Raw genomic sequence first — 57671 nt, 5'->3', positions numbered from 1 at the left:
GCTAATCTGATCAACGAAGGTGCATTGTTCGCCGCCCGCAACAATCAGCGGGAAATTACGATGAACGACCTGGATAAGGCTCGCGACAAAACCATCATGGGCGCGGAAAAGCGCACAATGATAATGAGCCGCGAAGACCTGCTGATGACCGCCTACCACGAAGCCGGACACGCCATCGTCGGCCGTTTGGTACCCGAGCACGATCCGGTTTACAAAGTCAGTATCATGCCGCGCGGCGGCGCGCTCGGCATTACCATGTTTTTGCCGGAGCGCGATGCATACAGCGCCAGCAAGGACAAATTGGAAGGCCAAATCTCCAGCCTGTTCGGCGGCCGAGCCGCGGAAGCACTGGTTTACGGTAAGAATAAAGTCACCACCGGCGCGAGCAACGACATCCAACGCGCCACCCAATTGGCCCGTAATATGGTCACCAAATGGGGGCTATCCGACAACCTGGGGCCGCTGGACTACGGCGATAACGAAGGCAGCTACTTGGGACCGCAAGCCAAACCCATGTCGGAACACATGGCGCGCTTGATTGATCGGGAGATCAGGTTAATTGTGGACAACAATTATCAACGGGCCGAAAACCTGCTGAAGGAAAATATCGATATTCTGCATAATATGGCGCAAGCCTTATTAGACTGGGAAACATTGGACAAACATCAGATAGATGAATTGATGCAAGGTCGAACCATCGCTCCGCCGACACCTGATGTAAAACAATCATTGGACACAGACACTCCAGAGCAGTAGCGCGCTTTTCTCATCAAGCAGAATAGAGTCTGTCAGATATACAGCGGGGCCATTCTGCGCCAGTAGTGGCCTTGATGCGCACGCCCTTCCCATTCGTATAAGGCATGGGGAATACCCTTGGCCGCTAATATGTGACTTAACTCGTGATTGTTCTGCAAAAACGGATCTTCCTTACCGATCACCAAAGTAATTTCCATTTGCTGCAAATGCTTTAATTGCGCTTGGCAATTCAGGTTGGGTAAAAAATGCGTTGGCGTATGAAAATAAACATGATCGTCATAGTAGCCGTCGAACAAATTTTTGAAACACTCTACTTCCAGCGTCAAATCGAAACGACCGGAGAAGGCTACTAATTTTCTGAACAAATGCGGGTGGCGGAAAGCAATATTGGCCGCATGATAACCGCCTAAACTACAGCCGTGCGCGATGACGCAGGGGTGTGGATTTTTCAAGGCCATGAACGGCATGATTTCGTTCAGTATGTAGTCTTCGAAAAACATGTGCCGCTGAATACGGTCTTTCGGCTTGCGCCAAAAGCAGTAAAAAGTTTCATGATCAATGCTGTCAACACAGTACAGTTGTATGTGTCCCGCTTCAATTTTATTGCGTAACCGTTCGACAATGCCGAGGTTCTCGTACTCGTAAAACCGGCCGTCGCGAGTAGGAAAAATCAGTACTTTGGCTCCGGCATGCCCGAAAACCAGGAATTCCATGTCGCGACCCAAGCGCGGGCTGTACCAGTGATGATATTCGCGATTCATAATCTAAAGCGACGATTCCCCGAAAAAACTTTGCAGCTCCGCAATCAGCTGCCGCTCCTGATCATGTTGGCGCGGATAATCAAAATGCCCCGCATCCAATATAAATAACTGTTTATCGCCGGCCCAAGCGTTGTAGATTGCAAATTGTCCGGGTGGCGCTACGACCGGATCGAATCGCGCGACGGCACCATGCAAGGGTTGCAATGCATAACGCGCAGAGACAGCGGCATCATAATAGGCTAATGTGTCAAACACATTATGGTGAGATTGACTGTAGGCTTTCAAAGCCGCGGCACTGCCACTGGTAGGCAAGCTTAAACGCAAAGGTTGGTTGCCGAAGGTGGGCACATTTAAGTGTACTCGCTTGATCCTGGCGTCCCAGGGCGCGGCCAGCGCTCCGATTCCGCCACCAAAGCTAATGCCCATGTAGCCGATCTTATCCACGCTTACTGGATAATGCTCAGCTAGAACGGATACAGCCAACCATAGATCTTCTACGCATCCGCCGATTACATAATGATTAGGATCATCAATGCCTTGCACGACATGTTGATTGGGTTGTTCCGGCAAACGCTCGCAGCGGCTGCGAGATATGCCGCGAAAACAAGGAAAAAGCAAGGCGGCACCCGGTATGTTCAGATGAAAGTCGGGTTGCTCTCTGCCACCGTAACCATGGCCAACCACTATGCTCCGAGTAATGGGTTGCGCATCCGGCTCAAGCAACCAGCCGGCTATCTGAAAATCATCGGTAGACCGATAGCTAACGTCATAAACCCGATAGCCTGCGCGCTGGCATTGGTAATTCAGAGAAAATTGCGGAGAGACCGTTAAGGCTTTTTGATATTTATCCTGCCAAAACCGACAGAAATCTGCAGGCTCTTGCGGTGCGGGAACACTTAACAGATCGTCGAGACTGTAGCCATAGCCAGGATCATAGCTGTAATAATGATCAAATAAGCTCACGGGCTACCGGCCTGATTAAATTCTAGCTAGATCCTGTATTAAGGGTCTATTTAGCAATGGGGCAAAATTTTAAGCGGCGGACACTGCCGCCACTAGAAAATCATCTAAAGTACAACACCATCCCTAACATGGGAGGGCGTCGCTATTGTTGGTTTACAAGCTATCGTCAATCGACGATTTTGTATTTTTCCCTGGAAGCATCAACCATATCCCGTAACTCCTTTCCCGGTTTAAAATGCGGCACATGCTTTTCTGTTAAGGACACTGAATCGCCGGTCTTGGGGTTACGTCCCAGTCGTGCAGAACGATGGTGTAACGAAAAACTGCCAAAACCTCTAATTTCTATCCTATCGCCACTTGCCAACGTATCGCTCAAGTGATCAACAACGCATCTAACTGCCAATTCAACATCTTTAAGCGCGAGATGAGGCTGTTTTCGTGCCAGCATCTCTATCAATTCTGATTTCGTCACATCCAGCCCTGAATAATCAAAAAAGGGTGACATGAGCTAGTCATGCCACCCTTGGAGATGGTTTTACTACTTGTCCATTTGTTTAAAGATATCGCCTAATGTGGCTGTGCCAGCATTTTGTGACGAGTAATCTTTAATAGCATTAGACTCTTCTTCGACATCTTTCGCTTTGATAGACAAAGAAATAGATTTAGTCTTTTTGTCGACACCGACAAATTTAGCTTCGATTTCTTCGCCTTCTTTCAACAAAGTACGCGCATCTTCGACGCGGTCACGTTGGATTTCGGAAGCGCGCAGATAGCCTTCAACGTTATCAGCCAAGGTCACCACTGCACCTTTAGCATCGATTTCCTTGATGACGCCTTTAACTAAGCTGCCTTTTTCATGCACGGCAATGTAGTTTTGGAAAGGATCTTGTTCGAGTTGTTTGATACCCAGGGAGATACGTTCGCGCTCGGAATCAACAGCCAGAATGACGGTTTCAACTTCGTCACCTTTTTTGTAATTGCGAATCGCTTCTTCGTCGTTCTCGTTCCAGGAAATATCGGACATGTGAACCAAACCGTCGATACCACCGTCCAGACCGATGAAGATACCGAAATCAGTGATGGATTTGATTTTGCCGGAGATTTTGTCGCCTTTGTTGTGCGTGGCGGCAAATTCATCCCAAGGGTTGGAACGGCATTGTTTCATGCCCAGTGAAATCCGACGACGTTCTTCGTCGATTTCCAGAACCATAACTTCAACTTCGTCGCCCAATTGCACGACTTTGGATGGATTGACGTTTTTGTTGGTCCAATCCATTTCGGAAACGTGTACCAAGCCTTCGACGCCTTCTTCGATTTCCACAAAGCAGCCGTAGTCGGTCAGGTTGTTGACCTTACCGAACACGCGAGTGCCGGCTGGGTAACGACGAGCAATGTTTTGCCATGGATCTTCATCCATTTGTTTCATGCCCAACGAGACGCGGGTTTTGTCTTTGTCGAATTTCAGGACTTTAACTTTAACTTCCTGACCAATTTCTACACACTCGGATGGGTGACGTACACGGCGCCATGCCATATCGGTAATGTGCAGCAAACCATCGACGCCGCCCAGATCGATAAACGCACCGTAATCGGTGAGGTTTTTAACGATACCGGTAACAATCGCGCCGTCTTGCAACGTTTTAACCAACTCTTCGCGTTCTGCGCTGTATTCGCTTTCGACGACCGCACGACGTGACAACACGACGTTGTTACGTTTTTGGTCGATTTTGATGACTTTAAATTCCAGATCGCGGTTTTCCAGGAAAGCGGTATCGCGTATAGGACGAACGTCAACCAGAGAGCCTGGCAAGAAGGCGCGCAACGCACCGACTGCAACAGTGAAACCGCCACGTACTTTGCCGTTGATACGGCCGACGATGGTTTCTTGTGTTTCAAAGGCTTTTTCCAGTTCCGCCCAAGCTTTACTTTTCTTGGCTTTATCACGGGAAAGAAGAGTGGCGCCCAGGCCATCTTCAAATAAATCGAGAGCAACCTCAATTTCGTCGCCTACGTTGACCTCTAGGTCGCCGTCGGCGTTCAGAAATTGCCATTTAGGAATGACCCCTTCTGATTTGGCTTGTGTGCTGACGATAACAAATTCATTTTCGATATCAACAACTGTGCCAATTAGCATTGCGCCAGGACGCATTTCGGTCTTGGCATAACTCTCTTCAAACAACTCTGCAAAGCTTTCGCCCATCTCTACTTTCCCAAACTTGCTAAGACTCAAGCAAGCTTTCTCTTCTCTGAAATTAAAATAAAGTCATCGACAACAATTCGATAACCACCAATAGCCTTAATCGACTAAATTTACTACCTGATCAATCACTTGTTGAATAGTCAAACTAGATGAATCGATAAAATGTGCACCTTCCGGTACGGTGAGCGGAGCTGTAGCTCGCTGCTGATCGCGAAAATCGCGTTCTTCTATTTCCCGAGTGATTTGGGGAAGGTTAGCATCAATTCCCTTTTCAATCAACTGTTTATATCTTCTCAGCGCTCTTTCCTCCGCGCTGGCGGTTAAATAAACCTTGATATTGGCGTCCTGAAATACGACGCTACCCATGTCTCGACCATCGGCGACCAAGCCCGGAAGCCTTTGAAAATCCTTTTGTTTTTGCAATAACACTGCCCTTACTTCCGGATAAGCGGCAATGATGGACGCAGTATTGCCGGTGGTTTCGGAGCCAAGTTGGCTAGTAATATCGGCGCCATCAAGCTTAACGATCAACTGTTCGCCACAATCGAATTCTAACGACATAGCTTCAGCGACTCGGCAAATAGCGGTTACGTCCGATAACTCGACACTGGATTTTAAGACTGCTACAGCCAACGAGCGGTAAATCGAGCCACTATCCAGATAATTCCAGCCCAAAAGTTTCGCGACGGCGCGGCTGACCGTGCCTTTACCTGCGCCACTGGGACCATCTATCGTCAATACGGGTACTTGCATCTTAAAAACTCGTTAATGCCAAACCCAGTTTGGTAGCCAAATCGCGGAACTCCGGAAATGATGTATTCACGTTCGCACAATCCCTGATGGTGATCGGGCCGTTGGCGCGCAAACCGGCAATCGAAAAGGACATAGCGATACGGTGATCGCCATGCGATTCCACTTCCCCAGTGCCAATGTGACCGCCGCCGTTAATCACCATACCATCTTTGGTTGGCTGCGCATCGACACCGAGAATTTGCAAACCGTCAGCCATCACTTGAATCCGGTCGGATTCCTTGACTCGTAATTCTTCGGCGCCAGTCAATACGGTTTGGCCTTCCGCACAAGCAGCGGCCACGAACAAGACTGGAAACTCGTCGATGGCCAGCGGCACCAAATGCTCGGGGATGTTGATGCCTTTCAACTGTGCCGAACGCACACGCAAATCGGCTACGGGTTCACCGCCGACTTCTCTCTCGTTCAATACTTCGATATTCGCCCCCATCAGGCGCAAAATATCGATCACGCCGGTACGTGTCGGATTGATGCCGACGTGACGCAAGGTCACATCCGAATCAGGCGCAATACTGGCACCGACCAGAAAGAACGCCGCCGAGGAAATATCGCTGGGTACATCAATGCGCGCGGCAGTCAATTTGCCTTGATTGGTAATACGGGCTGTGCTGCCTTCGCGGATGACTGGATAACCAAATCCGTTCAACATCCGCTCGGTATGGTCGCGGGTCGGCGCTGGTTCGGTGACGCTGGTTTCACCTTCGGCATACATGCCCGCCAACAGCAAACAGGATTTGACCTGAGCGCTGGCGATAGGCATATCGTAATGAATGCCTTGCAATTTTCCGGCCTTGCCTTTGATATGCAGCGGCGCGGTGCCGTTTTCCTGGGTAACAATCTCGGCGCCCATCAGCGCCAACGGCACGGTGACGCGCTTCATCGGCCGCGATTCCAGCGACTTATCGCCAGTCAACACCACATCGAACGGCTGACCTGCCAACAGACCACTCAGCAGTCGCATTGAAGTACCGGAGTTGCCCAAATACAAAGGTTTCTCCGGCGCTTGCAAACCGTGCTTGCCAACGCCGTGTATCGTCACTTCGCCATTGACCGGCCCTTCGATTTTTACACCCATGGCCCGAAACGCTTCCAAGGTAGAAATGGCATCTTCCGCATTCAAAAAACCGGTGACGTGCGTGACACCTTCCGCCAGTGAACCCAGCATAATCGAACGGTGCGACATGGACTTATCGCCCGGCACACGGATTTCGCCGCGCAAACTACCGCCCGGCTGCACTTGAAAAGTAATGGTTTGTGACATGTTAATCTTCTTAGTCTTCTTGTTGATCGAGAAAACGCTGCCGGGCATTTCTGGCATACGTAAAGGTTTCGAACAATTGCGCGGATTGATCCTCGACCAGCAATTGTTCTATTTTGCTTAATTCCGCTTGAAACTGGCGAATCAAGGGCACGATTTCCTGTTTGTTTGCCAGACAAATATCCTGCCACATGGTCGGGTCGCTGGAGGCGATGCGACTGAAATCCCGGAAACCGCCGGCGGCATATTTGAATATCTCGCGCTGTTCGTCCTTGCGCCCCAACAAACCGACCAAGGCGAAAGCCAAAATATGCGGCAGATGGCTGGTGGCGGCCAGCACAGTGTCGTGATGTTCCACCGACATCACCGAAACACTGGAGCCGATCTTTTCCCAAAATGCATGGATTTTCGCCAGCGCCAGCTTATCGGTGCTTTCTAGCGGCGTCAGGATCAGGCGGCGATTGACAAACAAATCGGCGGTCGAGGCGTCCACACCGCTGCGCTCGGCGCCGGCAATCGGGTGAGCAGGCACAAAATTGCTGGGTACGGTACCGAAAACTTCCGCCAATGCGGAAACCACGCTGCCCTTGGTGCTGCCCGCATCACTATAAATAGCATTCGAGTTCCAGTGCGGTTTAATTTGTTCGAAAATAGCCTTCATGCTACCGACCGGAGTGGCGACGATTACGCAATCGGTATTTTGCAATGCCGCAGCTATGTCGGTGTAAAACTGGTCGATGACACCGAGTTGCTTCGCCAATTGCATATTCGGCAGATTTTTCTCCCGGCCGTAGGCAACGACTTCACGACATAAGCCTTGGGCGCGCGCGGCCCTGGCAATAGAACCGCCGATCAAACCGATGCCGATGATGCACAGGCGGTTAAACACCGCTCAGCACCTCGCGCAACGCTTTTATGAATATGGCGTTTTCACGTTCCGTGCCGATACTGACACGCAGGTGGTTAGGCATTTCGTAATTGGCAACCGGCCTTACGATTACGCCCTTGCGCAGCAAGGCCTCGTAAATCGGCAAAGCCGGTTGTTTCACATCCACGGAAACGAAATTGCCGGACGAGGGAATCCAGGGTAAATCCAATTCCTTAAAAACATCAGTCAGTTGCGTCATACCGGCGTTGTTAAGAGCCACGGTCTGATTCAGGTAATCTGTGTCCCCCAGCGCGGCTTCCGCTGCGGCTAATGCCAGCATGCTGCAATTGAAAGGTTGGCGCACTCTGTTCAACAGATCGGCGATGTCAGGGGAGGAAATCCCGTAACCGATACGCAACCCCGCCAAGCCGTAGGCCTTGGAGAACGTGCGGGCAATAATCAGATTCGGATAACGATTCGGCCAAGCCAACGATTCGGTTCGCACGGCAGGATCGACAAACTCGTAATAAGCCTCGTCTAAGACGCACAGCACATGCGCTGGCAAATCAGCGATAAAGCTTTCCAGTTCGTTTTTATTCAGCAAAGTACCGGTTGGATTGTTGGGATTGGCAATAAACACGACTCGGGTTTTTGGACCGACTTGCGCCCGCATTGCCGCCAAATCATGCCCGTAATTTTTAGCCGGCACCACTTTGGCTTTGGCGCCGACGGCTTGCGTCAGAATTGGATATAACGCGAATGCGTGCTGGGAAAACACTACTTCCAGTTCCGGCGTAACGAAAGTCCGCATCACCAATTCCAGAATCTCGCTGGAACCGTTACCCAGGGTAATTTGCTCGGGCGCCACATTTAATTTGGCCGACAATTCGGCTTTCAATGTAAAACCGCTGCCGTCGGGATAACGGGTTAATTCGGGCAAGGTTGCTTGAATAGCCGCCGCGACTTTGGCGCCGGTGCCCAATGGATTTTCGTTGGAAGCCAGCTTGATGACTTCTGCGATACCCAGCTCGCGCTGCAATTCATCCACCGGTTTACCGGGCACATAAGGCACCAGCTGTTGAACGCCGGCAGTAGCAAGTTCTAAAAATTTGTTCATCGAATTAAAGATTAAATGACGGCTTTTGGATAAGAGCCGAGGATTTTCAACATTTTGACGTTGTTTTGCAGGGTTTCCAGAGCTTTGGCGACATCGGGATCGTCGCGATGACCATCGATATCGATAAAAAACACGTATTCCCACAAGCCCTGCCGCGATGGCCTGGACTCGATATGCGCCATGCTGATGCCGTATTCGGCAAACGGCCCCAAAATCTTATGCAAGGCGCCGGCTTGATTGCCGGTGGACACCAAAATGGATGTTTTATCCAGCCCGGTGGATGCCGGCTGCTGTTTGCCGATGACGATAAAGCGTGTGGTATTGTTGGATTCATCCTCGATGTGTTGCTCGATGATGTTCAACTCATACAATTCGGCCGCCATCAGACCGGCTATCGCGGCTTTATTGTGGTCCAAAGACGCCAGCCTGGCGGCTTCGGCATTACTGCTGACCGCCGTGCAGGGCACACCCGGCAAATAGCTATTCAGCCATTGCCGACACTGCGCCAAGGATTGTTGATGCGAATAGACTTCGTTAATCGCCGCCAACGTGTCCATTTTACCGAGTAGGTTTTGATGCACCCGGATTTCGACTTCGCCGCAAATTTGCAAGGACGTGGTCATAAAACGGTCCAGCGTATGCGCAATTACGCCTTCGGTGGAATTTTCCACAGGCACCACGCCGAATTGACAATGACCGGTTTCCACCGCCAAAAAAATCTCCGGTATTGTCGCCACCGGAATGCCCTTCACGGCGTGACCGAAATGTTTGAAGGTTGCTTGCTGGGTAAAGGTGCCAACCGGCCCCAAAAACGCCACTTCCAAGGGTTTTTCCAAAGCCAAACAAGCCGACATCAATTCCCGGAACAAATGCACCGAAGCATCGTCACTCAATGGACCCGGATTCAGCTCCTTGATTTTGCGCAACACCTGAGCTTCGCGATCAGCACGGTAAAAACTACCGGTTTCGCCTTCGGCCATTTTGGTTCTGGCTACTTCAATAGCGCACTCCGCCCGCCGATTGATCAACTGCAATATTTGCTGATCAATCGCGTCGATACGTTCGCGCAGCTCCGATAAAGGAATAATCGCCGTCATTTTGGATTGCTTAGTGAGTACGTTCGAACTCGGCCATGAAATCGATCAAGGCATCGACCCCGGCTTCCGGCATAGCATTGTAAATACTGGCGCGCATGCCACCGACGGAACGGTGGCCTGCGAGCGTGCTAAGGCCGTTTTTCTCGGCCAAGACCAAAAACTCTTTATCCAGCGCCGCATCCGCCAACACGAAGGGCACGTTCATTCGGGAGCGGTAGTCTTTCACCACCGGATTGCTGTAAAGGCTGGATTCATCGATAACTTGGTAAAGCTTGCCGGCTTTACGAATATTATGCTGCTCAATGGCCGCGATACCCCCTTGCTGTTTCAGCCATTGCAACACCAACCCCAACAGATACCAGTTATAGGTGGCAGGCGTATTCAACATGGAGTCGGCTTTTGCCTGTTGCTGGTAGTCGAACACAGCCGGCACGGTTTTTGGTGCCAAGCCGACTAAATCATCGCGAACGATAACCACGGTCACGCCGGAAGGCCCCATATTTTTCTGAGTACCCGCATAAATAATGCCGTAGCGACTGACATCGACCGGACGCGACAAAATGTTCGAAGACATATCGCACACTAAGGGCAAATCCCCTGCGTCGGGAACTTCGGAAAATTCCACGCCGTGAATGGTTTCGTTAGAGGTGTAGTGCAGATAAGCGGCGTCTTTATCGATATTCCAGGTATCGAGCGCTGGAATAGTAGTAAATTTTTCGGCTTCCGAGGTGGCAGCAAGCTGTACTTCGCAATATTTACCGGCTTCTTTGATAGCACTGGTAGACCAGGCTCCAGTGTTCACGTAACTGGCCTTGGTTTTGCCGTTCAGAATGTTTTGCGGGATCATTGCAAATTGCGCGCTGGCACCGCCTTGCAGAAACAGGACCTTGTAGTTGGCCGGAATGGCGAGCAATTCGATCAAATCATTTTTCATCGCTTCGGCGATGGCCATGAAATGCTTACCGCGGTGGCTCATTTCCATCACCGACATGCCGCTATCTTGCCAATTCAACATCTCTTGTTGAGCTTGCACCAGTACCGATTCCGGCAACATGGACGGACCGGCGCTAAAGTTGTAAATCCTTGCCATCGTTACTCCTCTTCTCCGCCTTGTTCGGCGCTGTCTGTTTCCACCACATCAACATCGTTTTCGTCGATATCGCCGTCCACATCGTCTTCATCGCCCAGACCATCGATACAATCAACGCCAACGACTCTTTCGCCCTTATCCAGACGAATGACGGTAACACCTTGAGTATTTCTGCCGACGATGGAAATTTCCTTAACCCGTGTCCGCACCAGCGTACCGCCGTCAGTGATCAACATGATCTCGTCAGTATCGTTAACCAATACCGCGCCGACTACCGCACCATTCCTCTCGGAGGTTTGAATCGCGATTAAGCCCTGTCCGCCGCGCCTATGCTGGGTAAACTCTTCCAGCTTAGTGCGTTTGCCGTAACCGTTTTCGGTGATATTCAACACCGTGCCTTCGCTGGCGATGATTAAGGATATGACTTTTTGGCCTTCCTGCAGACGGATACCGCGTACGCCGGTAGCGGTCCTGCCCATGGAGCGCACATCGGTTTCGTTGAAGCACACGGCCTTGCCATCACTGCTGAACAACAACACGTTTTGCTGCCCGTCGGTAATCGCCACGCCCACTAAAGTGTCGTTTTCGTTTAGATCGATAGCGATTTTGCCGTTACTGCGCTGGCGTTCGAACTCGGGCAACGGGGTTTTCTTCACGGTACCCGATGATGTGGCCATGAAAATGTATTTATCCGCACTGTACTCACGGACCGGCAACATCGCATTGATCTTCTCGCCTTCTTCCAACGGCAACAGATTTACAAACGGCTTGCCGCGCGATGCCCGGCTGGCGACCGGCAGATTAAACACCCGTAACCAATAGACTTTACCCGCCGAAGAGAAGCACAGAATCGTATCGTGAGTATTAGCGATGATTAGTTTTTCGACGAAATCGTTTTCCTTCGTTGCAGTCGCCGACTTACCGCGGCCGCCGCGGCGCTGAGCTTTGTAATCGCTGAGCGGCTGCGTTTTCACGTAACCCTCGTGCGACATCGTCACCACCATATCTTCTTCGGTAATCAGGTCTTCAGCGGACAGATTTGAATAATCCTGGACGATTTCGGTGCGGCGGGTATCGCCGTATTGAGTTTTGATCTCTTCCAGCTCTTCGCGAATTACTTCCATCAAGCGCACATCGCTACCCAAAATATGCAGATATTCGTCGATCAGTTCCAGCAGCTGCTTGTATTCGTTGACGATTTTTTCTTGTTCCAAGCCGGTCAAGCGATGCAGACGCAAATCCAAAATAGCCTGCGCCTGATTTTCGGATAAGCGGTAAGAGCCGTCTACCAAGCCAAATTCGATAGACAAATCGTCCGGCCGCGAACGATCCGCATCGGCTCTATCCAGCAAGGACGCAACCAAACCGGCATTCCAGGTCTGCGCTAGCAGGCCGACTTTGGCTTCTTGCGGGCTGGGCGAGGATTTGATCAGCTCAATCATCTCGTCGATATTAGCCAATGCAACCGCCAAACCTTCCAGAATATGCGCCCTCTCCCGTGCCTTGCGCAGGTTATAAATGGTTCTGCGGGTAACGATCTCGCGACGGTGATCGACAAACGCCGCCAGAATCTCTTTCAGATTCATCAAATGTGGACGGCCGTCGTACAGCGCCACCATATTGATACCAAATACGGTCTGCATTTGGGTTTGTTTGTACAGATTATTCAGCACCACGTCCGGCACTTCACCACGACGCAGTTCAATCACCATGCGCATGCCGTCCTTATCGGATTCGTCGCGCAGGCCCGATATACCGTCTAACTTACCTTCTTTAACCAGTTCGGCGATTTTTTCCAGCAAGCGGGCTTTGTTAACCTGATAGGGTAGCTCGGTGGTGATGATGGCTTGGCGACCGCTATCGCCAATGTCTTCAAAATGGCTGCGGCCACGCAGGTAAATCCGGCCACGACCGGTGGCATACGCTTCAAAAATACCGGAGGCGCCATTGATGATCCCTGCGGTCGGAAAATCCGGTCCCGGCACAATTTGCATTAATTCAGGAATCGTCAGATCGGGGTTTTCGATCAAGGCCAGGCAGGCGCTGATAATCTCACCCAGATTATGTGGAGGAATATTAGTGGCCATACCGACCGCGATGCCGGCAGAGCCATTGACTAACAGAGTAGGCACCCGAGTCGGCATCACAGTGGGTTCAGATTCCGATTCGTCGTAGTTGGCAACGAAGTCCACGGTTTCCTTATCCAGGTCCGCGAGTAATTCATGGGCGATTTTGGCCATTCGCACTTCGGTATACCGCATCGCCGCCGGCGAATCACCGTCCACCGAACCGAAGTTGCCTTGACCATCGATTAACATGTAGCGCAAGGAAAACGGCTGCGCCATCCGCACCATGGTGTCGTAAACCGCTGTATCACCATGCGGATGGTATTTACCGATCACGTCACCGACGATACGCGCCGACTTTTTATAAGGTTTGTTCCAGTCGTTTCCGAGCTCGTTCATCGCGTAAAGGACGCGACGGTGCACCGGCTTGAGGCCGTCTCTGACATCGGGGAGTGCCCTGCCGACGATGACGCTCATGGCGTAATCGAGGTAGGATTGTTTCATCTCGTCTTCGAGATTGACGGGGATAATTTCTTTAGCGAAGTCTGACATGGGTCCGTGGTTCCAGTGCAGTCGAAAGCTTATCGATCGACGGGTTAGCCTGAAGCATCAATTCCATTTAAGCATGGCTAACAGGTTTATAAAGCAGTCGATTATAGCAAACGCCACCCTCTGCCGTCAGGCAAAAATCTCGCTCAAAAAGTTTTGCATCGCCTGCCAAGACCGGCGATCAGCAACCGGCTGATAAACGGTACCAAAATCAGGATTATTAGCCACCGGGTTGGTAAAGGCGTGCATCGTATGCCCGTAGCTATGCAACTGCCAGTCCGCACCAGCCTTGGTTAATTCGTCTTGTAAGGCAAGCACTTGCTCAGCGGAGGCCATAGGGTCGTCATAGCCATGCAACACCAGTACCTTCGCCTTGATTTGAGGGTTCGGGATATTTTCAGGCGCACCGAGCAATCCATGAAACGACACTACTCCACGCATATCCACACCGGTCCGCGCCAAATCCAGCGCGCATAAACCACCAAAACAAAAGCCTATCGCCGCAATCCTGGCGTTGTCGGCCCAAGGCATCAGCTTGACTGTGGATAGTGCTGCCTGTAAGCGCTGTTGCAATTTCGCCCTATCTTGTATGAAGGGTTGCATCAATTTGGCGTTTTGTTCGGGCGTCTTACCTAGGACGCCTTTGCCGTACATATCGGTAGCGAACGCCAAGTAACCCAATTCCGCCAACTTGAAGGCCTTGTCAGCCACAAACTGGTCTCGCCCACCCCAAGCATGATGGATCAACACCACCGGTCTCTGACCGACAATCGCATCGTCGTAAGCAAAAAAACCTTCCAGCACCGTGTCGCGATCCAGGTAACTGACCGTATTCGAGATTATCGCCATGAGCTTTTTCCTACCCCGTTAATTACAGCTCGCCCGTTTGTTGCAATGCCTGCAAAAATCCCGCCGATGCCTCTTCGACCATATCCAGCACCCGCTCAAAACCATAACTACCACCGTAGTAAGGGTCTGGCACTTCGCGTTGATTCAAGTGCGGTGCATAATCGAGAAAATGGCGAATTTTATGACTCAAATCAATCGGACAGGCTTCTTTTAGTACGGCGTGATTTTCGTCGTCCATGACCAGAATGTGATCGAACGCTTCGAAATCTGCGGACACAACTTTGCGCGCCCGCAGATGTTTCAATTCAATCCCCCTGTCGCGAGCGGCTTTTTGCGCGCGCAGATCGGGCGCATCGCCAACATGGTAGGCATGGGTACCGGCTGAATCTATTTGAAAGCGCTCCGCCAGGTTTCTTGTAGACACTAAATGAGAGAAAACGCCTTCTGCGGTGGGCGATCGACAGATGTTACCCATACACACAAACAAAACCTTGATTTTCCGCATAGTTGTTAAGTTTTTAGAATAGTTGACGCTAAATTGTAAGCTATACTCGGTTGGCATGTCTTCAGGGCGGTACTGGAAAGACAGTTAATACAAGAAATTTAAAGCGTATTTTAGGGGAGTTTCGGATGTTGATGATGAACTGGCATTCTGTAGGGGTAAAGGTGGTTTCTATCACCATGTCGGTGCTAACACTTTTAGGCATAGCCATCTTGGTTGTTTACTCAAGCTTTGAGAAACAAAAGCTGATTGACCGGGAAATCAAAGCCTCGCGGCAACTACTCACTTTGTCCGAATCAATCCGCGACAATGTCGTAAAAAAATGGGAAGCCGGCATCTACACGCCTGAGCAACTCATGCAATTGGTCGAACAAAAAGGTAGCTCTAAAGCCAGAGAACTGGTGATCGCCACCGTACCGACGGCCAATGCCTGGGATGTCATCGAAGCAGAAGCCAAAGAGCACGGCTTTCGTTTTAAAGCACCGTCTCTTAACCCCCGAAACCCCCGGAACGCAGCGGATGACATCGAGCGTCAAGCGCTGGAGTTTTTCAGAAGCAACCCGTCCGCCCAAGACTTCAGCTACGTAGACGAAGAAAAACAGGAAGTCCGCTATTTACGCCCGGTCAAATTAGTCAAACAATGCGAATTGTGCCATGGCGACCCCAAGACATCGCAAAGTCTCTGGAATAACGAAAAGGGCCAAGATTTACTGGGGTATCCGATGGAAAATCGCCACGCCGGCGACTTGCATGGTGCATTTGAGATCGTCACCCCATTTAGCGTGGCGCTAGCCGAGCTGAAGAATAATACCTTCTACGCTATCGGCTTCTTATGCATAACACTGATCATCATTGGTTTTACCGGCTACTTCACGATGAGCAAAATCATCATCGGTCCGCTGACAGCATTGGCTTTGAAACTGCAGGACATCGGTAGTGGCGAAGGCGACCTGCGGGCTCGCCTGGATGCGAGCGGCAAGTCGGAATTTGCCTGGATTGCATCGAGTTTTAATACCTTCGTGCGCAAAATAGCCAAAACCATCGACCAGATCAGCTCCACCAGCGAAAAACTGGCCAGCTCTTCCCATAAGCTTGCGAATATCACCCAATCGACTCAAGCCGGTGTTGAGCGGCAATTGCACGAAACCACGTTGGTGGCTAATGCCATGAAGCAAATGACATCGACGGTGCAAGAAGTCGCAAAAAATGCCGTTAGAGCATCGGAAGCCGCCGAAATCGCCGACCGTGAAGCGTCGTCAGGCAAAAACATCGTGAAAGATGCGGTACATGGCATCAACAGCTTGGCGTCTGAAGTGGAAAACGCCGCCAATGTGATACACGAACTGGAAAACGACAGTAACAGTATTGGCGAGGTATTAGGCGTGATTCAAGGTATTGCCGAGCAAACCAATTTGCTGGCACTGAACGCCGCCATAGAAGCCGCGAGGGCTGGCGAGCAAGGTCGTGGCTTCGCGGTAGTAGCGGATGAAGTGAGAACCTTGGCCAGCCGCACCCAAAACTCCACTTTGGAAATTCAAAAAACCATCGAACGCTTGCAGGACCGCGCGAAACAGGCCGTGGCCGTGATGGAAAACGGTAGAAGCCGCGCCAACTCCAGCGTAGAGCAAGCCGCATCCGCCGGAGGTTCGATAACCACTATCAGTGAACGTATCGATACCATTAACGATATGAATAATCAGATAGCCAGCGCGGCCGAGGAGCAAACCGCTGTAGCCGAGGAAATCAATCGCAACATCAGCAATATCAGCCGGGTATCCGAAGAGACTTCGATTGGCGCGAAAAATACGGCGGATGCCTGCCACGAATTACTTGACCTGGCGAATCAGTTACGCTCCATGGTTGGAAACTTTAAGACCTAGCTAAACCGCTATCCGCTTGGCCCGGCGTAACCTGGATTCAGGCGGCGCCGGGCCCTGAACCGGTTTAAATTTATAAGGTTTGTTCGCCGAGGCTGGCTATAATTCTCTAAAAATAATTACAGTTTCGTAGCTTAAGGATGAAGACATGCCCACAAAAATGAACCAACTGTTCGATGAAATCCACAAAATTCCGCAAGTACCCGAAGTCGTCAGATCCCTCATCAATCAGCTAAACAATCCCAACGCGGATATGCTCGACATAGCCAAAAACGTGGAAAAAGAGCAGGTGATTGTTTTAAAAATCCTGCGTTTGGTCAACTCCGCGCATTTTGGTTTATCCCGTAAAATTGGCTCAATAGATGAAGCCATCACCTTGCTGGGCATGAACCAGCTGAAAACCTTGGTGATCGCATCCGGGATTGTCGGTGTGGTACCGCAATTGGATAATTTCGATGTCAAACAAAGCTGGCGGAATAGTTTTCGCACAGCAGGTTATGCAAGATGGTTCGCGGCCCAAGCGGGCCTGGCAGCCGACATCGCCTATACTGCCGGGCTAATCAGCAATCTGGGCAACCTGCTCATTCACATTGGCAGTCCCCGTGAAGCCAACGAAATTGATCAGCATGTGAAAAACGGCAACGTCAGATTGGAAATTGAAAAAAGGCGCTTGGGCTATACCAGCCCGGCAGTCTGCGCGGAGCTTTGCCGTCGCTGGAAATTTGCTGACGAATTAGTCGAAACCATCGAGCAATCGGCGGAACCTTTGGCTGCGGAGACGCCTAACAAGTTAGCTTGCACAGTTTTCCTCGCCCATGCAATCAGCGATTACCAAGATCAGGGTTTGGATGAAAATCAGATTTTAGCCTCGTTACCCAATCAATTAACCGCACTTTTAGGCCTATCGGAGCAACTTCTTAAGGAAAAACTGCCGGATGTTCTAGCGGCTAAATCTGAACTCGACGGCCTTCTGGATTAAGAAACATAATTTTCAATAATCGTTCAGACGAATTTATTTGCCTGAACGATTGCCACACCAGTCTCGCTATTTAAGCCCCCGCCTCATAGAGTCCACCGCACCCTAAAACCCAGTATCAGCGCGCCGTCATCCCCAAATTGACCGCAATATGAGCAAGCTCGGTGGTAGTGTCCACCTGGAGCTTTTTCTTGATTTGCGTGGCGTAGTTCGCCACGGTTTTATGACCCAAACACAGTTGATCGGCGATCTTATGCACCGTCAACCCTTGGGCAAGCAAGCTAAATACATCGAACTCGCGTGCAGAAAAACCGGCGATTATCGCGTGATAACCGGTGTGCTGGCGTTCTTCACCGCCCCCCTTGACCAAACCGCGCTCGACATACTGTTGACCAGCCATAATTGCCGCTATCGCTTCGGCAAGAATACCGGGAGCGCTATTTTTGGTGATATAGCCCTGCGCGCCGGCTGCCAATGCCCGGCTGACATAAACTTGTTCATGATGCACACTAAAAACTAAAATTCTTGCCTCACTATCGCGCTGAATGATCCGCCGAATAGTTTCCAAACCGCCAATCCCCGGCATGGACAAATCCATCACCAACATATCGGGCTGTAATTCTTGATAAAGCTGAATAGCCTGTTCACCACGCTCGGCTTCGCCGATAACTTCGACACTATCCCCGGCAGCCAACAGCATTTTAAAACCAGCCCGCACCACCAGGTGGTCATCCACCAACACGATTTTTATCTTGTTATTCATACGAGTGGGATTCGCGCATTAACCAACATACCTGAACCAGGGCGAGACAACACCTGCAATTCGCCGTCCAGCGACTTGATACGTTCTTTTATACCCAGCAAACCAAAGCCTTGACTGGTAGTCTGCAAATCGCAGCCGCGTCCGTCATCCTGCACTTTAAGTTGCAAACATGCCTGGGGGAGATCCAGCTTATCCAAGTCAATTGTCACGCTATGGGCTTGTGCATGGCGCACCACGTTAGTCAAACACTCCTGAATCACCCGAAACACTTGAATAGTCAGATTTTTATCCAAACCATCCACTGCGTCGCTACAACGAATCGTCAGACGCAGGTCGGCATTGCGTTCCGACCAATGATTAACCATCTCTTCCAAAGTGGCCTTCAATCCTAATTCGGTCAAGACCAGAGGATGCAATTGCTGCATCATCGAACGCACCACAGTCATTAAGTGATCGCAAATTTCCGCGATTGTTGCGGTTATTTTAGCCGCGTCGGCTTTACGATGCGCTGCCGTAACCGCCATCACTTTGATAGCCGTCAGGGATTGGCCAAATTCGTCATGCAATTCCTGAGACAGGCGTTGGCGCTCTTCTTCCTGAATGGCTAGCGAATGCTGTGTCAATGCGCGATTTTCCTGGCGGGTTTTTTCCAATTCAACCGTCATATGATTGATTGCCTTGGCAATATCATCGAATTCCTGCGTGGAAAATGGCGGCAATTGTTGCCGATATTGGCCGGTTTCGATCAGGCGCAAGGCGTCCACGATGACCGCAATCGATTGCAAAGACTTATTAAATACCAGATTGACCGCCAGAAAAGTCAACATAGTCAACAAGGAAATCGACGCAAAAAACGCCACGCTTTCCTGCCAGACTTCAGTGATTTCATCGAGCGGCTGAGCCTGAATAATCAGCGTCAATAACTTGCCGTCCTGCATGTTCAGCTGATGCTCGACTTTGGGATAGTCGCCCTTCACCAAGCGGATAAACCAACTAGGCGGCATTTCTTCGGGATTGGTCGGTTGATTTTCGCCGGCGAAATGGATTAACTGTCCGTCCGGCTTTTGCAATTGAATGCTCAAATGCCGCGTTTGCCGCAAGGCGCTGAAGCGGGATAAATCGTCGCTTTGTTGAAATACCGGGGTATCGGTGATGCCCAAGGTCAGCTGCAAGGCCAGATGAATCGAGGCATCCACCTCCTTCTCGACCGCTTGGCGGGCTTGCCAGACCGCAATCGCCCCGCCCAATACCAAAATACAAACCGAAGACAGCAGGATGCGACAGATAATCTGGTAGCGAAGGCTCATAACGTGGAGTGCGTTGAAAACCCTCTATTATCCCGTCTAGCTTCCCACACAGCTATAGGAAAAATTCTTATTTATTTCCTGGCGATGAGAACTGCAAATTGGAGCCCCTGAATCATGGAGAGGCTCGGGATATGGGTTACTCAAGCTCGATCCTATTTAACCAAACGAAAGCCTCGGCGCTGACTCAGCCTACCCAAACCCGAGCATTTCTGAACATTCGCAACCACGCCCCATCTTCCAACCAATCGGCAGGATGCCAGGAGTTCTGTATCGCCCTGAAACAACGTTCCGGATGCGGCATCATGATGGTAAAACGGCCGTCGACGGTGGTTAAACCGGTAATGCCCAGCGGTGATCCGTTCGGGTTGGCCGGAAAGGCTTCGGTTTCATTGCCGTAGTTATCGACATAACTGATCGCAACCTCGGCTTCGGCAGGGTTTTCGGAATCGAACTCGGCGCGCCCTTCCCCATGAGCGACCACGACCGGCAATATAGAACCCGCCATGCCTTGGAAGAAAATCGACGGCGAAGCCTGCACCTTGACCATCGCTACCCGCGCCTCGAATTGTTCCGACAGATTGCGTTTGAACTGCGGCCAGTGTTCCGCACCTGGAATAATATCCTTCAGGCCGGACATCATCTGACACCCGTTACAAACCCCCAAACCAAACGTATCGGGGCGGGCAAAAAACGCGGCAAATTCGTCGCGTGCTTTCGGGTTGAACAAGATGGATTTGGCCCAACCGCCGCCCGCACCAAGCACGTCACCGTAAGAAAAACCGCCGCAAGCCACCAGACCGGTAAAATCGGCCAGCGACACCCGGCCGCTGATGATGTCGGTCATGTGTACATCGATGGCCGCGAAACCGGCTCTATCGAAGGCTGCCGCCATTTCCACGTGGCCGTTGACGCCTTGTTCGCGCAAAATCGCGACTTTAGGTCGATGCGCATCCGCGAATCTTGCAACGATGTTGTCGTTGATGTCGTAAGTCAACTGAGCGGACAAACCTGGATCGTTGTCATCGGCGATTCGCTCGAATTGTTGCCGTGCGCAATCGGGATTGTCGCGCAAGGCTTGCATCCTGAAGCTGACTTCCGACCAGGTTTGTTGCAGTTCAGCGCGTTCCGCGCTGTAAATTTCCTTGCCGTTACGGACGATTCGTAACTTTTGATCTGAACTTAATTTACCGACGATATGGGTAAATTCGTCCAGCCCGGCCTGATCCAACAGTCGCGCGACATGATCCAATTCAGCCGTTTTTACTTGCAGTACCGCGCCCAATTCCTCGTTGAACAAGGTCGCCAGCACGTCGTCGCCCAGTTCGGAAATATCTAGTTCAACGCCTTTACGGCTGGCAAACAGCATTTCGGTTACCGTAGCCAGCAAACCACCGTCGGCCCGATCATGGTAAGCCAGAATCAGCCCTTGGTCGTTCAAGGCTTGAATGGTATCGAAGAAACGCTTGAACAAACTCGCGTCGTCCAGATCCGGAGCCTGGTTGCCGAGCTGATTGTAAACTTGGGCTAGCACCGAACCGCCGAGACGGTTCTTGCCCCGGCCAAGCTCAATCAACAGCAACACGCTATCGGCATTTTTCAACTCAGGAGTGAGTGTAGAACGAACGTCCTGCACCGGCGCGAAGGCAGTGATAATCAGCGACAGCGGCGAGGTCATGGTCTTCTCATGCCAGACGCTTTTCATCGACAGCGAATCCTTACCTACCGGAATCGCAATGCCCAATTGCGGGCACAATTCCATACCGACTGCCTTGACCGTATCGAACAGCGCGGCGTCTTCACCGGGACTGCCGCAGGCGGCCATCCAGTTGGCGGACAGTTTGACATCATTGAGCTTGCCGATACGAGCCGCTGCCAAGTTGGTCAACGCCTCACCTATCGCCATGCGTCCGGAAGCAGGACCGTCGATCAAAGCCAAGGGCGTGCGCTCACCCATTGCCATTGCTTCGCCGGTGTGGGCATAAAAGCCGGAAGCCGTGACCGCAACATCAGCCACCGGCACTTGCCAGGGGCCGACCATCTGGTCGCGAGCGACCAAACCCGTCACTGAGCGGTCGCCGATGTGAATCAAGAAGCTCTTGTCCGCCACGGCCGGAAATGCTAAGACCCGTTTCACGGCTTCGGCCAATTCGACTTGATCCAGTTGCAGGCCGGGTAAATTCTTGTTTAAACGCTGGACATTTCTATGCATTTTCGGCGGCTTGCCGAACAATACCGACATAGGCAGATCAACGGGTTTACCACCCAGCCATTCGTCGCTCAGCGTCAGATGTTCCTCGTCGGTGGCATGACCGATCACCGCGTACAAACAATGCTCGCGTTTGCAGAAAGATTCGAACAATGCCAGCGATTCCGGTTTGATCGCGACGACATAACGTTCCTGAGCTTCGTTGCACCAGATCTGCATCGGCGACATGCCCTTGTCGGCGTTCTGCACCTTGCGCAATTCGAAACGGCCGCCACGATCGCAGTCGTGAATAATTTCCGGTACTGCGTTGGATAAGCCACCGGCGCCGATGTCGTGAATAGAGATGATGGGTGTGTTTTCGCCTAGCGAATTACAGTGATTAATCACTTCCTGGCAACGCCGTTCCATTTCCGGATTCTCGCGTTGCACCGAAGCAAAATCAAGTTCCGCAGCACTTTCGCCGGAAGTTTGCGATGATGCCGCGCCACCGCCTAGACCGATCAGCATCGCTGGGCCGCCCAGGATAATGATCAGCGAACCTGCCGGAATAGGATGTTTATCCACCAGCATCGGCCGGATGTTGCCCATGCCGCCGGCGATCATGATCGGTTTATGGTAACCGCGATATTGATTGGCTTCGCCGGTTTCCGATGGTTGTTCGAAGCTGCGGAAATAGCCGGCGATGTTGGGCCGGCCGAATTCGTTATTAAACGCTGCGCCGCCGATTGGCCCTTCCAGCATGATGTCCAACGCGGAAACGATGCGCTCGGGTTTGCCGTAATCCGCTTCCCAAGGCTGCGGGAAACCAGGAATTTTCAGATGCGAGACGCTGAAACCGGTCAGACCGGCCTTGGTCGCCGACCCCCGGCCAGTGGCGCCTTCGTCGCGAATCTCCCCGCCGGAACCGGTTGCCGCGCCGGGATGCGGTGAGATCGCAGTCGGATGGTTGTGGGTTTCCACCTTCATCAGCAGGTGCGCGTGTTCTTCGACATAGCCATAGGCATAGTTATTCGCCGCATCGCGGATAAATACCTGGGCTGTCGGGCCTTCCAGCACCGACGAGTTGTCGCTGTAGGCTGACAGCACGCCTTGCGGATTCAGCGTGTGGGTGTTGCGGATCATCGCGAACAAGGACTTGGCTTGCTCTTCGCCATCAATGGTCCAACTGGCGTTGAAGATTTTATGCCGGCAATGCTCCGAGTTGGCCTGGGCGAACATCATCAGTTCCACGTCGGTCGGATTACGACCCAAACTGATGAAGCTCTCGGTCAAATAATCGATCTCGTCAGCCGACAAAGCCATGCCTAATTCAGCGTTGGCCTTAACCAAAGCGTCCCTGCCCTGCTCTACGATAGCTACGGTTTGTAAAGGCTGGGGATCGTGCTCGGCAAACAAATCAAGGCCAGCCTGATCGTAAACCACTTGCTGAATCATTCTATCGTGCAGTAAAGACGCCAGTTGGTGTTTAACAGCATCGCTCAAAGGCTCGGAAGAGGTAAAGCGGTATTCGATACCGCGCTCAATGCGTTTTACCGCGGCCAGGCCGCAACGCTCGGCTATTTCCGAGGCCTTGCTAGACCAAGGGGAAATAGTGCCCAAACGCGGCACCACCCACAAGGAGACAAATTGGGGTTCAGGTGATTCACCACCCTCTTCCACCGCCGCATTTTCGCTGTTTTCCTCGCTTTGACCGTAATCGAGCAAGCGTTCCAGCATCGCCGATTGCTCGGCGGATAGCTGACCATCGATTTGCACAAAATGCTGAAACCGGGCACTAACGGCATTAATGCTGCCGGCCACTGCCTGCAGTTCGGTCAGCAGTTTTTCAATACGAAAACGGGAAAGAGCGGAGGTTCCGGATAGGGTCAACATGGGCTGTGTTTGAGTGGTTTTTATAGCTAAAAGAGTAAATACAGAACATTCCGCAGATAAAACACGGCAAGCCCCAAATCGCAAACAAGGCGGCGATTTTATGGCGACGGCGTATCGTCGGCTGCTTTGTCCGACTTGTCAGCGGTACCGCTGGGTATATCCTGATTAATGCCTTCGGTGATCAATCTGAGCAAAGAGGTCGCAGCGACATTTGACAGGGTCTTACCATCACTATCTTGCACCGTCACTTCGGTAAGCAGTTCATCAAGTTGATGCAGGCTTACCCGATATTCCTGTTCCTGGCTGGGATCGTCGCCGAATAAAAAAGTGATTTCGTCCAGAATGGAACCGTCTTCCGGCTTAATCGCGTCAGGATCGTATTTGACGAAGAAATAGCCTTTGTCCATATTCCGCTCGACCACTTCCAATTTTTGGCGGCTCAAGGCTTTGCCGACTATCCACCACGCTTGAGTGGCAGATTGATCGATTTGTAAACTGCTGACGCCACTGCTGCCGGCCGCTTGCACACTTTTCCCGGAACCGGCTGCCGCGACAGTCTCTTTAGCTTCGGTTTTTTCCGGCTTACTAGGCGCCGGCTCTGCGGCTGCCGCGGATCGGACAGGCTCTTGCCGCACCGGCTCTGGTGCAGGTTCCGGCGCATTGCTTACCGGACGGGTCGCCAAGGTCTTGGTTTTTAGATCGTCCGGGACAACTAATTCGGGGATTTCGGTAGTAAATTGATAATCTCTTTCCTTATCCGGAAACCAGCTCTTGATGGTGCTGCACGAGGCATTCAACAGCAACGCCGAAACCAGCGTCAGACGACCGTATAGGCGAGTTTTCATGGTTATAAAACGCCGGCTTGATGCATCGCCGCGCGCACGGTAGCAAAACAGTCTTCAGTCAGCCAAGTCAAAGGCAAACGGATGCCTTGGCCCATCAAACCCATTTCCGCCACCGCCCATTTGACCGGAATGGGATTGGATTGTATGAAGAGACTGCTGTGCAAACCGGTCAACTTGGCGTCTATCGCCTCGGCAGTCGCGCGATCACCCACCATTGCCGCCGCCAACATTTCGTGGACCAGTTTCGGTGCCACGTTGCCGGTCACGGTGATGCTGCCGTTGCCGCCCAATAAACAAAATTCGCAGCTGGTGGCGTCGTCGCCGGTGTACAGCGCAAAATCGTCACCGGTTAAATCCCGGATTTCTTTAACTCTTTCCAGCTTACCGGTGGCTTCTTTCACACCCACGATGTTATCGATTTTCGCCAGTCTACCCACGGTTTCCGGCAACAAGTCGCAAGCGGTACGCCCCGGCACGTTGTACAGAATTTGCGGAATATCGACCGCTTCGGCGATGGCTTTGTAATGCAGGTACAAGCCTTCCTGGGTCGGTTTGTTGTAATAAGGCGTGACCAGCAAACAAGCGTCCGCGCCGGCTTGCTTGGCTTTTTGAGTCAGGTGTATCGCTTCGCGGGTGCAATTGGCACCGGTGCCGGCGATAACCGGTATCCGTCCGGCCACGCAATCGACGATAAATTTAATGACTGCGCAATGCTCGTCTTCGTCGAGAGTTGCCGATTCGCCAGTGGTACCAACCGCTACCAATGCGTCAGTCCCTTGCTCTATATGAAATTCGACCAGCCGTTTGAGACTGGTTTCATCCACCGCACCGTCTTCCGTCATCGGGGTTACCAGCGCAACGATACTACCTTGAATCATGCAAATCTCTCGTGTTTAGGTATATAAAACCGGGGCATTATATCAAGCTAACCCTGAAAACTCAGCCTGTTATATTTGCCGGGCGGCCAGAAATCTATCCAGCGCGTTGGCGAAATTTTGGACATCTTTGGCCGTCATGGCCGCCGCACCACCGGATGCCAAACCGTTATCGCGCAAGCCTTCCATGAAATCGCGCATGGCCAGTTTTTCACCGATATTCTCCACCGTATACGCTTCGCCGCGCGGATGAATCACAAACCCCTGCTTGGCTAGGATTTTTGCAGCCAACGGAATATCGCCGGTAATCGCCAGATCGCCGGCCCGCAGATGCTCGACGATATAATCATCAGCGACATCGAAACCGCCGCTGACGCGAATGGATTGGATATAACGAGATGGCGGCACGGCGATGCTTTGATTGGCAATCAGCAGCAATTCCAACTGCCTTTTTTGGGCGACGCGGAACAAAACCGTTTTAATCAAATTAGGACAGGCATCCGCATCCACCCAAATCTTGATTGCCACCGTCATTGCGCGGTCTTCACTTCCGGTTTTGTTCGTATATACCAACCGTAGTACAAGGCATAAGCCACCAAAAATACCAGGTATCCGGACCACAAAATATCCGACGCGAAATGCCCGCCCGAAGTCATCCGGGTAAAGCCCAGGGTCCAAGCCAAGACTATGGTCAGAAGAAAATAAATCGCTTTGTGGTTTTGCGACAGAAAATACAATACAAAAAATGTATAGCCCACCGAACAGTGACCGCAGACGAAAGACTTATCCGGGGTGTGGCCAAATTTGGCAGGCGGCACATATTGGTACTCGCCGCCGAACTGGCTGACATGCACCGGCCGGGGTCTTCCCCAGTGATCTTTGACAATCAGATTAACCACCAAGCCCGGCCCCAAAGCAATGACCAATAAAATATACAAGGCCTTACGGCGAAAGCGTTGCGTATGAGTATTGAAATGACTGAGGACATAAACCGCTAAAGCTATCAGACCGGCCCACAAGGTGAACGGAAAAGCATAGTCATACAGCAGTTTCCAGGGCCACCAATGCTGGGTCGGCCAGACATCGCCGGGATTTTCCGGATGATAAAACAAGGCCGCCAGGCGCAAATCCAGGTCTGTCAGCCCAAACAATAGCGTGGTCAGTGCCGCCAATAGCAACACGAGCATGAGTTCGTTGCGCGCGCGTCTAATTTTCCGATGGGGCATAGCTTTCCTTATCCAATGTTAGCCGGACGGTTTCCGGCCAAAACTTCAGGTTTTCACCTAAATACAGGTAATACGGGGAACTCGGCTTGGCAGGATTGGGGATTTGCGCCAAGAAGCGAAAATTTTGAAACGCCGCTTTCAATTCTGCGGGTAGGTTTTCCTCCGAGGTTTCACCCAGCACAAAGCCATTTTTGCCGACAAACGCCTGCGGACCAGGCCAAACTTCGTACTGCGACGTCACCACACCACTGGGTTCGTAACGATAAACCTGGGGATGATCGGGCAAGTAAAACGCCAACTCGCTCGCCAGATAACGATGGCCCAAGGCTACCACAAAGGTGTTATCCAGATTGGGCAAACTGATCAAGCGCTCGAAATGCATGTTAATCGCCAACTCCTGCCAACTGTTGAAACGCTTGGTGGGATCGAAGGCCGTGTTTTGCAATTTAAATACTTGCAACACGATGGGCAGCGAATAGGTCAACAGCACCATTGCCAAACCCAATGCAACACCGTATTTCAAGGCTTTCTTCCAGGCGCCGGCCAGCCAGTTGCCGGCCAACAAAATCAAGCCGGTAAAATAAAACGGCATCGGCCAATTGCCTTGGGCTTTTTGCAGCACACTGAGCAGCAACACACCAAGCAACAAGGCTGGCCCCATCAATAGCAAAAAGCGTTGTTCCGCAGCCAGGCGTTTAAAATTGAACGCCGCTTGCGCGCTGCTAATCAGCACCAGCACAAACAACACCGGCGAGACCAGTAACAGCTGGTAAAGCAGAAAATCTCGGGCCCATTGTAAATGCTTAAGTACGCTGACCGGTTCATGGTTACCGAAATGACCTCTACTATGCCCGAACATCACCCAATCGTGTTGCTGGTTCCACCATAAAATCGGCACTGCCGCGATCACGATAGGGCTTAAATAAATCAGAAACTCTTTTTTCAACAGCCCCCGGCGTTGCTTATCCAAGGCTAAAAAGATCAGTAACATTAACGGCAAGATCAATGCTGATTGCTTGCTGAGCAAGGCGGCGGCGCTGGCCAAACCGGCCCATAGCCAGGCGTGCGCCTGATTGTCGAACAGTGCCCGTCTTAAATAGTAAACGGTGATTATCCAGAAACAATACAGCGGCGCGTCGATGGTCATCAGGAAGTTGGCCAACACATTGATCGGCGTCGCCAACACCAGCAACAGCGCCAAAGCCCCGCCGCGCGCACCGTAAAATGCCTTGGCCGTGGCGTGAAAATACCCCAGAAATACTGTACCCAACAACAGCGCCGGCAAACGCACGGTAAACGTATGATCGCCCAATAACCAGGTAAACGCACCGATCAGCCAGGCGATCATCGGCGGCTTGCTGTAATAGCACCAGTCCGGTCGCCGCGACCAATCCCAGTAATAGCTTTCGTCACCGATCAAATCAAAGCCATTGATCAGCAGAAATCCGCCGCGCAACAACATGAGCGCCAGCAGCAAAGCCAACGTATGTGCGTCTATCCAGCGTAACAGTCTCTCAGACATAGGCGCTTATTCCCATTTCTCCAGATAATGTAACAACAGTTGCAGACTGCGTTGCCCGCGAAATTCGTTAATATCCAACTTAAAGGCCGCATTGATTTTTCGGCAACCCAGCCATTTTTCCGGGTGGTCGGCAAAAAACGCGATCGCATCCAGCAACTGGCCGCTAAACGGCAAGCGCAACACAAACTTTAAATGCTGCTGCCCGACGATGCGGCATTGGATGACATCGAATACGCCATTGAACACCGGCTCCGGGAAGGTTTGCCCCCACACCGCCGCCTGCTGGAGCGTTTCCGCGAAAGCCAAAGTCATATGCTGCTCATCCAGTTCGCCGTCGGAATAGACCTTCTGTTCCAGATCCACCAACTCCAGTTTCGCCGCCACTGTCTCGGCAAAAGCCAGGGCAAAATGCGGATAGTCGTGCAATTTAATCGTCAGACCCGCGGCCATGGCGTGGCCGCCGAATTTGCTTAATATCTGCGGATGCCTGGCAGCAATTTCGCTAAGTACATCGCGGATATGCACACCATTGATGGAACGGGCAGACCCCTTAATGTCGCCATTGTCGGCTGGAGCAAACGCGATCACCGGCCGGTGTAAGCGGTCTTTGATCCGCGATGCCAGGATACCGATCACCCCCTGATGCCAATTGCCGTCGTATAAACACACACCAGCCGGCACATGTTTTTCATCAAGAGCCTTCATTTCCGCCAGCAATACCATCGCCTCGGTCTTCATCTGCCCTTCGACTTCTTTTCGGTCCTGGTTCAAGGCATGCAATTGTTCGGCAATGTCATGTGCCAAGCCGGCATCGTCAGTCAACAAGCACTGAATGCCTAAGGACATATCGTCCATCCGCCCGGCCGCGTTCAAACGCGGTGCGATGGAAAACCCCAAATCGCTACCATGAATCCCGGCCAACTGCTTGCCGGCCACTTCGGCCAACGCTTTGATGCCCGACTGACATTGCCCGGAACGGATGCGCAATAAGCCTTGATGCACCAAAATTCGGTTGACCTGATCCAAAGCCACCACGTCGGCGACAGTGCCCAAGGCCACGTAGTCGAGCAAACGCGCCAGATTCGGCTCCGGGATGCCGGCTTTTTCAAACCAATGCAGTTCACGTAAACGAATCCGCAAGGCCATCAAAATATAAAACATCACCCCCACGCCGGCGATGTTTCGGCTTGGAAATTTATCGTCGGGCAAATTGGGATTGACGATGGCATCGGCGTCCGGCATTTCCAGCCCCGGTAAATGGTGATCGGTAATCAACACCTTGATACCTGCAGCCTTGGCCGCTTTGACACCGTCAATACTGGATATGCCATTATCGACGGTGACAATAATCTCTGGACTCTGCCGCTTCACCAGTTCAACGATTTCCGGCGTCAAGCCGTAACCATATTCAAAACGGTTGGGCACCACAAAATCCAAGGCTTTCGCCCCGAGCAGCGCGAAGCCTTTTAAAGCTAGGGCGCAGCTGGTGGCGCCATCGGCATCAAAATCGGCGACCACGGTAATTTTTTGCTGCTGTTTGATCGCCGACACCAAATGCTCGACCATCTCCTTCATGCCGGTCAGCAACCACGGCGACGGCAAACTCGCCAGGCTCCGATCCAGTTCATCGGCACTCTGCACGCCACGGCTGCTAAAAATCCGTTGCAGCACTGGGTCCATCTCGCCAAAGTGCGGATTTTTAATCTGCACCGGCCTGGGCAGGATGACTTTTTTAACGCTTTGTAAATACATATCAGGCAATAAAAAAGCCGGCAATTGCCGGCTTGTCGATGCTCATCCCTAGACTCACATCGAATCCAGAATGGCTTTTTTCACCGCATCCAGTGAGGCGTCTATCGTGATCGGCTGATCGTCCTTGCACTGAGCAATGGCGGTATCGGGATCTTTAATACCGTTGCCGGTCAAGGTACAAACGATGGTACTGCCTTCCGGGATGTTGCTGTTAGCGATGTCGTGCAAAGCGCCAGCCAAGGAAGTGGCGGAAGCGGGCTCACAGAAAATACCTTCATAAGCCGACAACATTTTTTGCGCGGCCAGAATTTGCGGGTCGGTAAACGATGCGAACCAACCGCCGGATTGTTTCTGCGCGGTCCAAGCCCCATCCCAAGATTGCGGATTACCGATGCGGATGGCCGTCGCCACTGTTTCCGGATTTTCCACCGGATGGCCCGCCAAGAAAGGCGCAGCACCGGCCGCTTGGTAGCCACACATTACCGGACGCTTTTTGGTCACGGCTTTATGCGTAGCAGTATCGGTTGAATATTCCTTATAACCCTTCCAGTACGCGGTGATGTTGCCGGCATTGCCGACGGGCAAACAATGGAAATCGGGCGCATCGCCCAAGGCATCGACAATTTCGAACGCCGCAGTTTTTTGGCCGTCGATCCGATAAGGATTGATCGAGTTAACGATGGTTACCGGAGCATGATCGGCAATTTCCTTGACGATAGACATGCCGGCGTCGAAATTACCTTTGATCTGAATGATTTTGGCACCGTACATCATGGTCTGCGCCAATTTACCCAACGCTATCTTGCCTTCGGGAATCAATACGAAGGCACGGATGCCGGCCCGTACCGCATACGCGGCAGCGGCAGCCGAGGTATTACCGGTGGACGCGCAAATAATGGCTTGACTGCCTTCTTCCACGGCTTTGGTCACGGCCATGGTCATACCGCGATCTTTAAACGAACCGGTCGGATTTAGGCCTTCGAATTTCACATAAATATCCACATCCTTGCCAATCAAGCGTGGGATGTTTTGCAGTTGAATCAGCGGGGTATTGCCCTCGCAAAGACTGATCAGCCGGGTGTCGGCGGAGACCGGCAAGCGGTCGCGGTAGCGTTCGATGATGCCTGTGTAGCGTGTTTGCGTTGTCATTATTATCCTAGAGTTTCCAAGCGAATCCGCGCCACTTTACCGCTGACTGTCGCCAGCGCTTCGATGGCCGCAATCGCGGCGTTCATTTCTTTTTCTAAGGTCAGTTGCGTCAGCATGATGATCGGCACCGAAGTCTCGCCTTGCGGCGGTTCTTTTTGAATCAGTGCTTCGATACTGATGTTGTGCGCTGCCAAAATTCGGGTTACATCGGCCAGTACGCCCGGCTTGTCTTCGGCGGTCAGGCGCAAGTAATAGGCGGTCTTAATTTGCTCGGCAGGCAACACCGGAATATCGGCGATGGCATCGGCCTGGAAGGCCAGATGAGGCACCCGGTTCTCCGGATCGCTGGTCATCGCTCGGACTACATCGACCAAGTCCGCTACCACGGCTGACGCAGTAGGCTCGGCGCCCGCGCCGGCACCGTAATATAAGGTTGGACCAACGGCGTCGCCGCAGACCAACACCGCATTCATCACGCCGTCGACATTGGCGATCAAGCGGCGCTTGGGAATCAAGGTCGGATGCACTCGCAACTCAATGCCGTCCTCGGTCTTGCGAGCGATGCCCAAGTTTTTGATCCGATAACCCAGCGCTTCGGCGTATTCAACGTCCAAGCGGGTAATCTTGGTGATACCTTCGGTGAAGACTTTCTCGAACTGCAATGGGATGCCGAAAGCGATTGAGGCCAAGATAGTCAATTTATGCCCGGCATCGATACCTTCCACGTCAAAGGTGGGATCGGCTTCTGCGTAACCCAAGGCCTGGGCTTCGGCCAAGACGTCGGCAAAATCGCGACCCTTGTCGCGCATTTCGGTGAGGATGAAATTACCGGTGCCGTTGATGATACCGGCCAACCATTTGATGCGGTTACCGGCCAGGCCTTCGCGGATGGCCTTGATGATGGGTATGCCGCCGGCCACCGCCGCTTCGAACAACACCATCACGCCTTTTTTGCTGGCTTCGGCGAAGATCTCATTGCCGTGCAAGGCAATCAGGGCTTTATTGGCGGTAACCACGTGTTTGCCATTGGCAATCGCGGTTAACACCAATTGTTTCGCCAGATCGTAGCCGCCGATCAATTCGACAACCACATCAATGTCCGGGTCGTTAACGATTTCGAACGGATCGGCCGTTAAGATAATGCCATCGGTAGCGCAAATCCGCGTCCGGTTCAGGTCGCGCGCAGATGCGCGGGTGACCAAGATTTCACGGCCGGCCCGGCGAGCGATTTCCCCGGCATTCCTTTTCAGTACGTTGACGGTACCGCCACCGACGGTACCCAATCCCAAAACCCCAACTGTTACCGGCTTCAAACCTGACTCCTAGCGTTATACCCAAAAATGGCGGCGATTATACTACGTTGTCTTTTTTCAGCATATTGCGGATGCTGCGCAAGGCCTGCCGGGTTCTGTGCTCGTTTTCGATCAAACTAAAGCGAATATGGTCGTCGCCGTGCTGCCCAAAACCAATGCCGGGCGATACCGCGACTTTAGCATCAATGATCAATTTCTTGGCAAACTCGATGGAGCCCATTTCCCGATAGGCTTCGGGAATTTTGGCCCAGACAAACATGGTAGCCTTGGGTTTCTCGACGTGCCAACCCATCGCATTCAAGCCGTCGCACAACACGTCGCGGCGCGCTTTGTACATCTCGCAGATTTCTTTCACACAATCTTGCGGGCCTTCCAATGCAGTAATCGCCGCAACCTGGATCGGTGTGAACGTGCCGTAGTCCATATACGATTTGATCCGGGTCAACGCCGCTACCAGGGTTGGATTGCCGCACATGAAGCCAACGCGCCAGCCAGGCATGTTGTAACTTTTTGACAGGGAGAAAAATTCGACGGCGATGTCTTTCGCCCCTTCCACTTGCAGTATCGACGGCGCTACGTAGCCGTCGAAGACGATGTCGGCGTAAGCGATGTCGTGGACGATCCAGATATTGTGTTCTTTACAGATCGCCACCACTTTTTCGAAGAAATCCAGCTCCACGCATTGGCAAGTCGGATTGCCCGGAAAATTCAGAATCAACATCTTCGGCTTTGGCCAAGACTCGGCAATCCCTTTTCGCAATTCCTCGAAGAAATCCACTCCCGGGGTCAACGGCACATGGCGAATATCCGCGCCGGCAATCACCACGCCATAGGGATGAATCGGGTAAGCCGGGTTCGGCACCAGCACTACATCGCCGGGGCCTAAGGTGGCCAGAGCCAGATGCGACAAGCCTTCCTTAGAGCCTATGGTGACAATCGCCTCGGTATTGAAATCCAGATCAACATCAAAACGCCGCTTGTACCAACCGCAAATCGCTTTCCGTAAGCGCGGAATGCCCTTGGAAACCGAATAACGATGGGTGTCATCGCGCTGCGCCACTTCCAGCATTTTATCGAGGATGTGTTTGGGGGTGGGCTGGTCCGGATTGCCCATGCCAAAATCGATAACATCCTCGCCTTCCGCGCGGGCTTTGGCTTTCAGCTCGTTGACGATATTAAAAACGTAAGGCGGCAGGCGGCTAATACGATGAAATTCTTCCATTAATCACTCTTGTGGTTCTGAATTTTAAAGACGGCTTCTAAAAGAAAGCCGGCTAAGGTACTGTTGTTGCAGGGCGATGTCAATTTCGGTGCAGCGAGACGCTTCCGAAAATGCTGATCGGGCGAAATTTAAGGTTGCGCGGCAGTCGTTGCCGGGACTTGAGCGCTATCCGCGCTCTGCTGATGCAGATAAGAACCGCCGACCAGAAAAGCCAGCACCAATAGGTACAAAACTGCGGCAATATTTTTAACTTTCTTGCTGTCGTCGTGCTGCTGGTTGTTCATGGATTAAAGTCTCGTGAATACATAGGTTACTAAGGCAATTGTAACGCTTGCGCAAGCAGCTGAGAATGAAAAGCTGGAACTAAGCAGCCGGCCAAACAATGACCGCCGTCCGCAACCGCGATTTACCAAAACAGGACATCCGATCAAAGTCTTCGCGGGCAATCGGAATAAACTGGCAATCCAATTCGTTCTGCCGGCCGTCGTCCGGATCGGAATCGTGCATGTACAAACAATCCTTATCAAAGCCGCTCATCACCACCCAATGCGGGGCTTTTTTGCGATCCATCGAAAAGGTACTGATCAAAATGATCGGGATTGCCCCGGATTCGAACGCGGCAATCAAATCGTTCTGCGTGACGTTGGCATAATGTATTGCCACACCCTGCTCCGCCGCTTCCTGCTTGAAACAGGTATCGACCAACTCGACAATTTGCTTTTTATCGTCACTGCGCACGCTATCGATAAATAAGGAGCCGGTTTGGTTGATCCACACTTCCACCGCGAATTGCCGGCGTTTGGCAGCCAAGGCCAAACCGATGGGATGGCAACCGCCATGACCGGAAGTCATAAAAATAGTAGTGGCTTCCCGCCATAACTCGATTTCTTGCTCGCGCGACGGCAAATAGCTTTTGTTCAAAGCGTGCATCGCCATCATCAGCGCCGCCGGGCCGCAGGTAAACGGCGTGGTTTGCCGCAGCCAGTGCACCGAACGATGCTGCGGCGTATCACGGTAACGGCGGATGCGCTTTTGATAGCGCAACGCATCTCTATGGTCTTGGTAATAATCGCGATACAAACCAAACTTTTGAAAACCCAGCGCCTCGTATAAACGGATGGCCGGCGTGTTATCCACACTGACTTCCAGACGCAGATACAAACGGCCATCATCGCGCGCGGCTTGCTCGCCGGCCAGCATTAAGGTCTTGGCAATGCCCTTGCCGCGCAGCTGCGGCGCCACGGCCAGCGAATAAATCCGCGCCAAGCGGGTGCCGGGGTGATAAATGATCAAAATATAGCCGGCGACCAGCCCCGCCCATTCCGCTAATAACAGGGCGCGATGATCGGAACTTAACCAATGCCGGAAACTGCGCCGGCTTAATTTGTCGGTGGCAAAGCTGGCATTTTCCAAGGCTACCAAGCCCTCCAGATCGGCGCTTTGCGCCGGCCGCACCGCCAACTCGTTGGCTAAAGCTGTCACAAGGACACTCCGCGCAGCGCCTGACCCAGTACTTGCCGCGCGCGGAACAACACCATTTCCTGCCAGGCATTGTCGTTGGGACAGAAATGCCGGCGCATTTCCATACTGTGCGCAAAACGTTGATCGTTAAAATCCTCGGCAGCCCACAGTTGATGATCGCGCAGCAACACTTCAAACAAGTGGTCGGTGCTATACGTACCAAACTCCAGCGTCACATAACAACTTTGCGGGTTCATGTTGGCGTGCCACAGATAATCCAACAGGCCTAACTTGGGTACCGAACTAGACGTGCCCGCCAGCGGCAAGGTTACAGAATCGCCATACCAGCGTTGCGCAACCGCTGCCCCGGCACTGTCGGGCTGATGATCGCAGATAATCTCGCCGTAGCCGTAAGGGCCGAGGCCGGTATGCAAATCCACCACGGCCACGCGGCGTTGAGCCAGGCTGTGCCGATTAATCAAGTCCTCACAAACCAGCCGACCATGCGCCGGCGCACTGCCACCATAAAACGGCCCGGACGGGTCGCGGTATTGACCGCCACTGATGGCTTTTTCAAGCGCGACTCGACCGTATTGCCGGCTAAAATCAGCAAACGCCTGCTGTCTTTGGCCGGCATCCGCCACGAATAGCCATTCCCGCAACTTGTCGTAATCCGGGTTCTCCGGCAAGGGCTGGGAAAAATCGACCGCATTGCGATTCAAATCCACGCCGTCGCCGTCGCAGCGCCGCGACCAGGCATAGCCCCAGGGTGTTAAGGCGTGGACCAGCAATAGCGCCGTATCATTGGGAATATCTAGCTGGTGTTTGCTTAAGCCTTGCAGCACATCAAGCTGAATCGCGCTGCCCGCAAAACCTTCCACCCCGTGCGTCGCGGCAAGGCACACCACCACATTGTCCGCATGCTCATCGCCTATCCAGGCGGTATCTGTCAGCAAGGATTCTCCGTTCGGCCCCAGTCCGGCGCATTCGTAAATCTCGTGCCGCAGCGGCTGTTCTAGCTGATCGCTGAGCGACAACCAAGCCTCGCGTGCCTTGGCATAACTCGCCGGAAATACGCGGGTATCAATTTCAGTGCCGAATGGGGACAAACTCATCTGCATACTCAAATATTCGGAGACAGTAATTGCACAGTGTGGCAAACCCCTCTGCCGCAAGCAATAGGCATTCTTAAAGGGAATTGCAGAATTCGGCTTGTCTTAAAACTCGACAGGTTTCAAAATCCCCGCCTAACTTAAACCTACCGAGCATTTTTTACCATGGCAAGCACGCTGCTGGTCGTTGACGACCTTTCGGATTGGAATCCTTATTATCCTAGCGACCAAGTCGTCAGCTTTGAAGACTATCTGGCCAGCGAGCAAACTGATCCCGACCAGCGGGTGCGGGTTATCAACCTGTGCAGCAGTTACACCTATCTATCCGATGGCTACTACTGTTCGCTGCTGGCCGAAGCCCGCAATCACCATGTCATTCCGTCGGTTAAAGTCATCAACGACTTGGGCAAAAATGCCTTGTACCGCCTACAACTGGAAGACTTGAACCAGCCGCTGGCACGCGCATTCAAACATCAAAATAAAAACGGCGAAGTTACTTTGTATAGCTATTTCGGCACCACGCCGGAACCGGCTTTTCAAGAATTGGCGCGGCTATTGTTCGAGCGTTTTGCCTGCCCGATTCTGGAAATCAGCTTGCGCTTTGAGCAGCAATGGCAAATCACCGATCTAAAAGCCGTTTCCCCCAGGCAGTTGGACGATGCCATGCAGACCTTGTTCGCCGATGCGCTGGATCGCTTCAGCAAAAAGGTCTGGCGAAAAAGCCGGACCCGAAAAACCGCGCGCTATGATTTGGCGATTCTGATTAACCCCTCCGAACAATTACCGCCCAGCAATCGCGGTGCGCTGAAAAAATTTATCGATGCCGGCCGGCAATTGGGCATTGATGTGGAACTGATCACCCTGAATCATTACGGCCGCCTGCCGGAATTCGATGGCTTGTTCATTCGCGAGACCACCGCCATCGACCATCACACCTACCGGTTCGCCAAAAAAGCCGAAGCGGAAGGCTTGGTAGTGATCGACGATCCGACGTCTATCTTGCGCTGCGCCAACAAAGTCTATCTGGCCGACCTGTTTCGCACCCATAAAGTCCCCTCTCCCAAAACCTGGATCTTGCACAAGGGTAATACCCAACACCTGGATAATCTGGAAGCCATCGCGGGTTATCCGGTGGTGATTAAAATTCCGGACGGCTCATTCTCACGCGGCATCGTCAAAGTGCATAACCGCCAGGAACTGGAGGACAAAGTCGCCGAGTTATTCGAGCAATCGGCGCTGTTGCTGGCTCAGGAGTTTTTGTACACCGATTTTGATTGGCGCATCGGCATTTTCAATCAAAAAGCCTTGTACGCCTGCCGCTACTTCATGGTGAAAAACCATTGGCAGATTTACCGGCACGGCGCCAAACGCACCGACAGCGGCAACTTCGACACCCTGCCCACCTTCGAAGTCCCCAAAGGCGTGCTGGACGCGGCGTTACGGGCCACGCAGCCAATAGGCAATGGCTTGTACGGCGTCGATGTCAAAGAAATCAAGGGCAAAGGCTATGTCATCGAAGTCAACGACAACCCCAGCATCGACAGCGGCGTGGAAGACAAATATCTGGGCGATGAATTGTACAAAGCCATCATGGGCGAATTTCTAAGGCGTATGGATAATCGCAGTAAAGGAGTCGCGCAATGACCGCCCATCCGCTCGACGTGCTTTGTATCGGCCATGCCAGTTACGACTTGGTATTTTCGGTGCCGCATCATCCCGGCGCGGATGAAAAAATCGTCGCCGACGATTTGCTGGGTTGCGGTGGTGGACCGGCCGCCAACGCCGCTGTAACGGTGTCTAAATTGGGAGGCAAAGCCGGCTTTTGCGGCTATTTGGGTAATGACGTGTACGGCGATAGTCATTTGCGGGAGTTGCAAGACCATGGCGTCGATACTCAGCTTATCGTACGCGGCATTTCACCGACCCCGTTATCGACGGTACTGGTCAAACCGAACGGCCAGCGCGCCTTAATCAATTACAAAGGACAAACCAGCGCCCTGCCCGCCACCGCTATCGACTTTGACGACCTAGCAGCCAAAGTGCTGTTGTTTGATGGTCACGAACCGCATATTTCCCTGCGCTTATTGAATCAGTTGTCCCACCCAGTACCGACGGTTTTAGACGCCGGCTCGCTGCACGACGGTACGCAGGCTCTGATGACTAATGTGGATTATCTGGTCTGTTCGGAAAAATTTGCGCTGCAATATGCCAGCGATGAAAACCTGGCCTTATCCAAACTAGCGCAAATTGCCCCGGTGGTAGTCATTACCCTCGGCGAACGCGGCTTGATCTGGCAACGCGGCCAGGAACGCGGCAGTTTAAACGCCCCGCCCATCGTCGCCATCGACACCACCGGTGCCGGGGATGCGTTTCATGGCGCCTTTGCCGCTGGCCTCGCCAAAGGCTTGAGCTGGGCAGAATTATTGCGTTACGCCAGCGTGGCCGGAGCTTTTTGCTGCACCGAAATGGGCGCCAGACCGGGTTTGCCTAGCTTCAGTGAACATCAGGAGCTGCTGACTAGCTGGTCGGTGAACGGTGAATCAAAATAGAGAAGACAGAAGGCTTTCCGTCTATTCTTCTTGCCAACCCTATGATCGAGTGATGCAAATAATGAATAAGCGAGTGGAATTGATGCATAGCACCTCAATGGAAGGCCTGTTTTCAACATCGCTCTAGTAAATTGCACTCTGATTGAGTTGTATCCAAAATCGAAAATAGCTGTCCGTTCAGGTGAATTGTCTGCAATCAATATCCCTAGGATTGTGCAAGCGAAGAATGAGGGAAATTGGAATAGGCGAATTGACGCAATCGACCCGCTGCGTTCTGTTGTTTTTTCTGAACCAATGGCTTTAACTTAATTAATATGCGGTCAGTGCAAAATTTAAAGGATTGATAATGAACCGAGACGAAGCCCAACAATTGCTACAAACTGCACTGGCCAACCCAGCCGCCGAGTTTCGCAATGGTCAATGGGAAGCTATTGATGCCCTGGTGAACCAACGCCAAAAACTACTGGTGCTACAGCGTACCGGATGGGGTAAAAGCTCGGTTTACTTCATCAGCACTAAAATCTTCCGAGATAGAGGCATGGGGCCTACGATTATTGTTTCTCCCTTGCTGGCTTTAATGCGCAACCAGATCGAATCCGCTCAGCGCTTGGGGATTGTGGCGGAAACAATGAATTCCACCAATACGGCGGATTGGCAAGCCGTGACTCAACGAATTTTGGCTAACGAAGTTGACTGCCTATTAATTTCACCAGAGCGATTGGCTAACGACACCTTTATCGAAACCGTCTTGCAGCCGATTGCTGATCGCATCGCCCTGATGGTGATTGATGAAGCACACTGTATTTCTGACTGGGGGCATGATTTCCGCCCCGATTACCGCCGTATCGTTAACATTCTTCGCCAATTGCCGCCTAATACTCCGGTGCTCGGTACCACTGCAACTGCCAATAACCGTGTAGTAGAAGATATTCAAACACAGTTGGGCAATATTCAGATCCAGCGAGGATCGCTGATTCGGAAAAGCTTGGCACTGCAAACCATGGTATTGCCGGATCAGGCGTCGCGGTTGGCATGGTTGGCACAGATTATTCCAACCATCCCCGGTACCGGCATTGTGTACACTCTGACGGTACGCGACGCCGAACAGGTTGCTCAGTGGCTGAGCGAAAACGGCATCAACGCCAAAGCCTATCATGGCAGTATCGAGGCCGACGGTTTCGAAAACAGCAATGTTTACCGGCAATTTCTCGAAGAGTTGCTAATAAACAATCAGCTCAAGGTATTGGTGGCTACCACGGCGTTGGGCATGGGCTACGACAAGCCGGATTTAAGTTTCGTAATTCACTACCAAGCACCGGGTTCCATTGTCGCCTACTACCAGCAGGTGGGACGAGCCGGGCGTGCGATTGACTATGCTGTGGGTGTGTTGATGTCCGGGGTGGAAGATCAAGATATTCACGAGTTCTTCAGGGATTCGGCTTTTCCCTCAGAAGCGCATGTTAACGAGATTTTGCAAGAGTTGGCACACAGTGATGGTCTGTCCACTTATGGTATTGAGGAACGGACGAATCTACGGCATGGACAAATCGAGAAAGTGTTGAAATTGCTCAGTGTGGAAAATCCGGCACCGGTGATTAAAGTCGGTAGCCAATGGCGCAGAACGCCTGTGCCCTATGCCATGGATCATGTTCGTATTGCTCACCTGACGCATCAGCGTGAACAGGAGTGGAGAGAGGTGCAAGCCTATCTGGGAGATGCGGGCTGCAAGATGACGTTTCTGCGCCGTGCCTTGGATGACCAAGATTTAACGCCTTGTGGCAAGTGTACTGCTTGCCTTGGACAGTCGGTTGTTAACCAGACAATCAACACTGTACTTGCCCATCAGGCAGCAACCTTTCTCAAGCATGCTGAAATAATAATTCACCCCAGAAAACAGGTTGCACCATCTAATGCCGAAACAGCAAGAGCATTTCCGATTTATCAGTTTCCTCGAAAACTTGGTGATTTGATGGCACAAGAAGGGCGTGTGTTATCTCGTTGGAAAGATGCCGGTTGGGGCCAAACGGTCGCCGACAATAAACATGTCGGCCATTTTAGTGATGAGCTAGTGGAAGCTATGGCTGAGATGATCCAGCAGCGCTGGCAACCAAACCCTGAGCCTGCTTGGGTTTGTTGTGTACCTTCGCGCAATCACCCTGAATTGGTGCCGGATTTCGCTCGTAGACTGGCTGCTCGGTTAGGTTTGCCGTTCATTGACGCCGTTAGCAAGGTGAAGAACAAACAGCCGCAAAAAGGACAAGAGAATAGTTTCCATCAATGCCGTAATCTGGACGGCGCTTTTGCTATCCAACAGCCCATACCTAATGATCCTGTCTTGTTGATCGATGACATTGTGGATTCGGGCTGGACCTTAACGGTGATCGCTGCCTTGTTACAACAAGCGGGCAGCGGCTGCGTTTATCCGGCAGCGCTCGCTTCCTCTTCGGTAAAAGATTGATGAATTTATCACCTACCGCCCAAGCTACACTTCTGTTAACCAGTTATTTCACCAAGGCAAGCAGCGACGATGTAAAACCGCTTACTAACGTCGAGTGGGGACGTTTTGCACTATGGTTAAAAGGGAACTCCACCACGCCAGCGGATTTGCTGGTAGCTGAGCCGAAATCATTGCTCAATGGTTGGCATGATTCACGTATCAGTATAGAGCGTGTTCTGCAATTGCTGAACCGGGGTCACAGCCTGGCCTTGGCGGTAGAAAAGTGGCAGCGTGCCGGCCTATGGGTAGTTACTCGTTCAGATCCTGAATATCCCAGACGACTAAAACAACGCCTGAAAACCGATTCGCCTCCCGTGTTGTTCGGTTGTGGTGACAAAGCCTTGTTGAATTCGGGCGGGCTAGCTGTGATCGGTTCCCGAAATGCCAGCGAAAGCGATTTATCGTTTACTGAGCAGGTGGGAGCTAAAGCAGCGGGTGAACGGATTGCCATTGTATCCGGCGGTGCCCGCGGGGTGGATGAAGCGGCCATGCTCGGCGCAGCGAAAAGCAGTGGGCTTGTCATCGGTGTAATGGCCGATAGCCTATTGAGGGCGGCAACCAGTGCCAAATGGCGAAAAGGTTTGATGGACGGCAATACGGTGCTGGTTTCGCCTTTTTACCCGGAAGCGGGATTTAGCGCGGGTAACGCGATGGCAAGGAATAAGTACATCTATTGTCTCGCAGATAGTTCCTTGGTTATTCACTCGGGCAAGAAAGGCGGCACCCTCAATGGCGCAGAAGAAAACTTGAAAAAGGGTTGGGTTCCATTGTGGGTAAAACCAAGCGATGACAAAAACGCTGCCAATGCCGATTTGGTTGCCAAAGGTGGGCGTTGGTGTGAGGCCGACATCCAACACTTCGATATTAGCGTCTTGCTGGTCTCTGATAACAAACCAGCGCATCAGCTAAAAGAAGCACAGGAAGATTTATTCTCTATTATTCAGAGCTCCAAACCAGTAGCACAACATGAACTATATAGTTCAGTAGATAAAGGTGTTGAGCAGGAAATGCCTGTTGTTAGCAATGCTACAGCGGAATCGATGCCGGATGAATACCAAGAATCGGTACCTCATGAAGAAGATGAATCTATGGGCATGCCTGTAGATTTTTATCAGTTTTTCTTGGATAGGTTACGCAGGCTGGCTGGAAATCCAGTTACTCTGGATGAGCTGATGCTGATTACTGGGCTGCATAAGTCGCAGCTCAATGATTGGCTGAATCGTGCTACTGACGATGGCGTGGTCAAAAAGTTTAATCGCCCAGTACGCTATCAATGTGTAGAGAAGACATGATAAGGGGATATTGATTTGTCACCCGACACCAAAAGCCCCCTACCGCTCGAAATACGCCAACAAAAAATCGATAAACGTAGTCAATTTGGCTGGATAAAAGCGCCGTTGCAGATAGGTAGCGTAAATGGCGATGGCCGGCCGGCGATATTGCCTGAGGATTTCTACCAGTTCGCCGCTTTGTAAATACGGAGCTACCGATAGTCTGGGCGCTTGCACGATGCCCATACCCAGAGCGGCCGCCTGACATAGCGCGCGCCCGTTATTGGACGCCAGCACCCAATCGGACTTAATTTTCTTCAATTCGCCGTCGACGTTGAACAACCAAAACTCGCCGTGCGGCGTGTCCACGTAATGCAGGCATTGATGATGACTGAGTTCGTCTATGGTTTGTGGACAGCCTTTTTCTGCTATGTAGGCCGGCGAGGCATAGGTACATAATTCGGTCTCGGCAATCTTGCGCGCCACCACGCCAAGGTCCAGGGTATCGGTCACCAGCAGGGAAATATCGAAACTGCCGACCCGCAAATTCGGCGGCCTGTTATCCAACGACATTAAAATCTTCACTTCCGGATAGCGCTTTATGTAAGCGTCGATGGCCGGCACCATGTACATGCCGCCGAAATCGATAGGCGCGCTGATTTTAATGGTGCCTTTCACCCGCTCGCCTGATTGTGCGGTAGACGCCTCCAAATCGGCCAAATCTTCCAGCAATTGCTTGCTGCGGTTATAGTAGGCCTCGCCGGCACTGGTCAGGCTTAGGCTACGGGTAGTGCGATGCAATAGCACCACCCCCAGAGACGCTTCCAATTGGGCAATGTATTTGCTGATCATCATGGTAGAAAGCTTCAGTTCTTTAGCGACTGCCGAGAAAGTGCCTAGCTCGACTATCCGGCAAAAAACGCGCATGTTGTTAAACTTATCCATTGAAGCATCCAATATAAACTTAAAGTTTATATTTTATAAACCAAATAGCGTCTTTAAACCAGAATGCCGCTTGGCTACAATGCCGCCCGGAGATAGTCGTTACCTCGTCTGGTTTGACATTCAGGCCAGACGTTTTTTCATGCACCGAGGTTTTTATGAGCAAAATTCACAACGAAGTACTGTTAGCCAACCGCGATTATGTATCCAGTTTCACCAAAGGCGATTTGGCTATGCCGCCTGCTCGTCAGTTTGCCATACTGACCTGTATGGACGCCCGCCTGGACCCGGCAAAGTACGCCGGTTTATCCGAAGGCGACGCCCACGTGATCCGCAACGCCGGCGGCCGCGCCAGCGACGACGCGATTCGCTCCCTGGTTATTTCCTACAAATTACTCGGTACCAAGGAATGGTTTGTGATTCATCACACCGACTGCGGTATGGAAACCTTTACCAACGACATCATGAGCGACTTGCTCGCCAGCAGTTTGAAAACCGCCAGCGTCGATGCCAGCGGTTGGCACGACAGCGGCGTTGGTCCCGGCTCCACCGACGGCAAATACATCAATTGGCTGACCATCAAAAACCAAGCCGAAAGCGTGTTGGAAGATGTTAAGCGCATCAAGTCCCACCCCCTGGTACCTAGCGACATTCCAGTCTATGGTTATGTTTACGACGTCAAAACCGGCCGTTTGATCGAAGTCCCGGAAGCGACTGCCGCCGGCCAAGCCAGCTAAAACTTGCTGCGAGCCTTAGGAATCCGTCAATTCTGTTGCGGAATAGACCCGGGGCATTCCCGTAGAAAGTGAAGTGATAGGACTCAAAGTTACGCTACTTTGAGCAATGCGCTCCCGCAAATGCGGGAGCGATTTAATCGCCAATCCTAAAAATGTCAGCTTTTGCTTAGCTGAAAATCAAAAGTCTATTGGACTTACCGCCCGAAGACTCAATCGCAAAACGCCGCAGAAATATCAGCGGTTTTGTCGTAGAAGCTTTGCAATATCCAACCACCTGAAATGGCAACGGAACACAAATCCTTACCGGCGTTCAGAGTCTTTGTTGGTCCCGCGGAGACAGCGGAAAGATTGCATCCATTTGTTATACCCAGCATCAATAACCTCGACGGCGCGGCATATTTCGGAACATATAAAACAGAAAAAAGCTGAAAATCCACCCAACCGCCGGGATAGGAACAACTGCATTCATGGCGCTAACATTAACTTGGTAGCCACTTGTGCTCTCCAGGGAAATGGCGATACCCAGAATATTTATCGTGTGAGAGCCGGCAGTCAATATACCGTCAAAGGACCAAGCTTCATCGGCAGGTCCGGCACTTTTAGCCAATGGACTTCCATCCAAGTTGACGGCGTATAACAGACTCCCAGTGTTAGCTTCTAGGGAACTCACTGAAACCCTAACTTGACTGCTGTTGTGTAAATTAAAAGTCCAATCGTCAAGCACATTGGTTTCAATACGTAGGCCGGTTACTATGCCGAATAGATCCTGCGGCGAATTTTGACCTGATTGCAAACTTCCGAGAATAGGGCCGTAACCGGTAATTGTGCTCCAACTTAAAGTTGACGCATTAACTTGAAATGAAAATGACGCGATGACCAGGCATATTATCGTTAAGTATTTTTTCATAAAAAGCCCCCAAGCAGATGGTAAAGATACGCTTATACATATCTTTGCCTATCAGGGAAACGGTAATATTTTCCCGCAATGATTATTTTCGGCTTGCCGGTGCTTGTTCGGTAATATGCTTTGGCGATCCTTCAAATAAAATCAGGGTCAACGCATTCTCACCATGCAAAAGTTGGCAAACCGTCCAATGACTTTGCCCTGGAAACGACTTAAAGCACCCAAAGCCCTTAATCTACATTGCGTATTGTGCCCCGAGAGGGAAGTATTTTGACAAAAAAAGGGGCCTTGCGGCCCCCTTAATCTTTAACTACCTGATAAAACTCAGTTAAAGCTGGAACCCGGTGTTCCTGGCAATTGCGGCATGGTTTGGGCTGGGAATTCGCCGGTCAGCGCATTCAAAAACGCGACGATGTCAGCCACGTCAGCATCGGACAACTCTTGATTTAATTGCAATTTACCCATCAACCAAACGGCTTTATCCAAAGTTTTTACCGAACCGTTGTGCATGTAAGGTGCGGTCAAAGCCACGTTACGCAGAGTCGGAACTTTAAACAGGTGCTCGTCGCTTTCTTTTTTGGTGACTTCAGCCAAGCCTTTGTCTTTTTGGAAGTGATATTGCGCTTCGAAGTAGCCGCTAGGGTTAACAGGAAATTTTTGGAATACCCCTGGGCCGTTAAAGGCCGGACCACTGTGGCAACTGGTGCAACCCAATTCCACGGCTTTTTTCAAGCCGCGTTCTTGCTGTTCGGTCAAGGCGTCTTTATCGCCTTTGACATATTTGTCGTAGGCGCTATTCGGTGTAATCAAAGTTCTTTCGTAGGCGGCAATCGCTTTCGTGGCATTGTCTTTGGTTATGGCTTCGGCGTCGCTACCAAAGGCCAATTCGAAGGCACGGCGATAGCCTTTGATGGTTTTCAAGCGGGCGACCACGTCATCCCAGCTTTTCATGCCCATTTCGATAGGGTTGGTAACTGGACCTGCCGCTTGCGCTTCCAGGCTGTCGGCGCGACCGTCCCAGAATTGCACTTTGTTGAATGCCGCATTCCAGACCGTTGGCGCACTGCGACCGCCAGTTTGGCCGTTAACACCCATGGAGTTTGGCCGGTTATCTTCGCCACCCAGCATGGTGTTGTGGCAAGACGCGCAAGAAACGGTGCCCGTGGAAGACAGACGCGGATCGTGATACAGCATTTTACCCAGTTCAACTTTTTCGGGGGTTGTGGGGTTGTTGGCAGGCGCTGGCGCCGCGGTGGGCAGCGCATCCGCCGCCATAACAGACATCGAACCAGTCAGCGCTATCGCAGAAACCAGCATACGAAATTTAAACATGAGATCCTCCTAAGTAATTATTTTAGCCGTGGGCTACCGAATTGTAAGATATTGACGCTGGGCAGGTAAATTAAATTGCATCGTAATCGACCGCACGCTGCAAAGCTGGGGTTAGGCTGGCGTTAAAGTTTTTGCTGCAACTCGCTCAGTTGCGCCAGTGCCTCGTCAATGGCAAATCGGTCGATTTTTTTGGCGATGTCCTCCAGCAAGGGCAAATACTGATGACCGGCCATACTACGCTGTAATCGCTCCAACATGGCTTCGGCCGCGCCTAGATCGCTTTCCAGCAATCGCGACAATGTCTGTAAATCCGCCGCTATCTCGGCATCGGTAACCCCTGTCACAAGCGGAACCGTATCGGGCGCTTGGCTGCTCGCCAGTGCTTGCAAGACCTCAATTTGCCCGATTACTTGGCGCAAAAATCCTTCCATGTGCTGCAAGTGTTCAGCGGGCGGTATTTGATTTTGCTTAAGGACAATATCCACACCGGCGGCGGCTTCGAATAAATCCGTCGCCCCCAGATTGCCGCTAACCCCTTTCAAGGCGTGGCAACGCTCTTCAGCCTGTTTGAGTTCCCCGGCATTGATCAAGCCGCGAATCTCGGCGACCGCATCCGGGTAGTGTTCTTTAAAACGGTATAACTGTTTGCGATAGGCCTCCGGATTACCGCCGATCCGGCGTATGCCTTGCACAATATCCAGACTGGTCAAGGTTTGTAAATCTTCGGGATAATCGGCAGCTTGATAAATCCGCGCCGCCTCCTGGCTCTGTTCGCCGTCGGCCGTGAGCGGAATCCAGGTTGCCAATGCTTTGAATAACCGGTCGGGATCAATCGGTTTCGTAACGTGATCGTTCATACCTGCCTCCAGGCTTTTCTCGACATCGCGGGCCATGGCATGGGCGGTCATCGCGATGATGGGCATAGTTGCAAAACGTTGATCGTTCTCGGATTCCGCTAAGGCCCGAATTTTGACGGTGGCTTGCAAGCCGTCCAGCACCGGCATCTGGATGTCCATCAAGACCGCATCGTAATGATGCTGCCTAACCATGCTGACCGCTTCTTCGCCGTTCACCGCTTCGTCAACCTCAATCTCGTGGCTGCGCAGCAATTCGCAGGCAAATTCGCGGTTGATTTCGTTATCTTCCACCAGTAACAACCGAATCCCTTGCAGTTGTTTGATACCGGCAATATCCGCCCCGCCCAATTGCTTAAATTTATCCACCGCCCCAAGCACCCGGCCACGTCCAAGTGCCGACAAAATCGCATCCAGTAGGGAGGACGGCGATACCGGTTTGATCAAAAAGCCATCGATACCGGCCCGGCCCGCCAACACCATCACATCTTCGCTGCCGTAAGCGGTGACCATGATAATCTTGGGCTGAGGCATCAGGCTGGTGTCGGCGCGAATCTGCCTGATCGCCTCATCGCCGTTCATACCCGGCATTTTCCAGTCCATCAACACCACATCGAAAGGCTGATCGGCCGGTGCCTCCCGCAACACTCTCAGCGCCCCGGCCGCACTGGCCGAACAGCTCACCCGTAGCTGAAACGGCCGCAACATATCGCTGATGATTTCCCGGGAAGCCTCATTGTCATCCACCACCAATACCCGCACCTCGGCCAGCAACACCCCTATGCTTTGCTCCAGCGCGTCTTGATGCAGCAAAGTATCCTTAGCCACGCCCAAGCGCACGGTAAAACAAAAGGTTGTGCCCTGGCCCAGTTGCGACTGCTCGATCCAGATCCGGCCCTGCATCATTTCCACCAGGGTTTTACAGATGGCCAAGCCTAAACCTGTGCCGCCAAAGCGCCGGCTGGTGCCCTGATCGGCTTGGGTAAACTCTTGAAACAGTTTTTTCTGATCGTCTTCCGCCATACCGATGCCGGTATCTCTGACCGATACCCGCAAATCGATAGTGCTATCGGTTTTGGCCAGGCAATAGAAAGCCAGTTCCAATTCGCCGGCTTCGGTGAATTTAAGCGCGTTGCCGCAAAGATTGGTCAACACCTGACCGAAACGCAAGGGATCGCCCAACAATACCGGCGGAATTTGCGGGTCGTGACGGATCAGAAACTCAATACCTTTCAAGCCGGCTTGGTAACCGATCATATCGGCCAATTGCTCCACCACGCTATCAAAGCGAAATTCGGTTTCTTCCAGCGCTAATTTACCGGCCTCGATTTTCGAAAAATCAAGAATATCGTTAAGAATCCCCAACAAGGTACGCGCGGAACTGTGCGCTTTTGCCAAATAATTGCGTTGCGACGCGGTCAATTCGGTCTGCAAGGCCAAATGCAACATGCCCAGCACGCCGTTCATCGGCGTGCGAATCTCGTGCGACATATTCGCCAGGAACTGGCTTTTAGTCTGGGTGGCCGACTGAGCGGCGTCCCTGGCTTCTTTCAACGCCAGCTCGGCCTGTTTGCGCAAGGTCACGTCCTCGTAAGTACTGACGAAACCGCCATCGGCTATCGGCCCGCCGCTGATCTCGATGACCCGATTGTCCAACCTTTGCCGAGTAAAATTGTGCGGCTGAAAACGTCTTATTTCTTCCAGTAACTGCTTGAGTTCGGCATCGGGATTGCGGAAGCGCAACTGCGGATCGGTCAAATCGAACTGCATGAAATCGGCATGGTCCCTGCCCACTGCCAGCATACTTTCCGGATAACCGCGCACCTCGCTGAGCTTTTTATTCCAAACCAATAACTTTAAATTGCTGTCAAAGGCTATCAGGCCCTGCGACATGCTATCCAGCACTGTTGCCAGCATCACGCTGTTATGCGCCAATTTGGCGTTGATATCCGCCAACTCCGTCGTGCGGGCAGCCACGCGCTCTTCCAAACCTTCGTTGATGCTGGCCAATAGTTTTTCATTCTCGGCAAGCTGCCGGTTCAAAGCCAACAGTTCGCTATCGCGAGCTTCGATGGTGGCTATCATCGTGTTGAAGGCTTGAATCAGCGCACCCAATTCATCGTTACTCTCTTGTGCGGCGCGCAAGGTGTAGTTCTTTTCGCTGTTGATCGTTTCGACGGTTTTCTTCAACCTGACCAGCGGACCGGACACCACTTGCTGCAAACTGGAAGCCAGTAGCAAGGCGAACAGACCGGATAACATCACAATGCCCATCGCCGCAGCCAAAAAATCCCGCCATAAGGAATCCAGCTCCGCCAGGCTGGAGGCTATCCAAACCCTTCCCAAAATGCGGCCGTCCAAGGCTATCGTTTCGCTTATGGTGCAATAGGCATCGTCGAATCGCGTCCGCTCGCTAGCCGAAGGCTCCGGATGTTGCAGCGGACAGGCCAAGCCGGGTTCGTAAAGTGCAAACAGCTGATTGGCGCTATCGTAAATACAGGCCGAAACCACGCTCTGCTTGACGCTTAAAGCGGCCAAAGTGGCGTTGGCGACGCTGCTGTCATTAAACGACAAGGCCACGGTACTGCGATTGGCAATGATACGAGCCAGAGAACTCAAATCCCGGCCCATATCCTCTTTTACCCGCATGTGTTCCTGGGCAATAAAACCGGCCCCCGCCAGCAGCAGGGACAAAATGCTGGTTGCCAACATGATCAGCACCAGCTTGGTTTTTATGGTCAAATCGCGTTTAAATTCAGCCTGGTTTGTCATGGGATTCCGGAGTGAATTAACGGACGATACGGGCGATTTCCATCAACAAGGCGTTGACTTTTAATTGCGCTCGGCGCACGGCGTCCGGATTGATTTCCAGTTTGATCTGGCCGTTTTCGCTATAAAAACCGATACAGCCGCCGCGACCGGCAAACCCCTCGGCATCGCTGACAGTTAATATCTGATTGCCGCGCACCTGCTGTATCAAGGCTGGCAATTCCGGCGCGTCATGGTCGATATACAAAATCTGGCAAATCTGCGGGTCGTCTATGCCCGACCAGATTTGCAATAAATGCCCCTTGGTATCGCGGCTGGCCAACTCGCTCAGCAAGTTAACGATAGGTTCGGCGCCGACGATGCAGACATGCAGCGTATCGTTCATCAGCGCCGGCCACTCCACGAACTTGGTGAAATTGAACACGTAATTGGCCTTGGTTTTGGCGTTGAGCATGTCGTCGGCAGCGGCAGCGTCGAAACTGCTGAGCAACACCCACAACAATAAACCCGCGCTCACTAGCTTGCCCGGCATCAAAACTCCAGGCGGGCGGTCAATTTCACCGTCAAACTCGGTCCGGCCAGCACAGTCAGCGGCGCCCCCAAATTCGGCGAGGCAAAGTCGCTGTTAAATGCCGCATAATTTTTAAAATCGAATAAATTCAATACATCCAGGCGCAGTTTCATCCGGGTGTCGTGCGGCGTATCGAAACTTTTTATCAGCGCAATGTCGACTTGTTTGTATCCCCACCACTGCCCCGGAAAAATAAAATCGCTACCTTGCGGCGTAAAGGTATCAAAACGGCAAGCACCGCTTGCACAGTTGACGCCGGAGCGGGTGTCCGGGGTCGCCAGCGTCAGCTTAGTGGAAAAAATCAAATCCCACGGCAAATCGACACTGGCGGTTGTCACCAGCTTATGTTTTCTGACCCCGGCGGTATCCAGCCAGCCATTGGTGTGGGTATTGGGATGTTCAAACAAATAACTGCTGTTATCGAAGAAAGACTGCGGTTTGTTTTCCTCGGAATCGGTAAAGGTGTAGGCAAACGTCATACCCCAGCCGCTGTCTTTGCTGTACGGTTTTTCGGCTTTGACAAATACCGAATTAGTTTTGGTCTGTACACCGTTATCGAACAAAATTAATTGCCCAAAGCCAGGCACGGCCTGAAAGGTACCCCCGAACCCGGACCCGGCTGCGTAAAAGCTGCCGTCGGCATTGCGGCCGCCCAGCAAACCGACCAAACCGTTGTAACTGTGCACGTGCGACACGCTGACTTCGGTATGCCAGTCGCCGAAACGATTGCGCATGCCGATATTAAATTGGTTGGCATAGGGCGTGCGCAGATTGTTGCGCATTAAATTGATTTCCCGGCTGCTACCCGTACCTACACCGGTCAGTGCGGACAATTGCGCCGGCGTATAGTTTAAATATTCGGGATTCCAGGCGATGCAATCGACGCCGGCCACGCAATCGTAATTGGGGTCGCCCTGAAAATTGACGCTAAAACTGGGATAACTGCCCTTGGTACGTTCCAGTTGCAACACGTCGTAAATATGGCGGTCGTAGGCTTTAGCGTAACCGCCGAACAACACATGCCGCTGATCTTCGAATAAGTCGTATGCCAAACCTAATCTGGGCGCAATATTATTGCTGTCGGCCGCCCGGTTCGCGCCGTTACTGAGGTAGTTCTCGATGTCGTAACCCGTATTCGCGTTGTGAATGTTACGCCAGTTGCGGAGCGCGCTGCTGACATCGCCCGGCGTGACATGGTTTAGATAGCCGGGGTTGTATTCGTAATCCCAGCGGACGCCCAGGTTCACGCTCAAATGTCGATTAGGGTTCCAATCGTCTTGCAGATACGCGCCGAATTGCGTCACATCGGATTGGGCGGAACCGTCACCGCCGCCGGCCAAGGGCGTTGCCCAACGCACTTGATACGGGTTGCCGGCAGGATTGTTTAAATTCAAGCCGAACTGCGGGTGGTAAGGATCGCGCTCTACCGCGCCGAGTTCTATCTGTTTAACTTTAGCACCCAACTTGACGACATGGGTGCCATGCCAATCCAAACCGCTGAAGGTTAGATCATCTTGAAAACCCGGCCCGCTTTGGCCCTTATCCTGATAATTGGTCGCGCCGCCGCTATTCAACACACTCCGGCTATTCAGATTTCCCCCGCTCAAACTGCCGTCCAGGCGACGCAGCTGCAAACCCGCGCTTTGCGTGGCCGGCAGTTGCCGCCAATTGGCATCTTCATAAGTAAACCGGGCTTCGTTGACCCAATGTTCCGCGCTGTATTGATATTTAAAATCCAGGCGTTTTTCGCTGTTACCCTTGGTCAGCGCGTAAGACTCTGAGTTTTCACCGCCAATCCCTAAGGTTTCGGTTTCGTCGCGCAACTTAAAAGACACTTCGATCAAATTACTATCGTTAAGCGCCCAATCCAGTTTCCCGAAGAACAAATCCGCCCTGAACGGCCTGTTCACCCGGCCCAGTTGCGCTTGATACGGCTCGGGTAAGCGGGAGCCGTCACCCGCGCTAATATTCGCGTAATCGTCGTTGAGTTTACGTTCGTATGCCATGAAAAAATGCGCGACATCCTTGGCGATGGGCCCGCTTAAGGTCACACCGAATTGCGCTTGCTCGGTGTCGCGCTTGCCGCCCGCCAGTTGTTCGCTGGGGGTAACGCTGCGCAGATCCTGATTGGTATGATCGTAAAATGTTTCGCCGTGAAAGGTATTGCCGCCGGATTTGGTCTGCACCGAAATTGCCGCGCCGCCGACTTGATCGTACTCGGCCTTATAGTTCTGGCTAATGACCTTATATTCGGCAACAGCCGATTCCGGAAACACATTGCCGCGACTGGAATCCTGGCCGGCTACGCCCCCCCTGACCACATAGTTTTTTTGACTGACGCCGTCGATAAACAAATTGACGCTATCCGGCCGCTGCCCGCCGCTTTGCAAGCGGGTACTGCCATTTTCATCGTTTACCACGTTCACACCGGGCGCCAGATCGGCATAATTCAGAAAATTGCGGTTTACCTGCGGCAAGCGCTGCATTTGCTCGGGCGTTAAATAGGTAGCCAACTCCGCGGAATTGCCCTCACTCGTCTGTTCGGCAACGCTATTATCATCGCCTAACGCAACGTCTACCAAGGCCACCTGCCCCACTTGCAGCGTCAGCTCTTGACTGTTTTGCTGGCCTTCCAAACCTAACACCTTGAGCTGGTAACGGCCGGGTTTCAATGCCATCAGTACATAAGAGCCGTCAGCTCGGGAAAAGGTCCGCGTGGAAAACCCCCGTTCCAGACTGGTAACGATGATTTGCGCGCCTGCCTGAGTGTCAGCCCCTCGCAGCGTGACTTGACCACGAATTGTCGCCGCACTGATGTCGGCCTGCACCGGATGACTCCAACAGCTTATCGTCAGCAGAACGCTGGCGGCGCTTGATAACCGGCTGACCGTAAAACCGACGAGCCTCTGCCAAGTTATCGTCTTGCGCAGAGGATGTTGATTAAAAACCGGCCGCATCTTAAAACTCCATTCCGGCTTTAGTAGCAGAGTTGCCTGGATCAGACTGATTCATGTCCTCCCCCGGATGCACGTTGGATTTAATCATGGCGTGGCGTCCCCAGCGTTTGCGGTGCCGGTTTGCCCAGATAAAAACCTTGCGAAAAATCGATACCCAACTCAACGACCTTGGCTTGGATCTCCGCACTTCCCACAAATTCGGCAACCGTGCGCATACCCAAGCGCCGCGCGGCATCGACTATGACGCGGGCAATCACTTCAGAATCCGGATTGTCGATAATATTCATGATGATGGAGCCGTCGATCTTTAAGTAATCGATCTTTAACCGCAACAAATGCACGAAATTGGAATAGCCACTACCGAAATCGTCAATCGCAAAGTGACAGCCATAGCCTTTCATGCGATTAACAAACTGGCGCACTTCCTCGTAACTTTCGATACCTTCAGATTCGGTAATCTCCAATACAATGCGCGAACCGACGCCGGGCTGAGAGAGTTTTTCGGCAATAAAGCTCACCGTATTGGCATCGATAATATCCTCGACGGTTAGGTTGATACTCATCTCCCCCTCCGACTCAGGCAAGGCTTTCACGACTTGTTCGACGATGGTGCGAGTCAAGGCGGTATATTGCCGGGTGCGTTTTGCCACGCCGAGAAAGCTGGGCGGAATGACATTACCCTCTTCGTCTATCATCCGCATCAGCGCTTCATATTTCACGACTTTCCCGTTGCGATTGTCGATGATGGGTTGATAAAAAGGCACGATGCGGCCATCGGCCAGGGCACTGCGAATTTTCTGGCTCCAGTGGATGTTGTCCTTGTAGTGCGACTTAATCTGCATCTGATCGGTATAAATCAAATAATCCCGACGTTCGATCCTGGCGCGCTCCAACGCCAGCGCTGCATGCGTATAAGCGCTGTCGGCCCCCGAACAGATGCCTGCTGTCACGCGGATGTTAATCTTGTCTTCGCCGCAATCGATCGCTTCCGATTCCAAATGCTTGATAATTCTGTCTATCAATTGCTCAAAACGGCCGGGATCGCCACCGTTTTTGGAGAGCAACGCAAATAAATCGCCGCCGATGCGGTAAGCCTGCGCATCGGCGCCGCTCATTTTTTGCAAACGCTCGCCAATTTCCAACAAAACTTTATCGCCGTTGCGCAAACCGTAAAAATCATTGATGGCTTTGAATTGATCGATGTTGATCATGCCCAATATCGACGGACCGGCGTCAGCCAAATCCTGCATCAGTTTCACCCGGTTGGGCAAACCGGTTAGCGCATCCGTGGTCTGTTCCTTAATCAACTCTTCCTGTTTGATCAAATGGGTGACATTAACGCTGGTGGATATAAATTCGCGAATCGAGCCGTCAGCGTCAAGGATGGGGACGATGGTGTTGTTGATGTAAATCACATCGCCACTTTTAGTAAGATTGCTGTAGGTCCCGCGCCAGATTGCACCGCCTAGAATCGTGTTCCATAACTCCCGATGCAAACCCGGAGCCGCGTCGGGATCTTTGAGAATCCGGCTGGTTTTGCCGATCACCTCCTCGCGGGTATAGCCGTAGGTTTGCACAAACGCATCGTTTACAAAAGTGATGACGCCGTGCGGATCGGTGCGGAATACGATATTAGACACATCGGTGGCATGCCGGTATTCGCTCAGACGTTTCACCCGGCCTTCCAGAGCGCGGCGTAAGCGGCTCAGTTCCAAATGCGTTTTGACCCTGGCCCGTACTTCGTCAATATCAAACGGCTTGGTAATGAAATCGGCGGCGCCCATGGAAAAACCGCGAATTTTTTCGATGGACGCCTCGACTATCGTCACGAAGAGAATGGGTATCCCCGAGGTTCTAGGATCGCTCTTGAGCCGCCGGCAAACCTCATAGCCATCCATACCCGGCATTCTGACGTCCAGCAATACCAAATCAGGCGGCGTCGGGCCTTGCGCCAACTCCACCGCACGCATGCCTTCCGTCGCCACCATAATGCCGTAATCGTCCTTGAGTGCTTCGAGTAAGCCGTGAATATTTTCGGGAAGATCGTCTACCACCAAAATAGTCGGCCTGGGATTGAGCGATAGGGATTTGTCTTTGTTCATTATCCAAGGAAATAGTTAGATCAGCGTTGCTTGACCCCAACGATTATAGTCTGCCATAGCGTTTCCGATAGGTGGCTAGCTCCAAATGCAGTCTAACCCGAGCTAGAAGCAACTCAGGCACTACGGGCTTGAGTAAATAGTCGTCGGCGCCCAGCGCCATACCCTTGGCGTCGTCACCGACTTCGGCGGCCGCAGTGACAAAAATCACCGGGATCTCGGCCGTTGCCGGATCATCGCGCAGATATTCCAACACCTGGTATCCATCCATTTCCGGCATTTTTATATCCAGCAAAATCAAATCCGGAGCCGACGCGCGCCTGGCGATTTCCAGGGCTTTTTCACCCGAAGTAGCAGCCATCACCGCATAATCTTGCCGCAAAATATTCAGCAAGGTATGCAGGTTTTCGTGAACATCATCGACGATCAGAATTTTTGGTTTTTCGTTTGAAATACAAATATCGTTCATAGAGCTCCCCCGTTCACTCCGATAGGCCATCGACAAAAGGTGAGTTCACTCTCCGGCAAACTCCTGCGCAAACTTAGACCACGATCCACTGAAGAGCAAAATTCAACAATTTATTTATCGAACAGCATATGGTTAACCGAGTACAAGTAAGGACTGATCGGACGCTAAACCAATGACTAAACTGGATTGTCTTTTAGGGAAGTAACGCCCATGGGAAATTCAAGGCCTAGGCCAATAACCGAGAAAATACTCGTCCGAATTGCAAAATAACCGTGTATCCATTATCCTAGTCGGGATTGGGTAGTCGCTATCACGGCGACAAAAGCAGATTAAGCTATGAAGCGATCAGTTTCTGAAGCACTAAATCTGCTGATCAGCCCAAAAATGTATTAGGAGAGATGGCCGAGCGGTCGAAGGCGCACGCCTGGAAAGTGTGTATACGGCAACGTATCGAGGGTTCGAATCCCTCTTTCTCCGCCAACTTATAAGTTATTGAATAACAATAATTTTTTTGAAAAGCCTCTTGTGTAACAGAGTTTGCTAAACAACCCTGTTACACAAGAGGCTTTTTTGTGGGGGCAATTTCCCCTATCTTTTTAAACGACGCAGCAACTACCTCAAAATTAGCAGTCCTGCTCAGCATCAAGAAGCGCTCGCTCAACGCAACTGAAATTGTACGAAGCTTAAAGACTGAAAGTCAGTCATGCAGCGATTCCGCTTACTTTGCAACTTGCGCTAAATGTTGCATTGGCTTTCAAATTAAAATTCTCAGCACTCAATTCTACCGACTCTTTCAAATGTCTTTTAGCAGCTGATTACGCTCGGATGCTTCTATCAGACTCTTGAAGCTTTCGACCGCGTCGATCAGCAGCGGCTGCAGGTTGCTTTCCGGCAATTGGTTTTGCCCGCATTGCTCCAGTGCGTTGATCACAAAGCTGATGGTCAGGATATGAATGTCTACAGCCGGCAGATAGACCTCGTCGCTACCATCAGGTTCTTTCAGTTCGGCCAGCAGGTGGCTAAGCAGTAATTTCGCCAGCACTTCCTGAATAATCGCTATAGGTATGGCCAGCTTACCGGCGATGTCGGCTGCACTTAAGGGAGTCTGCAACTGGCTAAAGTTTTTGACTATCAAATGCATGACTTGTAAAGCCACCAGTTTTTTCAGCGCAAAACTTAAATGGGCAAAGCGATTATTGTTTCGATAGGTTTGGTAGTTTTGGGTAAAAAAAGCCATCTCGCAGCCGAACAAAACAATCATCCAGCAGCTTTGCAGCCAAACCACAAACAAGGGTAGCGCCGCAAAACTGCCGTAAATGGCGTTATAACTCGACACGCCGATCTGCAAGCTTAAAT

The 57671-nt window shown here is 51.9% G+C and carries 45 protein-coding genes and 1 tRNA gene (2 of these 46 only partly in view); 9 read left to right on the top strand and 37 right to left on the bottom strand.

Annotated features, from left to right (window positions below):
• Positions 1-756, top strand: partial view of an ATP-dependent zinc metalloprotease FtsH gene (ftsH, locus tag CWO84_RS23225; protein WP_101055749.1) — the final stretch only. 1086 nt of this gene lie to the left of the window's left edge; only the last 756 of its 1842 coding nucleotides appear in the window; its start codon lies beyond the left edge, outside the window; the stop codon is at positions 754-756.
• 32 nt (positions 757-788) lie between these two features.
• Here ftsH and CWO84_RS23220 read toward each other — a convergent pair whose 3' ends face one another.
• From CWO84_RS23220 to CWO84_RS23160, 13 genes are all read right to left on the bottom strand, one after another.
• On the bottom strand, positions 789-1517 hold the full coding sequence (locus CWO84_RS23220; protein ID WP_033158075.1) for an alpha/beta hydrolase-fold protein: 729 nt from the start codon (positions 1515-1517) through the stop codon (positions 789-791).
• Positions 1518-1520: 3 nt separating this feature from the next.
• The gene (locus CWO84_RS23215; protein ID WP_033158076.1) at positions 1521-2480 is read right to left on the bottom strand and encodes an acetylxylan esterase; all 960 of its coding nucleotides are present in this window, start codon (positions 2478-2480) and stop codon (positions 1521-1523) included.
• A 166-nt stretch (positions 2481-2646) separates the two neighbouring features.
• Complete coding sequence (locus CWO84_RS23210; protein ID WP_084153381.1) at positions 2647-2952, bottom strand: integration host factor subunit beta; 306 nt, start codon at positions 2950-2952, stop codon at positions 2647-2649.
• A gap of 66 nt (positions 2953-3018) precedes the next feature.
• Positions 3019-4680, bottom strand: coding sequence for a 30S ribosomal protein S1 (rpsA, locus tag CWO84_RS23205; RefSeq protein ID WP_033158077.1), 1662 nt, complete (start codon positions 4678-4680; stop codon positions 3019-3021).
• Between the two features lie 96 nt (positions 4681-4776).
• A complete protein-coding gene (gene cmk, locus CWO84_RS23200; RefSeq protein ID WP_033158078.1) occupies positions 4777-5433 on the bottom strand; it encodes a (d)CMP kinase in 657 nt (218 codons plus the stop codon).
• 1 nt (position 5434) lies between these two features.
• Positions 5435-6751 (bottom strand): 3-phosphoshikimate 1-carboxyvinyltransferase, encoded by a 1317-nt coding sequence (gene aroA, locus CWO84_RS23195; protein WP_033158079.1) that lies wholly within the window; start codon positions 6749-6751, stop codon positions 5435-5437.
• 10 nt (positions 6752-6761) lie between these two features.
• Positions 6762-7637: a prephenate dehydrogenase/arogenate dehydrogenase family protein gene (locus CWO84_RS23190; RefSeq protein WP_101055520.1), complete on the bottom strand. Its 876-nt coding sequence runs from the start codon at positions 7635-7637 to the stop codon at positions 6762-6764.
• The gene (gene hisC, locus CWO84_RS23185) at positions 7630-8733 is read right to left on the bottom strand and encodes a histidinol-phosphate transaminase (protein WP_033158081.1); all 1104 of its coding nucleotides are present in this window, start codon (positions 8731-8733) and stop codon (positions 7630-7632) included. Before hisC ends, CWO84_RS23190 begins: the two co-directional genes overlap by 8 nt.
• Before the next feature lie 11 nt (positions 8734-8744).
• Complete coding sequence (pheA, locus tag CWO84_RS23180; RefSeq protein WP_033158082.1) at positions 8745-9830, bottom strand: prephenate dehydratase; 1086 nt, start codon at positions 9828-9830, stop codon at positions 8745-8747.
• Between the two features lie 10 nt (positions 9831-9840).
• Complete coding sequence (serC, locus tag CWO84_RS23175) at positions 9841-10920, bottom strand: 3-phosphoserine/phosphohydroxythreonine transaminase (protein WP_101055519.1); 1080 nt, start codon at positions 10918-10920, stop codon at positions 9841-9843.
• A gap of 2 nt (positions 10921-10922) precedes the next feature.
• A complete protein-coding gene (gene gyrA / locus CWO84_RS23170; RefSeq protein WP_033158084.1) occupies positions 10923-13538 on the bottom strand; it encodes a DNA gyrase subunit A in 2616 nt (871 codons plus the stop codon).
• A 126-nt stretch (positions 13539-13664) separates the two neighbouring features.
• Positions 13665-14384: a dienelactone hydrolase family protein gene (locus CWO84_RS23165; protein WP_033158085.1), complete on the bottom strand. Its 720-nt coding sequence runs from the start codon at positions 14382-14384 to the stop codon at positions 13665-13667.
• A 22-nt stretch (positions 14385-14406) separates the two neighbouring features.
• Complete coding sequence (locus CWO84_RS23160; RefSeq protein WP_165786444.1) at positions 14407-14889, bottom strand: low molecular weight protein-tyrosine-phosphatase; 483 nt, start codon at positions 14887-14889, stop codon at positions 14407-14409.
• 134 nt (positions 14890-15023) lie between these two features.
• On the opposite strand from CWO84_RS23160, the gene CWO84_RS23155 reads away from it, so the two are divergent.
• On the top strand, positions 15024-16766 hold the full coding sequence (locus CWO84_RS23155; RefSeq protein WP_240618133.1) for a methyl-accepting chemotaxis protein: 1743 nt from the start codon (positions 15024-15026) through the stop codon (positions 16764-16766).
• Positions 16767-16911: 145 nt separating this feature from the next.
• Positions 16912-17742 (top strand): HDOD domain-containing protein, encoded by an 831-nt coding sequence (locus tag CWO84_RS23150; protein ID WP_101055516.1) that lies wholly within the window; start codon positions 16912-16914, stop codon positions 17740-17742.
• A gap of 115 nt (positions 17743-17857) precedes the next feature.
• On the opposite strand, the gene CWO84_RS23145 is transcribed toward CWO84_RS23150, so the two are convergent.
• The 15 genes from CWO84_RS23145 to CWO84_RS23080 form a co-directional block, all read right to left on the bottom strand.
• The gene (locus CWO84_RS23145) at positions 17858-18502 is read right to left on the bottom strand and encodes a response regulator transcription factor (protein WP_033158089.1); all 645 of its coding nucleotides are present in this window, start codon (positions 18500-18502) and stop codon (positions 17858-17860) included.
• Positions 18499-19809 (bottom strand): histidine kinase, encoded by a 1311-nt coding sequence (locus CWO84_RS23140; RefSeq protein ID WP_033158090.1) that lies wholly within the window; start codon positions 19807-19809, stop codon positions 18499-18501. The genes CWO84_RS23145 and CWO84_RS23140 overlap by 4 nt, the downstream gene beginning before the upstream one ends.
• A gap of 184 nt (positions 19810-19993) precedes the next feature.
• Positions 19994-23887 (bottom strand): phosphoribosylformylglycinamidine synthase, encoded by a 3894-nt coding sequence (purL, locus tag CWO84_RS23135; RefSeq protein WP_101055514.1) that lies wholly within the window; start codon positions 23885-23887, stop codon positions 19994-19996.
• 98 nt (positions 23888-23985) lie between these two features.
• On the bottom strand, positions 23986-24732 hold the full coding sequence (gene bamC, locus CWO84_RS23130; protein ID WP_101055512.1) for an outer membrane protein assembly factor BamC: 747 nt from the start codon (positions 24730-24732) through the stop codon (positions 23986-23988).
• A 2-nt stretch (positions 24733-24734) separates the two neighbouring features.
• On the bottom strand, positions 24735-25610 hold the full coding sequence (dapA, locus tag CWO84_RS23125) for a 4-hydroxy-tetrahydrodipicolinate synthase (RefSeq protein WP_101055510.1): 876 nt from the start codon (positions 25608-25610) through the stop codon (positions 24735-24737).
• Positions 25611-25679: 69 nt separating this feature from the next.
• Positions 25680-26141, bottom strand: a complete 462-nt coding sequence (locus CWO84_RS23120) for a YaiI/YqxD family protein (RefSeq protein ID WP_211555156.1) — start codon at positions 26139-26141, stop codon at positions 25680-25682.
• The gene (locus tag CWO84_RS23115; protein ID WP_240618132.1) at positions 26138-26794 is read right to left on the bottom strand and encodes a phosphatase PAP2 family protein; all 657 of its coding nucleotides are present in this window, start codon (positions 26792-26794) and stop codon (positions 26138-26140) included. The genes CWO84_RS23120 and CWO84_RS23115 overlap by 4 nt, the downstream gene beginning before the upstream one ends.
• A 19-nt stretch (positions 26795-26813) precedes the next feature.
• Complete coding sequence (locus tag CWO84_RS23110; RefSeq protein WP_240618131.1) at positions 26814-28355, bottom strand: glycosyltransferase family 39 protein; 1542 nt, start codon at positions 28353-28355, stop codon at positions 26814-26816.
• A 6-nt stretch (positions 28356-28361) separates the two neighbouring features.
• Positions 28362-30107, bottom strand: coding sequence for a single-stranded-DNA-specific exonuclease RecJ (gene recJ / locus CWO84_RS23105; RefSeq protein ID WP_101055506.1), 1746 nt, complete (start codon positions 30105-30107; stop codon positions 28362-28364).
• A gap of 54 nt (positions 30108-30161) precedes the next feature.
• A complete protein-coding gene (gene thrC, locus CWO84_RS23100) occupies positions 30162-31256 on the bottom strand; it encodes a threonine synthase (protein WP_101055499.1) in 1095 nt (364 codons plus the stop codon).
• A 2-nt stretch (positions 31257-31258) separates the two neighbouring features.
• Entirely contained in the window at positions 31259-32569 is a 1311-nt protein-coding gene (locus CWO84_RS23095) for a homoserine dehydrogenase (RefSeq protein WP_101055498.1), read from the bottom strand.
• Positions 32570-32606: 37 nt separating this feature from the next.
• Entirely contained in the window at positions 32607-33791 is a 1185-nt protein-coding gene (alaC, locus tag CWO84_RS23090) for an alanine transaminase (protein ID WP_101055497.1), read from the bottom strand.
• A gap of 128 nt (positions 33792-33919) precedes the next feature.
• Positions 33920-34075 (bottom strand): hypothetical protein, encoded by a 156-nt coding sequence (locus CWO84_RS24570; RefSeq protein ID WP_165786416.1) that lies wholly within the window; start codon positions 34073-34075, stop codon positions 33920-33922.
• Between the two features lie 79 nt (positions 34076-34154).
• The gene (locus CWO84_RS23085; protein ID WP_101055496.1) at positions 34155-35273 is read right to left on the bottom strand and encodes a GNAT family N-acetyltransferase/peptidase C39 family protein; all 1119 of its coding nucleotides are present in this window, start codon (positions 35271-35273) and stop codon (positions 34155-34157) included.
• Positions 35270-36367 (bottom strand): DUF2817 domain-containing protein, encoded by a 1098-nt coding sequence (locus CWO84_RS23080; RefSeq protein ID WP_346015192.1) that lies wholly within the window; start codon positions 36365-36367, stop codon positions 35270-35272. The genes CWO84_RS23085 and CWO84_RS23080 overlap by 4 nt, the downstream gene beginning before the upstream one ends.
• Positions 36368-36529: 162 nt before the next feature.
• Here CWO84_RS23080 and CWO84_RS23075 point away from each other — a divergent pair, with 162 nt between their 5' ends.
• The 4 genes from CWO84_RS23075 to CWO84_RS23060 all read left to right on the top strand — a co-directional run bounded on the left by CWO84_RS23075 (position 36530) and on the right by CWO84_RS23060 (position 42702).
• On the top strand, positions 36530-38008 hold the full coding sequence (locus CWO84_RS23075; protein ID WP_101055494.1) for a RimK family protein: 1479 nt from the start codon (positions 36530-36532) through the stop codon (positions 38006-38008).
• Entirely contained in the window at positions 38005-38913 is a 909-nt protein-coding gene (locus CWO84_RS23070) for a PfkB family carbohydrate kinase (RefSeq protein ID WP_101055489.1), read from the top strand. The genes CWO84_RS23075 and CWO84_RS23070 overlap by 4 nt, the downstream gene beginning before the upstream one ends.
• A gap of 346 nt (positions 38914-39259) precedes the next feature.
• Positions 39260-41371, top strand: a complete 2112-nt coding sequence (locus CWO84_RS23065) for a RecQ family ATP-dependent DNA helicase (RefSeq protein ID WP_101055488.1) — start codon at positions 39260-39262, stop codon at positions 41369-41371.
• Complete coding sequence (locus tag CWO84_RS23060) at positions 41371-42702, top strand: DNA-processing protein DprA (RefSeq protein ID WP_101055487.1); 1332 nt, start codon at positions 41371-41373, stop codon at positions 42700-42702. Before CWO84_RS23065 ends, CWO84_RS23060 begins: the two co-directional genes overlap by 1 nt.
• A 39-nt stretch (positions 42703-42741) precedes the next feature.
• On the opposite strand, the gene CWO84_RS23055 is transcribed toward CWO84_RS23060, so the two are convergent.
• Positions 42742-43626: a LysR family transcriptional regulator gene (locus CWO84_RS23055; RefSeq protein ID WP_101055486.1), complete on the bottom strand. Its 885-nt coding sequence runs from the start codon at positions 43624-43626 to the stop codon at positions 42742-42744.
• A gap of 155 nt (positions 43627-43781) precedes the next feature.
• Here CWO84_RS23055 and CWO84_RS23050 point away from each other — a divergent pair, with 155 nt between their 5' ends.
• The gene (locus tag CWO84_RS23050) at positions 43782-44360 is read left to right on the top strand and encodes a carbonic anhydrase (RefSeq protein WP_101055485.1); all 579 of its coding nucleotides are present in this window, start codon (positions 43782-43784) and stop codon (positions 44358-44360) included.
• A 373-nt stretch (positions 44361-44733) separates the two neighbouring features.
• On the opposite strand, the gene CWO84_RS23045 is transcribed toward CWO84_RS23050, so the two are convergent.
• The 7 genes from CWO84_RS23045 to CWO84_RS23015 form a co-directional block, all read right to left on the bottom strand.
• Complete coding sequence (locus CWO84_RS23045; RefSeq protein ID WP_101055483.1) at positions 44734-45267, bottom strand: hypothetical protein; 534 nt, start codon at positions 45265-45267, stop codon at positions 44734-44736.
• Positions 45268-45588: 321 nt separating this feature from the next.
• On the bottom strand, positions 45589-46596 hold the full coding sequence (locus CWO84_RS23040; protein WP_101055481.1) for a cytochrome-c peroxidase: 1008 nt from the start codon (positions 46594-46596) through the stop codon (positions 45589-45591).
• Positions 46597-46718: 122 nt separating this feature from the next.
• Positions 46719-50222 carry a response regulator gene (locus tag CWO84_RS23035; RefSeq protein ID WP_101055479.1) on the bottom strand — a complete coding sequence of 1168 codons (3504 nt, stop codon included), beginning with the start codon at positions 50220-50222 and terminating at the stop codon, positions 46719-46721.
• Positions 50223-50238: 16 nt separating this feature from the next.
• Positions 50239-50751, bottom strand: coding sequence for a YfiR family protein (locus tag CWO84_RS23030; protein ID WP_033158108.1), 513 nt, complete (start codon positions 50749-50751; stop codon positions 50239-50241).
• A complete protein-coding gene (locus CWO84_RS23025; RefSeq protein WP_165786415.1) occupies positions 50751-53618 on the bottom strand; it encodes a carboxypeptidase regulatory-like domain-containing protein in 2868 nt (955 codons plus the stop codon). The genes CWO84_RS23030 and CWO84_RS23025 overlap by 1 nt, the downstream gene beginning before the upstream one ends.
• A gap of 209 nt (positions 53619-53827) precedes the next feature.
• A complete protein-coding gene (locus CWO84_RS23020; protein WP_101055472.1) occupies positions 53828-55849 on the bottom strand; it encodes an EAL domain-containing protein in 2022 nt (673 codons plus the stop codon).
• A gap of 43 nt (positions 55850-55892) precedes the next feature.
• Positions 55893-56315, bottom strand: coding sequence for a response regulator (locus tag CWO84_RS23015; protein ID WP_033158109.1), 423 nt, complete (start codon positions 56313-56315; stop codon positions 55893-55895).
• Positions 56316-56707: 392 nt separating this feature from the next.
• Between CWO84_RS23015 and CWO84_RS23010 the strand changes: the two genes are divergently transcribed.
• A tRNA-Ser gene (locus CWO84_RS23010) sits at positions 56708-56795 on the top strand.
• A gap of 313 nt (positions 56796-57108) precedes the next feature.
• Here CWO84_RS23010 and CWO84_RS23005 read toward each other — a convergent pair.
• Positions 57109-57671 carry the 3' portion of a YihY/virulence factor BrkB family protein gene (locus tag CWO84_RS23005; RefSeq protein WP_101055469.1) on the bottom strand. The gene runs 751 nt beyond the window's last position, so the window shows 563 of its 1314 coding nt (coding positions 752-1314); its start codon lies beyond the right edge, outside the window — the gene reads right to left on this strand; the stop codon is at positions 57109-57111.

The organism is Methylomonas sp. Kb3, from assembly GCF_002834115.1.
Classification (GTDB): domain Bacteria; phylum Pseudomonadota; class Gammaproteobacteria; order Methylococcales; family Methylomonadaceae; genus Methylomonas; species Methylomonas defluvii.
The sequence above is the reverse complement of the archived record's forward strand: the minus strand, read 5'-3'. Positions and strand labels throughout refer to the sequence as shown.

Bases quoted from the DNA above. Each gene is read 5' to 3' on its own strand.
- CWO84_RS23220 (WP_033158075.1), bottom strand. From the start codon at position 1,517: ATGAATCGCGAATATCATCACTGGTACAGCCCGCGCTTGGGTCGCGAC.
- rpsA (WP_033158077.1), bottom strand. From the start codon at position 4,680: ATGGGCGAAAGCTTTGCAGAGTTGTTTGAAGAGAGTTATGCCAAGACC.
- cmk (WP_033158078.1), bottom strand. From the start codon at position 5,433: ATGCAAGTACCCGTATTGACGATAGATGGTCCCAGTGGCGCAGGTAAA.
- aroA (WP_033158079.1), bottom strand. From the start codon at position 6,751: ATGTCACAAACCATTACTTTTCAAGTGCAGCCGGGCGGTAGTTTGCGC.
- hisC (WP_033158081.1), bottom strand. From the start codon at position 8,733: ATGAACAAATTTTTAGAACTTGCTACTGCCGGCGTTCAACAGCTGGTG.
- pheA (WP_033158082.1), bottom strand. From the start codon at position 9,830: ATGACGGCGATTATTCCTTTATCGGAGCTGCGCGAACGTATCGACGCG.
- serC (WP_101055519.1), bottom strand. From the start codon at position 10,920: ATGGCAAGGATTTACAACTTTAGCGCCGGTCCGTCCATGTTGCCGGAA.
- gyrA (WP_033158084.1), bottom strand. From the start codon at position 13,538: ATGTCAGACTTCGCTAAAGAAATTATCCCCGTCAATCTCGAAGACGAG.
- CWO84_RS23165 (WP_033158085.1), bottom strand. From the start codon at position 14,384: ATGGCGATAATCTCGAATACGGTCAGTTACCTGGATCGCGACACGGTG.
- CWO84_RS23160 (WP_165786444.1), bottom strand. From the start codon at position 14,889: ATGCGGAAAATCAAGGTTTTGTTTGTGTGTATGGGTAACATCTGTCGA.
- CWO84_RS23155 (WP_240618133.1), top strand. From the start codon at position 15,024: ATGAACTGGCATTCTGTAGGGGTAAAGGTGGTTTCTATCACCATGTCG.
- CWO84_RS23150 (WP_101055516.1), top strand. From the start codon at position 16,912: ATGCCCACAAAAATGAACCAACTGTTCGATGAAATCCACAAAATTCCG.
- CWO84_RS23145 (WP_033158089.1), bottom strand. From the start codon at position 18,502: ATGAATAACAAGATAAAAATCGTGTTGGTGGATGACCACCTGGTGGTG.
- CWO84_RS23140 (WP_033158090.1), bottom strand. From the start codon at position 19,809: ATGAGCCTTCGCTACCAGATTATCTGTCGCATCCTGCTGTCTTCGGTT.
- purL (WP_101055514.1), bottom strand. From the start codon at position 23,887: ATGTTGACCCTATCCGGAACCTCCGCTCTTTCCCGTTTTCGTATTGAA.
- bamC (WP_101055512.1), bottom strand. From the start codon at position 24,732: ATGAAAACTCGCCTATACGGTCGTCTGACGCTGGTTTCGGCGTTGCTG.
- dapA (WP_101055510.1), bottom strand. From the start codon at position 25,610: ATGATTCAAGGTAGTATCGTTGCGCTGGTAACCCCGATGACGGAAGAC.
- CWO84_RS23120 (WP_211555156.1), bottom strand. From the start codon at position 26,141: ATGACGGTGGCAATCAAGATTTGGGTGGATGCGGATGCCTGTCCTAAT.
- CWO84_RS23115 (WP_240618132.1), bottom strand. From the start codon at position 26,794: ATGCTCGTGTTGCTATTGGCGGCACTGACCACGCTATTGTTTGGGCTG.
- CWO84_RS23110 (WP_240618131.1), bottom strand. From the start codon at position 28,355: ATGTCTGAGAGACTGTTACGCTGGATAGACGCACATACGTTGGCTTTG.
- recJ (WP_101055506.1), bottom strand. From the start codon at position 30,107: ATGTATTTACAAAGCGTTAAAAAAGTCATCCTGCCCAGGCCGGTGCAG.
- thrC (WP_101055499.1), bottom strand. From the start codon at position 31,256: ATGACAACGCAAACACGCTACACAGGCATCATCGAACGCTACCGCGAC.
- alaC (WP_101055497.1), bottom strand. From the start codon at position 33,791: ATGGAAGAATTTCATCGTATTAGCCGCCTGCCGCCTTACGTTTTTAAT.
- CWO84_RS24570 (WP_165786416.1), bottom strand. From the start codon at position 34,075: ATGAACAACCAGCAGCACGACGACAGCAAGAAAGTTAAAAATATTGCC.
- CWO84_RS23080 (WP_346015192.1), bottom strand. From the start codon at position 36,367: ATGAGTTTGTCCCCATTCGGCACTGAAATTGATACCCGCGTATTTCCG.
- CWO84_RS23075 (WP_101055494.1), top strand. From the start codon at position 36,530: ATGGCAAGCACGCTGCTGGTCGTTGACGACCTTTCGGATTGGAATCCT.
- CWO84_RS23070 (WP_101055489.1), top strand. From the start codon at position 38,005: ATGACCGCCCATCCGCTCGACGTGCTTTGTATCGGCCATGCCAGTTAC.
- CWO84_RS23065 (WP_101055488.1), top strand. From the start codon at position 39,260: ATGAACCGAGACGAAGCCCAACAATTGCTACAAACTGCACTGGCCAAC.
- CWO84_RS23060 (WP_101055487.1), top strand. From the start codon at position 41,371: ATGAATTTATCACCTACCGCCCAAGCTACACTTCTGTTAACCAGTTAT.
- CWO84_RS23055 (WP_101055486.1), bottom strand. From the start codon at position 43,626: ATGGATAAGTTTAACAACATGCGCGTTTTTTGCCGGATAGTCGAGCTA.
- CWO84_RS23050 (WP_101055485.1), top strand. From the start codon at position 43,782: ATGAGCAAAATTCACAACGAAGTACTGTTAGCCAACCGCGATTATGTA.
- CWO84_RS23045 (WP_101055483.1), bottom strand. From the start codon at position 45,267: ATGAAAAAATACTTAACGATAATATGCCTGGTCATCGCGTCATTTTCA.
- CWO84_RS23040 (WP_101055481.1), bottom strand. From the start codon at position 46,596: ATGTTTAAATTTCGTATGCTGGTTTCTGCGATAGCGCTGACTGGTTCG.
- CWO84_RS23035 (WP_101055479.1), bottom strand. From the start codon at position 50,222: ATGACAAACCAGGCTGAATTTAAACGCGATTTGACCATAAAAACCAAG.
- CWO84_RS23030 (WP_033158108.1), bottom strand. From the start codon at position 50,751: ATGCCGGGCAAGCTAGTGAGCGCGGGTTTATTGTTGTGGGTGTTGCTC.
- CWO84_RS23020 (WP_101055472.1), bottom strand. From the start codon at position 55,849: ATGAACAAAGACAAATCCCTATCGCTCAATCCCAGGCCGACTATTTTG.
- CWO84_RS23015 (WP_033158109.1), bottom strand. From the start codon at position 56,315: ATGAACGATATTTGTATTTCAAACGAAAAACCAAAAATTCTGATCGTC.